Consider the following 57,671-nt stretch of genomic DNA (forward strand, 5'->3'; position numbering starts at 1 on the left):
AGCTTCCGCGGCCCCTGAGCCGTCCGGTCCTTGCGGATCTTGAAGTCCATCGCATCCCCTGAACTGGGGTGTTGCGACAACCACTAGAACCTAAGGGCGCGCGGGCGGGGGTTTGAAGACACACCCTAGGCTTGAGGCCGCACTGGTCCGAGGGACGGGGAGTCTGTTGCCGTGACCGATCGCAGCTCAGAGGATGATCAGTCGAACCCGAGCATCGCCCGGGTCTACGACTATCTGCTCGGCGGCAAGGACAACTACGCCGTCGACCGCGAGATCGGCGACTTCTTCATCAAGGACCTGCCCGGTTCGCAGGCGGTGGCCTTCGCCAATCGCCGGGCCCTCGTTCGCGCCGTGGCGGCCATGGCCCGCGACGGCATCTCCCAGTTCGTCGACATGGGCAGCGGCCTGCCCACCGCCGACAACGTGCACCAGGTCGCCCAGCGGCACCGTGCGGACGCGCGCGTCGTCTACGTCGACCACGACCCGGTCGTGGTCGCCCACAGCCGGGCCCTGCTGACCGCCGACGACCGCACCACCGTGATCCGGGCGGACCTGCGCGAGCCGGAGGAGCTCTACCACGACCCCGGCCTACAGGAGTTGGTCGACTTCGACGAGCCGGTGGGCGTCGTCTTCAGCGCCGTGCTGCACCACCTCACCGATGCCGAACGCCCCGCCGAGCTCGCGCGCTGGTGGGTGGACCGGGTGCCGCCGGACAGCCAGGTCTACATCTCCCACTTCCGCTCCGGCGGGAACGAGGAGACCCGGCTCCTGGAGCAGAAGCTGCAGAGCAGCTTCGGCCGGGGCCACTGGCGCACCGACGAGGAGATCACCGGCCTGTTCGACGGTCTTGAACTCCTCGAACCGGGCCTGGTCCCCTGCTCACTGTGGCGGCCGGACCCCGCGCCGGACGACGACGGCACCGGAAACGGCGTGGACAGGCCTGCCCTGACGGTGTGGGAACAGCTGATCTCCTGCGCGCTGGCCCGCAAGCCGTAACCGGCTCGTACGCCGCGCAGGCGGGCGGACCGGGAGTGTCAGTGGCGTGCTGTTGAGTGTGCGCCATGACTGTTCACCACCTTCTGGCCGCCCTGCCCGGGCCCGACGAGCTGCGCGCCCGCTGCCGGGCGCTGGCGCTGCTGGACTCGATCGTCTCCACCCCCTACGCACCCGACCACTCGTACGTGGCCGGGTGGCGTCCGGGCGTCGATCTGGCGTGCATGGACAACGGTTCCGGTGACCAGTACGCGATCGTCTTCGACCCGGCCGGGGTGTTCCTCTACGGGTTCGACCACGAGAGCGACGCCACCCCGTGGCGGGAGGAGGACCGCGCGCACTGGCCCGGCCTGCTCGACGGCCTGCCCGGCTCGCTCGCGCACTACACGCAGGCGCCGGAGTTCCAGCTCGAAGGCTTCTTCGACGCGACCGTGTGCGCCTGGCGCGAGACGGGCGGCACCGACTGGCGGTGCGGGCCGGTCGAGTTCGCCGACGGCGAGACGGACGGCGCCGACTGGCTGTTCGACCTGCTCACCGACGCCGACGGTACGGAGGCGTTCGTGGACTACGCCGAGGACCACCACGAGCAGTCCGTCGACCGGGAGGCGGTGGCGGCCGTGCTGGCGGACGCCCCGCTCGATCGCCGGACGGTTTCCGCGCTCTCGCCCACCGCGAACTTCGACACCGTCGCCGCGTTGGCCCGCGCGCTGGGTTACCACACCGTTCGGGAGGACAGCTGAGAAGTCGCCGGTCAGCGAGGTCGCACGACCGGCGTGATCCGAAAGAGAGCCCCTAGACCAGCGGCGTGTGGCTCGGGGGTTGGAGGCGTACGGGGAGGGTCTTCAGGTGCCAGTTGAGCGGGTTGGTGCCGCGTTGCAGGTGCTCCGGGTCGACGGCGAGTTGCAGGTCGGGTACCCGGTTGAACAGGGCGGCCAGGGCGACGGCGGTCTCCTCCTGGGCGAGGTGCGCGCCCAGGCAGCGGTGCGCGCCGTGCCCGAAGCCGAGGTGGGGCTCCTTGCTGTGGCGGGTGCGGCCGAGGTCGAGGCGGTCGGGGTCGGCGAAGGCGGCAGGGTCGCGGTTGGCCGCGGACACGATCGGGAGGACGGCTTCTCCGGCGCACACCGGGGTGGCGCCGACGGTGGTGTCGCGGGTGGCGTAGCGGGGCAGCGCGCGCACGACGGGCCCGCAGTAGCGCATGAGTTCGTCGACGGCGTGCGGCATGAGGGCGGGGTCCGCGCGCAGCAGGGCGAGCTGGTCGGGGTGGGCGAGGAGCACTTCGGTGCTGTTGGCGATGAGGTTGACGGTGGTGATGTGCCCGGCGACGACCAGGTTGGTGATGAGCGAGACGAGCTCGTCGGTGCTCAGGCGGTCGTCGTGGTGGGGCGCGAGCAGTTCGGAGATGAGGTCGTCGCCGGGGTCGGCGGTGTGGAGGCCGATGAGGAGGTGGGCGTCGGCGACCATGCCGGCGAGCGCGTCGCCCAGTTCCTCGCCGCAGGTGCCGGCGGCCAGGGTGGCGCTGCGGCTCCGCCAGCGGTCGCGGTCGGCTTCGGGGACGGCGATGAGTTCGCAGATGACGGTGATGGGCAGCGGTCGGGCGAAGTGTTCGATCAGGTCGACGACGCCGTCCTCGGCGTGGTCCGGCAGGCGGTCGAGCAGGTCGGCGGCGATGGCTTCGATCCGGGGGCGCAGCGCGGCCACGCGGCGCGGGGAGAACGCGGCGGCGACCAGGCCGCGCAGACGGCGGTGGTCGGAGCCGTCCGAGTCGAAGATCCCGGCGCGCAGGTACTTCTCGTGGCCCGCGTACATGCCGCGGGCCTGCCAGGTCTGTTCGGTGCGGTGGGCCACCTTCGCGCCGGGGACGGTCGCGGCGTCGATGGTGAAGTCGGGATCGCTCATGATCGTGCGGATGTCGTCGTGGCGGGTGGCCACCCACATGGGGTCGACGCCTCGTACGCGGCCCCGCACCAGGTGCTCGCGTTCGCGGATGTGCGCGTAGGAGGTGAACGGATCGCGGACCAGCTCCTGGTCGGCCAGGTCCAGTGGTTCGTCGCCGGTCTCGGTGGTGGCCTGGCCTTGCGTCGTCATGGTGAGGCGCTCCCTACGGGTGGTCGTTCCGTGACGGCATCATGGCGGCCGGACCGTGCCCCACCTGTCGTTATCGGCGCCAATCCACCCGAACGAACGTATTCGCCCTCGCCCCCGGAGACGAGGACGGCCGGTCGTCGTCCGGGGTCGCGGCCGGTGTCCGTTCGGGTCGGTGTCAGCCGTGCCCGGCGGTGGATGAACGGACGTGGAGTTCCCACGCGTGGGTCCGTACCACGCCCGGGTCCGCCGCGCCCGAGAGCAGGTCGCTGAGCAGGGCGGCGCATTCGCGGCCGTACTCCGCCGCGCGCAGGTCCACCGCCGTCACCTGCGGGCTCGACCCGCGGGCCGCGGCGCCGTCGACGCAGGCGGCCACCAGTACCTCGGATCCGGCCCGCAGGCCTGCCCGGGCCACGGCGGCCAGCACGCCGGGCACCGCGCCGTCGGGGGCGCAGACCACGGCGTCCAGGCCCGGGGTGCCGGCGAGCAGGTCCGTGGTGGCGGCCTCGGCCTCGGTCGGCGTGGCCGCGAACGGGACCGTTCGCACGACGACCTCGACGCCCTGGCGCCTGGTCCAGTCGGCGGCGGCGGCCCGCAGGGCGGCCGCCCAGTCGGATCCCGGGCCGGGGGCCAGCAGCGCCGGGCGGCGTGCCCCGCGCTGCGCGAGGTGGTCCAGCAGGGCGGCGAGCGAGGTGGCGTTGTCGCACACCACCGACCCGCTGGGCGCGGCCCCGCCGCCGAGGTAGCGCTCCCCGGTGACCACGGGTACGCCGGCGGCCAGCAGGCCGGGCACGGCGGGGTCGTCGACCTCGGGATCGATGACCATCAGTCCGTCGACCCGGGCGGCCAGCCCGTCCTCCGCCGCCTTCCCGGGGGCCAGCAGCACCACGTCGAGGCCGTCCTCGCGGGCCCGCTCGACGGCGCCGAACGCCAGTTTCATGTAGTAGTCGAGGCGGGTCGCCGTGCGCGGCAGGTACAGGCCCACCGCCCCGGTGCTGGAGCGGCGCAGGCTGCGTGCCGCCGAGTTCGGCCGGTAGCCGAGCTCTCGGGCCGCGGCCTGGACGCGTTCGCGCGTCGCCTCGGCCACCCGGCCGGATCCGAGGAGGGCGTCGGAGGCGGTGCTCTTGGACACCCCGGCCGCCCGGGCCACGTCGAACAGGGTCACGGATCGGCTGGTCACAGCCCGGAAGTCTAGACGCAGTACCGGGAGCCACCCGTCGTCCGGGCGCCTGCGGTGCTGCTCGCACCCCCTTGCCGGAACGTTCCGGCACAGCTTAGGGTCACCCGTGCCGGAACGTTCCGGCACGGCTTCGGCCGCTGCTCCCGACACCATCACCCGAGACGACCCGAGGACCCGCCATGCGCCTGATCACCGCCCTGAACCCGCCCGCGTCCCCGGCCCGCACCCGCGCACCCCGGCGCGCTGCCCTGCGGGTCGCCCTCGTCCAGCAGCGCTGGCACGCGGACCCCGAGCAGCACCGGGCCGGCCTGCTGGAGGGGATCCGGCTCGCCGCCGAACAGGGCGCCACCCTCGTCGCCCTCCAGGAGCTCACGCTCTCCCCGTACTTCGCCGTGCTGCGCCAGGCCGACCACCCGCAGGCCGTCGAGCCCGAGGACCTGCGCACCGGCCCGACCTTCACGTTCGCCGCGGCCGCCGCCCGCGAGCACGGCCTCCACGTGCACGCCTCGCTCTTCGAGAAGGCCGACGGGCCGGACGGCCCCGACGGCCTCGGCTACAACACCGCGATCCTCGTCGCCCCCGACGGCACCCTGGTGCAGCGCACCCGCAAGCTGCACATCCCCGTGACCGAGGGCTACTACGAGGACACCTGGTTCCGCCAGGGCCCGGCCGGCGAGGACGCCTTCCCCCTCGCCGAGGTGGGCGACGCCGCCATCGGCCTGCCGACCTGCTGGGACCAGTGGTTCCCCGAGCTCGCCCGCGCCTACTCCCTCGCCGGCGCCGACGTCCTCGTCTACCCGACCGCCATCGGCTCCGAGCCGGGCCACCCCGGCTTCGACACCCAGCCGCTGTGGCAGCAGGTCATCACCGGCAACGCCATCGCCAACGCCACCTTCATGGTCGTCCCCAACCGCATCGGCACCGAAGGCGAACTCACCTTCTACGGCAGCTCGTTCATCGTCGACCCGTACGGCCGCGTACTCGCCCGGGCACCGCGCGACGAGGCCGCCGTCCTGGTCGCCGACCTCGACCTCGACCAGCGCCACGACTGGCTCGAACTCTTCCCCTTCAACGCCACCCGCCGCCCCGACGCCTACGCGCCCCTGACCGCCGAGCGCTGACGCCACCCGGCCTCCCCGGCCCGGTTCCGGCCGGGAGACGGGGAGGCCCGGCGGCGGCGCCACCACCGGCACCCGCCCACGGCCGGACCCGGGCGAGGCGGCGAGGCGGCGAGGCGGCGAGGTCAGAGGGCCAGGGCGGGGCGGTGGTGGTCGAGCCACAGCGCGAGGTCGACGACCCGCTCCAGGCGGAGCCGGTGGCCCCACGGCAACTGCCCGGCAGGCGTGTCGAGGGCGGCCCCGACGACCGTCTCGTCGGCGATGTCCCGTACGTGCGGTGCGTCCAGCGCCTCGCGGGCCAGCCGCTGCAGGCCTGCGTTGTAGTCGGGGTGGTGGGTGGCCGGGTAGTGGTTCTTCGGCCGCCAGAGCACCGAGTCGGGGGCGATGCCCCGGCCGAGGTCGCGCAGCAGGCTCTTCTCCCGGCCGTCGTGGTTCTTCATCGCCCAAGGGGTGTTGAAGGCGTACTCGACGAGGCGGTGGTCGCAGTAGGGCACCCGCACCTCCAGGCCCTGGGCCATGGAGAGGCGGTCCTTGCGGTGCAGGAGTTGGCGCAGCCAGCGGGTGAGCGAGAGGTGCTGCATCTCGCGCAGGCGGTGTTCGGCGGCGCTCTCGGAGTCGAGGCGGGGGACGGCGGCCACGGCGGTGCGGTAGGTGTCGGCGCGGAACTCGGGGATGCGCAGCTGGGCGGCGAGGTCGGGGTGCAGGGGCATGGCGGCCTGGTCCCCGGTGACCAGGAGCCAGGGGAAGGCGCGAGCGGCGAGCGCCTTCGGGTTGTGGAACCACGGGTAGCCTCCGAAGACCTCGTCGGCGGCCTCGCCGGAGAGGGCGACGGTGGAGTGCTTGCGGATCTCCCCGAACAGCAGGTAGAGCGAGGTGTCCATGTCGCCGACGCCGATCGGCGAGTCCCGGGCGACGACCACGGCGCGCCGGTTGTCCGGGTCGAGCAGGGCACGGGGGTCGAGGACGACGGTGGAGTGCTCGGTGCCGATGAACGCGCCGGCCTCGGCGGCGAACGGGGTGTCGTGGCCGGTGCGCAGCACGTCGCCGGTGAACCGTTCGGCCTGGTCGCTGTAGTCGACGGCGTAGGAGCGCAGCGTGGCCTGCGGCCCTTCGCGGAGCCGGAGTTCGTCGGCGATCAGGGCGGTGACGACGGTGGAGTCGAGGCCGCCCGAGAGCAGGCTGCACAGCGGGACGTCGGCCTCCAGCTGGGTACGGGCGGCGCGGTCGACCAGGCCGCCGATCAGCTCGGTGGTGGTCTGCGGGTCGTCGGTGTGCGGGCGGGCGGTCAGCTCCCAGTAGCGCCGTTCGCGGATGCCGTCGCGGTCGAGGACGAGCAGGCTGCCGGGGTGCACCTCGCGGACGCCGGCCCAGACGGTGGGGCCGGTGTTGAACAGCAGGCTGTAGGCCTCGCGCAGGCCGTCGGCGTCCACGGTGGGGGTCACCTCGGGGTGGGCGAACAGGGCCTTGGGTTCGGAGCCGAAGACGAGGCCGCCGTCCGTCCCGGCCCAGAACAGCGGCTTGACCCCGAGCCGGTCGCGGACCAGCAGCAGGCGCTGCTCGCGGTCGTCCCAGACGGCGAAGGCGTACATGCCCTCCAGGTGGTCGACCAGGGCGTCTCCCCACTCCTGGTAGGCGCGCAGGACCACCTCGGTGTCGCTCCGGGTCTCGAACCGGTGGCCCTTGGCGGCGAGTTCGGATCTCAGCCGGTGGTGGTTGTAGACCTCGCCGCTGTAGGTGAGCACCACCTGCGGGTGTTCGGGGCGGTCGGGCATGGGCTGGGTGCCGCCCTCGATGTCGATGACGGCGAGGCGGCGGTGGCCGAGCGCGGCGTGGCGGCCGAGCCAGACCCCGCCGGCGTCGGGTCCGCGCAGGGCCATGGTGTCGGTCATGGCCTGGATGACGGAGGCGGCGCCGTGGCCGGTGTCCTGGTGGAAGGACTGGCCGATGTCCTGGTGGAAGGACACCCAGCCGGTGATCCCGCACATGCTCGCGCTCCTGGGGTGAAGGGGTGTGCTCTGCCGGACGCTGTCGGCGACGGCGCCCGGCACAGAAGTCGGACCGGACGTCGGGGAAGTTCCGAGCACCTGCATGATTCCCGGAGCGGGTCGGGCGGTGCCCGTGCGAAGCCCGCCGAGCGCGAACCGCCGGGCGTCGGGCTCGGACGGACGGGCGTCGGGCTCGGACGGACGGGCGTCGGGCTCGGACGGACGGGCGTCGGGCTCGGACGGAGGTGCCGGTACGCCGGGTGGCGGCCTTCAGTTCCGGGGGTCGGGCAGCGCGGGGTACGGGATGAAGGTGCTGGTGTGCTCGTCGAGCGCGAGCGGCCGGCCGATGGCGGGCGCGGCGCGCTGCGGGCACGCCGGGCGTTCGCACACCTTGCAGCCGAGCCCGATCGGGGTGGCGGCCGCCACGTCGCCGAGGTCCAGTCCCGCCGAGTACACGAGCCGTGCGGCGTGGCGGAGTTCGCAGCCGAGGCCGATGGCGAAGGTCTTGCCGGGGCGGCCCCAGCCGCCGGGTGAGCGGGTGACGGCGCGGGCGGTCCAGAGGTAGCGCCGGCCGTCGGGCATGGCGGCGACCTGGACGTGGACCCGGCCGGGGGCGGCGAAGGATTCGTAGACGTTCCACAGCGGGCAGGTGCCGCCGGTGCGGGAGAAGTGGAAGTCGGTCGCGGACTGGCGCTTGGAGACGTTGCCGGCCCGGTCGACCCGGACGAAGGAGAACGGCACGCCGCGCAGCCGGGGCCGTTGGAGGGTGCTCAGCCGGTGGCAGACCGTCTCGTAGCCGACGCCGAAGTGGTCGGCGAGGTGCTCGATGTCGTAGCGCGCCGATTCGGCCTCGGCGTGGAAGGCGGCGTACGGCAGCACGAGGGCGGCGGCGAAGTAGTTGGCCAGGCCGATCCGGGTGAGCGACCAGGCGGTGGAGCCTTCCGGGCTGTCCTGGGCCGCGAGTTCGGACAGCAGCGGATCGTGTTCCAGGTAGGCGAGTTGGGTGGCCATCCGGAAGGCCTGCTGGCCCGGGCGCAGCCGGTCCGACAGGCTCAGGACCTTGCTGCGCGGGTCGTACCGGTGCAGGTGCTCGCCTCCGGCGACGGTCCGTACGCCGTGGCCGGAGGCGAGCCGGTCGGCCAGCACCGCCCTGACCTCGCCGCGCCGCAGGCCGATGGCTGCGGCCAACTCCTCGGCCGCGGTGTCGAGTTCGTGGAGGTAGTTCTGGCGGCGGTAGAAGAACTCGCGGACCTGTTCGTGCGGGGTGAGGGTGTCGGGCGCCGGGCCGCGGTCCCCGGCGAGGACGGCGAGCTGCTCGGCGACCGCCCGTCGGCTGCGGCCGAGGTCCATGAGCAGCCGCGCCACGGCGGGCAGGCGGGCGGCCACCTCGTCGAGGTCCCCGGCGGTGACCCGTCCGGCCGCGAGCTCCTCGCCGAGCGCGTCGCGCAGTTCGGCGGTGAGCCGGGCGCTGTCGGGCGGGGCGAAGTACCCGGCCTCGACGCCGAAGGCCTCGGTGAGGCGCAGCAGGACGGGCACGGTGAGCGGGCGGGCGTCGTGCTCCAGCTGGTTGAGGTAGCTGGGTGAGAGGTCGATCAGCCGGGCGAGGGCGGCCTGGCTGAGTCCGCGTTCCTCGCGCAGGCGGCGCAGCCGGGCACCGGCGAAGGCCTTTCCCATCGTGTCGTTCTCCCCTCACCGGGCGTCGGCCGATCCGGTGCGGGAAGCCTAGCCGCACTGCGAGGCGCCAAGTCGTCGCAACCTTCGCAGATTTGCCGAGGACCGTTCGCAGAAGTTGGCAGTGGTCCATCGGTGACGGCGGCTCCGCGGGGTGCCAGAGTCGGTGGTGCGGCCGGGAGGTGCGCAGGACAGCGGCGAAACACCAGGTCGGTCGCGGCCGGGCAGGCTGTCCGGGCATCCACGTCCTGCGGCGTTCCGCCGCCGCCCGGCACCGCCCGGCCGCCCACTCACCCTTGCGGTGAGACACCTCACAACCTTCGCAACGAGCACCCCTGGGGAGCAGACCCATGACTCAGTCGGTCCGGCAGCAGCAGGAGCAGCAGGCGGCGGCGCTGGCCGCCCGGTGGGCGTCCGACCCGCGGTGGGCGGGCATCGAGCGCACGTACTCGGCGGCCGAGGTCGTGCGGCTGTCCGGCACCGTCCGCGAGGAGCACACGCTGGCCCGCCGGGGCGCCGAGCGCCTGTGGCGGCAGTTGCACGAGCAGGACTACGTGCACGCCCTCGGCACGCTGACGGGCGGTCAGGCCGTGCAGATGGTGAGGGCCGGGCTGCAGGCGATCTACCTGTCCGGGTGGCAGGTCGCGGCCGACGCCAACCAGGCCGGGCAGACCTACCCGGACCAGAGCCTCTACCCGGCCAACTCCGTTCCCCAGGTGGTGCGTCGGATCAACAACGCGCTGCTGCGCGCCGACGAGATCGACGCGGCGGAGGGGACGGACGGCGGGCCGGACTGGCTGGTGCCGATCGTCGCCGACGCGGAGGCCGGGTTCGGCGGTCCGCTGAACGCCTTCGAGCTCACCAAGGGCATGATCGCGGCCGGCGCGGCGGGCATCCACTACGAGGACCAGCTCGCCTCCGAGAAGAAGTGCGGGCACCTGGGCGGCAAGGTGCTCGTCCCCACCGCCCAGCACGTCCGCACCCTCAACTCCGCCCGCCTGGCCGCCGACCTCGCGGATGTGCCGACCCTGATCGTGGCCCGCACGGACGCGCTCGCCGCCAACCTGCTGACCAGCGACGTCGACGAGCGCGACGCCCGGTTCTGCACCGGCGAGCGCACCGCCGAGGGCTTCTACCGGGTCGAGCCGGGCATGGCCCCGGTGATCTCGCGCGGCCTCGCGTTCGCCCCGTACGCGGACCTGATCTGGGTGGAGACCGGCACCCCGGACCTCGCCCAGGCCCGCGAGTTCGCCGAGGCGCTCAAGGCCGAGTACCCGGACAAGATGCTCGCCTACAACTGCTCGCCGTCCTTCAACTGGAAGGCCGCCCTGGACGACGACCAGATCGCCAAGTTCCAGCGGGAGTTGGGCGCGATGGGCTACCGCTTCCAGTTCATCACGCTGGCCGGCTTCCACGCGCTGAACCACTCGATGTTCCAGCTCGCCCGCGGCTACGCCGAGCACGGGATGACGGCCTACGTCGACCTCCAGGAAGCCGAGTTCGCGGCCGTGCCGCAGGGCTACACCGCGGTGAAGCACCAGCGCGAGGTCGGCACCGGGTACTTCGACCTGGTCTCCACCGCGCTCAACCCGAACGCCGAGACGCTCGCCCTGACCGGCTCCACCGAGGCCGAGCAGTTCCACTGAGCCGCCCTGGCGGCCTCCTTGGGGAGAGACCGCCTTTCACCCCGCCGCCCGGGGCCTCGTTGAGGGACGAGGCCCCGGGCGCCCTCCCGCCCGCCACCTGGAGAACCGGATGAGCCAGCCCAGCCGCATCGACGTCCTCGGCGAACACGAGGACCGCTTCGACGAGATCCTCACCCCTGACGCCCTGGACTTCCTGGCACGCCTGCACGGGGCCTTCGCCTGCCGCCGCGCCGAACTCCTCGCCGAGCGCCGCCGCCGCGCGACAGCGCTCGCCGCCGGAGGCACCCTGGACTTCCTTCCCGAGACCCGCGCCGTCCGCGAGGACACCACCTGGCGGGTGGCCGGCGCCGGACCCGGCCTGGCGGACCGCCGGGTGGAGATCACCGGCCCGCCCGAGCGCCGGATGGCCGTCAACGCGCTCAACTCCGGCGCGAAGGTGTGGCTGGCGGACTTCGAGGACGCCACCTCCCCCACCTGGCACAACCTGCTCACCGGCCAGCTGAACCTGCTCGACGCCATCGAACGCCGGATCGACGACACCACCCCGGAGGGCAAGCGGTACCGGATCGGCGACACGCCCGCCACCATCGTCGTGCGCCCGCGCGGCTGGCACCTCGACGAGCAGCACCTGCTGATCGACGGCCGCCCCGCGATCGGCGCCCTCGTCGACTTCGGCCTCCACCTCTTCCACTGCGGCCGGCGGCAGATCGAGCGCGGCAGCGGCCCGTACTTCTACCTGCCCAAGCTGGAGAACCACCTCGAAGCCCGGCTGTGGAACGACGTCTTCACCTTCGCCCAGCACGAATTGGGCATCCCGCACGGAACGATCCGCGCCACCGTGCTGATCGAGACCATCACCGCGGCGTTCGAGATGGACGAGATCCTGTACGAGCTGCGCGAGCACGCGGCCGGCCTCAACGCCGGGCGCTGGGACTACCTGTTCAGCCTGATCAAGAACTTCGCCACGCACGGCCCCCGCTACGTCCTGCCGGACCGCGCCACCCTCACCATGACCCAGCCCTTCCTGCGCGCCTACACCGACCTGCTGGTGCGCACCTGCCACCGCCGCGGCGCCCACGCCATCGGCGGCATGGCCGCCGCCGTCCCGCAGCGCGACCCCGCCGCCAACGAGGCCGCCCTGACCAAGGTCCGCGCCGACAAGGAGCGCGAGGCCGGCGACGGCTTCGACGGCTCCTGGGTCGCCCACCCCGGCCTCGTCGCCACCTGCCGGGCGGCCTTCGACACCGTCCTCGACGGCCGCCCGCACCAGCTCGACCGCACCCGCGAGGACGTCGAGGTCACCGCCGCCGACCTGCTCGGCGTGCACAGGCTGTCCGTCGGCCTGCCGACCGAACAGGGCCTGCGCTCCAACGTCGCCGTCGCCCTGCGCTACCTGACGGCCTGGCTCGGCGGCTCCGGGGCCGTCGCCGTCTTCGGCCTGATGGAGGACGTCGCCACCGCCGAGATCGCCCGCTGCCAGATCTGGCAGTGGCAGCACCACTGCTCCCGGCTGACCGGCGGATCGCTCGCCACCCCCGACCTCGTGCGGAGGCTGATCGACCGCGAGCGCGCCGCCCTGCTCGCCGAGGGCGCCGACCCGGCGCTGGTGGACGACGCCGTACGGATCCTGGAGGAGACCGCCCTCGGCGCCGACCTGCCCGCCTTCCTCACCACCGAGGCCTACGCCCGCCACCTCGTGCGGATCCGCACCGCGGCCTGAGCCGCCCGACCACGGAGGCAACACCATGAACGACATTCGCCGCGTCGCGGTCGTCGGCGCCGGGCAGATGGGCTCCGGCATCGCCGAGGTCTTCGCCCGCGCCGGCCTGGACACCGTCGTCTGCGAGGCCGGCCGAGGCGCCCTGCGCGCCGCCCGGGCCCGGATCGACCGCTCGCTGCACCGCGCCGTCGACCGTGGCCGGATCAACGAGCAGCAGCGCACGGACGCCTGGGCCCACCTGCTGTTCGCCGACGACCTGGAAGCGCTCGCCGACCGCCAGCTCGTCGTCGAGGCAGTCGTCGAGGACGAACGGGTCAAGACCGAGGTGCTCGGCACCCTGGACAAGGTGCTCGTCGCCGACGACGCCGTCCTGGCCACCAACACCTCCGCCATCCCGGTCACCCGCCTCGGCATCACCACCGACCGCGCCTCCCACGTCCTCGGCCTGCACTTCTTCAACCCCGCCCCCGTCATGCCGCTCGTCGAACTGGTCGCCTCGCTGCACACCGCCCCGACCGTCCTCGACCGGGTGGAGGCCTTCACCCGGGACACCCTCGGCAAGCACGTCATCCGCTCCCGCGACCGGGCCGGCTTCGTCGTCAACGCCCTGCTGGTGCCCTATCTGCTCTCCGCCGTCCGGATGGCCGAGGCCGGCCACGCCAGCCCGGAGGACATCGACGCCGGCATGGTCCACGGCTGCGCCCACCCCATGGGCCCGCTCCAACTCGCCGACCTCATCGGCCTGGACACCGTGCAGGCCATCGCCGAGTCCATGTACGACGAGTACAAGGAACCGCTCTACGCGCCGCCGCCCCTGCTCTCCCGCATGGTCGAGGCGGGCCTGCTCGGCCGCAAGAGCGGACGCGGATTCCACGCACACCCCTCGACCTGACGGCCCCTCGGCGCCCGCTACGCCCAGCGCCCCGGAGAACGCGCCACCCGCGCGCTCTCCGGGGCGCTGCGCTGTTCCGGGCCGCTGCGGGGAACCGGTTCCCCGGCGAGGTTCGCAGGTTTCGCAGCTTCACAGGAATCCGCCGTACGGATTCCACCGATTGGCATGCTGGATCATCGGCCGTCCGACGCGCAGGCTCGATCATGCAAGCCCGAGAGCCGTCGAACGCCCCCGAGGAGTCCCGTGATCGAGCACCACGTCCACGTCCACCCCAGTGCCGACCGGCTGCCGCGTGAGGAGCAGCTCGCCTGGAAGCTCGCCGCCGTCGCCACCGGCACCGAGGAGCTGGACCCGGCCGGCGTGAGCATGGCCGTCAACCGGGTGATCGACAACGCGGCGGTGGCCGTCGCGTCGCTGCTGCGCCGGCCCGTGGCGGTGGCCCGCGCCCAAGCGCTCGCCCACCGCGGCGCGCCGGGCGCCCGGGTGTTCGGCAGCCCGACCCGGGTCTCGCCGGAGTGGGCGGCCTGGGCCAACGGCACGGCGGTGCGCGAACTGGACTTCCACGACACCTACCTCGCCGCCGACTACTCCCACCCCGGCGACAACATCCCGCCGCTGCTGGCCGTCGCCCAGCACACCGGCCGCAGCGGGGCCGACCTGCTGCGCGGCATCGTCGCCGCCTACGAGGTCCACGTCGCGCTGGTGCGGGGCATCTGCCTGCACGCCCACCGGATCGACCACGTCGCGCACCTGAGCGCGGCCACCGCCTGCGGGCTCGGCGCGCTGCTGAGGCTGCCGACCGAGACGGTGTACCAGGCGGTGCAGCAGGCCGTGCACACCACCACGGCCACCCGGCAGTCCCGCAAGGGCGAGATCTCCAGCTGGAAGGCCTTCGCCCCCGCCTTCGCCGGCAAGGCCGCGATCGAGGCGGTGGACCGGGCGATGCGCGGCGAGACCTCCCCGTCCCCCGTCTACGAGGGCGAGGACGGCTTCCTCGCCTGGATGCTCGACGGCCCGCAGTCCGACTACACCGTGCTGCTGCCCGCGCCCGGCGAACCGAGGCGGGCGATCCTGGACACCTACACCAAGGAGCACTCCGCCGAGTACCAGGCCCAGGCGATCATCGACCTGGCACGGCGGCTGCGCGAGAAGGCCGGACCGCTGGGCGGCGTCCGCTCGGTCGTCCTGCACACCAGCCACCACACCCACCACGTCATCGGCTCCGGCTCGGGCGACCCGCAGAAGTACGACCCGACCGCGAGCCGGGAGACCCTCGACCACTCGATCCCGTACATCCTCGCCGTCGCCCTGGAGGACGGCGCCTGGCACCACGAGCGCTCCTACGCCCCCGAGCGGGCCCGACGCCCGGAGACCGTGACGCTCTGGCGGAAGATCACCACGGTCGAGGACCCGGAGTGGACCGCCCGCTACCACGACCCCGACCCGGCCCGGCGGGCCTTCGGCGGCCGCGTGGTGATCACCCTGGACGACGGCACGGTGATCGAGGACGAGCTCGGCGTCGCCGACGCCCACCCCGCCGGCGCCCGCCCCTTCGACCGCCCCGCGTACCAGCGGAAGTTCCGCACCCTGGCCGAGGGCGTCGTCTCCCCCGCCGACCAGGACCGCTTCCTGGCAGCCGCCGCCGATCTCGCCGAGCTGAAGGCCGCAGACCTGGACGAGCTGTTCCCCGCCGTCGACACCGAGGCCGTGCGCGCGTTCGACGCGCTCCTCCCGAAGGGCCTGTTCTGATGCTGCACACCCGCACCACCCCCGCCCAGCGCCGCCGCGCCCTACGCGAACGCCTCGCCACCGGACGGCTGTTGACGATGCCCGGCGCGCTCAACCCGCTCTCCGCCCGGCTCATCCAGGACCTCGGCTTCGAGGCCGCCTACCTCTCCGGCGCCGTCCTCGCCGCCGACCTGGGCCTGCCCGACATCGGCCTGACCACCGCCACCGAGGTCGCCGCCCGCGCCCAGCAGACCACCCGGGCCACCGACCTGCCTGTCCTGATCGATGCCGACACCGGCTTCGGCGAGCCCATGAACGCCGCCCGCACCGTCCAGCTGATGGAGGACGCCGGCCTCGCCGGCCTGCACCTGGAGGACCAGGTCAACCCCAAGCGCTGCGGCCACCTCGACGGCAAGGCGGTCGTCCCCCGCGAGGACATGACCCGCCGCCTGCGCGCCGCCGTCGACGCCCGGCGCGACCCCGACTTCCTGCTGATGGCCCGCACCGACGCCCGCTCCGTCGAAGGCCTGCGCGCCGCGATCGACCGGGCCAAGGCCTACGTCGACGCCGGAGCCGACGCGATCTTCCCCGAAGCCCTCGCCGACGAGGCCGAGTTCGAGGCCTTCCGCAAGGCCGTCGACGTCCCGCTGCTCGCCAACATGACCGAGTTCGGCAAGTCCCCGCTGCTCGACGCCCGCACCCTCCAGGACCTCGGGTACGAGATCGCGCTCTACCCCGTCACCCTGCTGCGCCTGGCCATGGGCGCGGTCGAGGACGGCCTGCGCACCCTCGCCGCCGAGGGCACCCAGGAGTCGCTGCTGCCGCGCATGCAGACCCGCTCCCGGCTGTACGAACTCCTCGGCTACGAGCAGTACGCGGCCTTCGACACCGCCGTCTACGACTTCACCCTCCCACCCGGCGCCTGACCCCGCATCGGAGACCAGCCATGCCCACCACCGCACCCGGGATCCACCGCGGACTCGCCGGAGTCGTCGTCGACACCACCGGGATCTCCACCGTCATCCAGGAGACCAACTCCCTCACCTACCGCGGCTACCCCGTCCAGGACCTCGCCGCCCAGCGCTCCTTCGAGGAGGTCGCGTACCTGCTGTGACACGGCGAACTGCCCGACCCCGGACAGCTGCGGGAGTTCCGGGCCCGCGAGGCCGGCCTGCGCCCGCTCGACCGCACCACCGCCGAACTGCTCGCCAAACTGCCCGAGACCTGCCACCCGATGGACGTGCTGCGCACCGCCGTCAGCTTCTTCGGCGCCGAGGACCCCACCGAGGACGACGGCCGCCCCGCGCCCCACCTCGCCAAGTCCCTCACCCTGCTGGCGAAACTGCCCACCGCCGTCGCCGCCGACCAGCGCCGACGCCGGGGCCTGGCGCCCATCCCGCCGGACCCCGGGCTCGGCTGTGCGGAGAACTTCTTCCACATGTGCTTCGGCGCGGTGCCCGCCCCCGAGGTGGTCCGCTGCTTCGAGATCTCCCTCGTGCTGTACGCCGAGCACAGCTTCAACGCCTCCACCTTCACCGCCCGCATCGTCACCTCCACCCTCTCCGACCTCTACAGCGCCGTCACCGCCGCGATCGGCGCACTCAAGGGCCCCCTGCACGGCGGCGCCAACGAAGCCGTGATGCACATGCTGGAGGAGATCGGCGACCCCGACCGGGCCGCGCAGTGGCTCGACGAGGCACTCGCCGCCAAGCGGAAGATCATGGGCTTCGGCCACCGCGTCTACCGGCACGGCGACTCCCGCGTCCCGATCATGCAGGCCGCCCTGGACGACCTGGTGGCCCGCAGCGCCGACCCCGGGACGACCCGACTGGCCGCCCTGCACGCCGCACTGCGCGAAGCGATGCTGGAACGCAAGGGCATCCACCCCAACCTCGACTACCCCGCCGGCCTCGCCTACCACCTGATGGGCTTCGACACCCCCGTCTTCACACCCCTCTTCGTGCTGAGCCGCATCACCGGCTGGACCGCCCACATCACCGAACAGCTCGCCCACAACTCCCTGATCCGCCCGCTCGCCCGCTACGACGGCCCCGGCCAGCGCCCGGTGCCGGGGCTGTCACCGAGCACGGCGTAGGGAACGCGGCTGCGGCGGTCCGGCTCGACCGCCAGGCGCCCGCCCGCCGGCGGGCGGGCGGGCGCGCTGGGCGCAGTCGCGGCGCTCGCAGATCCGGCAGCCCAGCCCGATCGGGGCGGCCGCTCCCGCAGCGTCGAGCGCGACGCCCTCGGCGTAGACGAGGCGGTGGGCGTGGCGCAGCTCGCAGCCGAGCGCGACGGCGAACTCGCTGCGCGGCGCGCGGTGGCCGAAACCCCCGTGGGAGACGGTGCGGGCGATCCAGAATTGACATCCTCAACCGGCCTGAAGGCCGGTGATTCCCTCCACGCTGCGCGTGGAACACGCGGCGTCCGGGTGGGTTCCTGCTTCACCGCGCGGTGCCGGGACGAGTCCTGGTCTTATCTGCGCTCCACAGGCTGAGACCGCAAGTCCTGCGGCCTTGGCTATGTTCCGGGCGGCGTTCACGTCCCTGTCGTGGACGGTCCCGCAGTCCCCGCATGTCCACTCACGGACGTGCAGGAGCTTGGGGCCGTCCTTGATCCCGCAGTGCGAGCAGACCTGAGAGGTCGGCTCGAACCGTCCGATGCGGATGAACTCGCGCCCCGCCCGGCCGGCCTTGTATCCCAGCATGTTCAGGAACGCGGACCATCCGGCGTCGTGCACCGACTTGGCGAGGCGCGTGCGCGCGAGTCCCTTGACCGACAGTGTCTCGACCGCGAGCGCTTGGTTCTCGCGCACGAGGGAAGTCGAGAGCTGGTGGTGGAACTCGCGCCGGGCGTCGGCCACGCGGGCATGTGCCCGTGCGACCTTGACCCGCTGCTTGTCGCGGTTGTTGCTGCCCTCGGCCTTGCGGGACAGGGCCTGCTGCGCGCGCTTGAGTTTCTTCTCGGCACGGCGCAGGAACTTCGGTGATTCGATCTTCCGGCCGTCGGACAGGACCGCGAAGTGCGTCAGCCCGAGGTCGACACCCACCGCCCGGCCTGTCTCCGGCAGCAGGTCGGGGTCGGTCTCCACGACGAAGCTCGCGAAGTACCTTCCGGCGGCGTCCTTGATCACGGTCACGGTGGACGGGGTGGACGGCAGCACACGGGACCAGCGGACCGGCACGGGGCCGATCTTCGGCAGGTTCAGCTTGCCGCCCGGTGTGATCGACCATCGGGCGTTCGCGGTGAACCGCACCGCCTGCCGGTTGTCCTTGCGGGACTTGAACCGGGGCGGTTTGATCTTCGGACCCTTGCGGGTGCCCTTGAGGGAGGCGAAGAAGTTTCCGTACGCGGTCTCCAGATCCCGCAGGGACTGCTGCAGCACCACGGCGGACACCTCGCCCAACCAGGCGCGTTCCGGGGTCTTCTTCGCCTCCGTCAGCCGCTTGGACAGCTCGGCGGCCTTCGGAAACGGCAGCCCGGCAGCTCGCGCGTCCTCACGTTCCCGAAGGGCATCGTCGAAGACGACGCGCGCGCACCCGAACGCCTGCGCCAGAGAGGAACGCTGACCAACCGTCGGGTACAGGCGGAAACTGTACCGAAGCTGCACAATCGACACAGTACTGCAGTTGGTTTATGACTGAGCATCAGGAGATCCGTACAGGCAGGCACTGCACATTCGCGCTTCACGCGCACTTGGTTTTCGTGACGAAATTCCGGCACAAGGTGTTCAACGACGCCCATCTTCGACGGGTGGAGGAGATCATGCGGACGGTCGCCGAAGACTTCGAGTGCGAGATCGTGGAGTTCAACGGTGAGAACAACCACGTCCACCTGCTGGTGAACTTCCCCCCGAAGGTCGCCCTGTCCAAGCTGGTCAACAGCCTCAAGGGCGTCAGCTCACGCCGGATGCGCCAGGAGTATCCCGAACTGGTCCGCCACTACTGGCGCGCACAGAAGCTGTGGTCCGGCTCGTACTTCGCGGGGTCGGTCGGCGGAGCACCGATCAGCGTGCTCCGCCAGTACATCGAGCAGCAGAACCGCCCGGCCTAGAACCTGCACGGAGCGCACTCCGGCGCTCCGCGCCTACGGGCCAAGGATTCGCCTCACCACCGGGCTGAAGCCCGATGCACTGCGAATAGTCTCGGTAGCTGGTCGAGATGCCGAGCTCGCGCGCCAGCTCGACCTGGTTCATGCCGTGCTCGCGGCGCAGCCGGCGCAGCTTGGCGTGGGCGTAGACCTTCCGCCCGGTCGGACGTGGCATGGCGCGTACTTCCTCTCTCAGACCCGGTTGGTTCGGATCGCGGCCTCGACCCGGACGGCGTCGGCCGTGTCCCGGACCTCGTGCACCCGCACCGCCCACGCGCCCTGCGCGGCGGCCAGGACGCTGGCCGCCGCGGTGGCCGCGTCGCGTTCACGGGCCGGACGGGCCTCGCCCGTCCGCGGGTCGGCCAGCAGCTCGCCCAGGAACCGCTTGCGCGAGGCCGCCACCAGGAGCGGGCGCCCCAGCACGCGCCAGGCGTCCAGCGATGCCAGCAGCGCCCAGTCGTCCTGCCGGCGTTTGGCGAAGCCGAGGCCCGGGTCCACGATGACCTGGGAGGGGTCGACCCCGGCCGACACCACCGTGTCCATCTGCCGTGCGACCTCACGGATCACCTCGGCCGCGACGTCCTCGTACGCGGCCAGTTCGTCCATGCGGGCGGACTGCCCGCGCCAGTGCATGACGACGAAGGGCACTCCGGCCCTGGCCGCGGCGCCGATCATGCCCGCGTCGGCCCGGCCCCCGCTGACGTCGTTGATGATCCGGGCGCCGGCTTCCACCGCCGCTTCGGCGACCCGGGCCCGCATCGTGTCGATGCTGACCAGGACGCCCTTGTCGGTGAGCGAGCGCACCACCGGCAGGACCCGGCGCAGTTCCTCCTCCTCGGACACCCTGGTCGCTCCCGGCCGGGTCGACTCGCCGCCGACGTCCACGATGTCGGCGCCCTGTTCGGCCAGCAGCAGTCCTCGGTCCACCGCGCGCCCCGGGTCCAGCCAGCGGCCGCCGTCCGAGAACGAGTCGGGGGTCACGTTCACGACTCCCATCACCGCGCACCGGTCCCATTCGGGCAGCCCCGACAATACCTGCGAAGGTCTTTTCATGCCCCCATTGTGCCGCCCGCCCCACCTGTCCCCCAACTCGCACCACCGAGAAAATTCGTATCACAGAGTGGACACCTGAGGACGACCGATAGCCCGGCTGGTTAACCTCCTGCCATGACACTCGGAATTCCCTCCACGCGCACGGATCGGGCGACCTCCATCCGCGAACTCCTCGCGACCGGCAGGCTTTCCTCTTCATTCGAATTCATGCCGCCCCGGAGTGCCGAAGCGGAGGTCGGCCTGTGGAATGCGATCCGGCGCCTGGAAGCGCTGTCCCCCACCTTCGTCTCGGTGACCTACGGCGCCGGCGGGTCGACACGGGAGCGGACGGTGAACGTCACCGGCCGCATCGCGCAGGAGACCACCCTCACACCGACCGCCCACCTGACCGCGGTCGGCCACAGCGTCGCCGAACTGCGGAACATCCTCGGCCACTACGCCGACCAGGGCGTTCGCAACATCCTGGCGCTGCGCGGCGACCCGCCGGGCGATCCGCTGGGCACCTGGCACCGCCACCCCGACGGGGTGGAGTACGCCGCCGACCTGGTACGGCTGATCAAGGAGTCCGGCGACTTCTGCGTCGGCGTGGCCGCGTTCCCCGACCTGCACCCGAGGTCCCCCGACTGGGATTCCGAGATCAGGCACTTCATCGAGAAGTGCCGGGCCGGAGCCGACTACGCCATCACCCAGATGCTCTTCGACGTGGACAGCTACCTCCGTTTCCGGGATCGACTGGAATCGGCCGGCTGCACCGTTCCGGTCATTCCGGAGATCATGCCGGTGACCAGTATCCGGTCACTTCGGAGGATTCCGACGCTGACCACGGCCGCTATTCCTGATGAGCTTTCCGAAAGCATGCTGAAGCAGCAGGACAACCCGAAGGCCGTCCGGGCGATCGGTATCGATCACGCCACCGAAATGTGCCGGCGCCTGCTCTCCGAGGGAGTTCCCGGGCTGCATTTCATGACCATGAACTTCTCGACGGTGACGACGGAGATCTACCAGAACCTCGGGCTTCTCGGGTCCGGGTGAAACCGGCCGGGCCGCCGTCGGGGAAGCGGCCCGACCCGGCCGGGCGCCGCACGGCGTGCGGGGCCCGGCCGGGGCGTGTCGCCGGTGGGTCAGCCGGCGAGTTCCGCGCGCAGGCGGCGGGCGGCGCCGACGAGGCTGTCGAGCGAGGCGCGGGTCTCCGTCCAGCCGCGGGTCTTCAGGCCGCAGTCGGGGTTGACCCAGAGCCGCTCTGCGGGGATGGCGGCCAGGCCCGCACGCAGCAGTTCCACGGCCTCCTCGGTGCTCGGGACGCGCGGGGAGTGGATGTCCCAGACGCCCGGACCGACCTCGCGCGGGTAGCCGGCCCCGGCGAGCTCTCCGGCGACCTCCATGTGCGAGCGGGTGGCCTCCAGCGAGATGACGTCCGCGTCGAGCTCGTCGATCGCCGTCATGATCGCGCCGAACTCGGCGTAGCACATGTGGGTGTGGACCTGGGTGTCGGCGCGGACGCCCGAGGTGGCCAGGCGGAAGGACTCGGTGGCCCACGCCAGGTACGCCGGGCGGTCGGCGGCGCGCAACGGCAGGGTCTCGCGCAGGGCCGGCTCGTCGACCTGGACGACGGCCGCGCCCACGGCCTCCAGGTCGGTGACCTCGTCGCGCAGGGCGAGGGCGACCTGGCGGGCGGTGTCGCCGAGCGGCTGGTCGTCGCGGACGAAGGACCAGGCGAGCATCGTGACGGGGCCGGTGAGCATGCCCTTGACCGGGCGTTCGGTCAGGCCCTGCGCGTAGCCGAACCAGTCGACGGTCATCGGGTGCGGGCGGGAGATGTCCCCAGCCAGGACCGGCGGGCGCACGTACCGGGTGCCGTAGGACTGGACCCAGCCGTGCCGGGTGGCGAGGTAGCCGGTGAGCTGTTCGGCGAAGTACTGGACCATGTCGTTGCGCTCGGGCTCGCCGTGCACCAGGACGTCCAGTCCGGCCTTCTCCTGGAAGGCGATGACCTCCCGGACCTCGGTCTCCATCCGCTCCCGGTAGGCCGCCGCGTCGATCCGGCCCGCCGTGAGGTCGGCCCGCGCGACCCGCAGTTCGGAGGTCTGCGGGAACGAGCCGATGGTGGTGGTCGGCAGCAGCGGCAGGCCGAGCCGGGCACGCTGGGCCTCGGCCCGCTGCGGGTAGGCCTGGGCGCGGCGCGCGTCCGCGTCGGTGACGGCGGCGGTGCGGGCGCGCACCGCCGGGTCGTGGGTGATCGGCGAGTTGGCGCGCGAGGCGAGGTCGGCGCGGTTGGCGGCCAGGTCGGCGGCGATCGCCCCCGTACCCTCGCGCAGGCCCCGGGCCAGCAGCGCCACCTCCCTGGCCTTCTGCTGGGCGAAGGCGAGCCAGCGCAGGATCTGCGGGTCGACGTCGCGTTCGGCGGCGGCGTCCAGCGGCACGTGCAGCAGGGAGCAGGACGGCGCGACGTCGACCCGCTCGGCCAGGCCCAGCAGGGTCGCCAGGGTGGCCAGCGACTTCTCCAGGTCGTTGATCCAGATGTTGCGGCCGTCGACCACCCCGGCGACCAGCCGCTTGCCGGGCAGCCCGCCGACGGCGGCCAGGTCGTCAAGGTTCGCCGCGGCGGGCCCCGTGAAGTCCAGCGCCAGGCCCTCGACCGGGGCCTTGGCCAGCACCGGCAGGGCCTCGCCCAGGCGGTCGAAGTAGCTCGCGACCAGCAGCTTCGGACGGTCCGCCAGGCCGCCCAGCTCACGGTAGGCGCGGGCGGCGGCGTTCAGCTCGGCCGGGGTGCGGTCCTGCACCAGGGCGGGCTCGTCCAGCTGCACCCACTGCGCCCCGGCCGCCTTCAGGTCCGCCAGCAGCTGCGCGTAGACGGGCAGCAGCCGGTCCAGCAGGGTGATCGGCTGGAAGTCCTCGGCGACGCCGGGGGCGGGCTTGGCGAGCAGCAGGTAGGTGAGGGGGCCGACGAGCACGGGGCGTGCGGTGTGGCCGAGCGCCAGCGCCTCCCGGAACTCCCCGACGGCCTTGGCCGGGTTCGCGGTGAAGACGGTGTCCGGGCCGAGTTCGGGCACCAGGTAGTGGTAGTTGGTGTCGAACCACTTGGTCATCTCCAGTGGCGCGACCTCCTGGGTGCCGCGTGCCATGGCGAAGTAGCCGTCCAGCGCGTCGATTTCGACCGCATCCCGGTGCCGGGGCGGGATCGCGCCGACGGCGACCGTGGTGTCCAGCACGTGGTCGTAGAGCGAGAAGTCGCCGGTGGGCACTTCCAGGACACCGGCCCCGGCGAGCTGCGCCCAGTTCTTCCGGCGCAGGCCGACCGCCGTCTCCCGCAGGGCGTCGGCGGTGACCGTGCCCTTCCAGTAGCCCTCGACGGCCTTCTTCAGCTCCCGGCCCTGGCCCTGCCGGGGGTAGCCGTACACGGTGGCCCTGGTTGCCGCGGCTGCGGACTTCGTGGTCAAGGGACTCTCCTTCGCGAGTCTGGCTCCTCAAGTGCCCGGGGACGGGACGAGAGCGCGAAGGGATGACGAACCGGGCGGCGGCTCACGTCGATGCGCGTGCCGGACCCGCCTGGTATGGTCGCCGACCCGCCCACGAGGTCACCGGGATATCCGCACGCGGAACGGTCCGCGGGCGGGCAACGGGCAGGTCTTCGGACTCGTGGGCGCACCGGGCCTGTTGGCGTCCGGTACCTACTGGCCATCGCTTCCCAGACCCGTCCCGGGTCCAGTGCGTATGACGGCGGTCGTTCCCACTCACCGCTGCGGGGCAGTCCCGGATTCCCACCGGGTTCCCTCTTGCGACGTCCTGCCTGGCGGGCAGGACGAACCAGCTGCGTCGCCAGCTTAGGGGCAAACCGCCGGGGCCGACGCGGAATTCACGGAAGCCGTCCGCATGGTGAGACTCCCTCGCCGCTCGCGGAGCCGGTGGCGGTGTCGTTCGCGGCGGCGTTCGCGGTGTCGTTCGCGGCGGCGTTCGCGGTGTCGTTCGCGGTGACTCGTCGACCGTCCGGGGCGTCCGGGGCTTCGAAGCGCACCGTGGGCTCGAAGTTGGCGCGGCGGGCCGCGCGGCGGAAGACGGTGAGGACGGCCGGGCCGACGACGAGCACGGCGGTGAAGGTGGTGACGGCCCGGCCGGTGTCCCAGCCGAGCGAGGTGGCGAGGTCGAAGAGCAGGTAGCGGTGCCACTGCTCGGTGAAGGGCAGCCCCGGCAGGTAGGCGATGGAACTGTTCGGGTCGGTGGAGAACGGCCAGAAGGAGAGGTTGAGGAGGAAGCCGAAGAGGTACCCGGAGAACGCCCCGTACGCGGCCAGCATCGCCACCTCCCAGCGCCGCCGTCGGGTTCTCGGCAGCAGCCCGGCGAGCATGCCGACGAACGCGCAGCCGAACATCTGGTACGGCATCCAGGGGCCGACGCCGCCGGTGAGCAGCGCGGAGGCGAACAGCGAGGTGCAGCCGAGGGTGAAGCCGAAGCCCGGGCCGAAGACCCGGCCGGCCAGGACGAGGAGGAAGAAAACCGTCTCCACCCCGGCGGTGCCGGCGCCGAGCGGGCGCAGCCCGGCGTTGACGGCGGACAGGACGCCGAGCATGGCGAGGGCCTTGGCGTCGATGCCGCCGGCCGCGATCTCGGCGATGACGACGGCGAGCACCAGGACCAGCAGGGCGCCGAAGATCAGCGGCGGGGCGTAGGAGGAGCCGAACGTTCCGGGGGCGACGACGAACGGCCAGGTGAAGGCGACCAGGCCGATGAAGGCGGCCAGGGCCGCGACGACGCGGGCCCGGCCGGGGATCCGGACGGCGCTCACCGGGCGGCCTGCGCGGGCGCGAGGGCGGCGGCCACCTGTCGGGTCGTCAGGTAGGGCAGCGGCGCGAGGATCTTGGCGGTCTGGGGGGCGAAGGTGGGCGAGGCGACGATGACCTCGGCGGTGGGACCGTCGGCGACGACCTCGCCCTCGGCCATCACCACCACCCGGTCGGCGGCGGCGGCGACGAACTCGACGTCGTGGGTGGAGACGACGACCGTACGGCCTTCGGCGGCGAGGGCGTCGACGATGCCGGTGAGCGCTTCCTTCGCGTGGTAGTCGAGCCCTCGGGTGGGTTCGTCCAGCAGCACCACCCTTGGCGCGGCGGCCAGTTGGATCGCCAGGACCAAGGCCAGCTTCTGGCCCTCGGAGAGGTCCCGGGGGTGGGTGCCATCGGGGATCCCGGGGGCGAGCCGGTCGAGGATCTGCCGCGCGGTCGGGCTTGCTGCGGCCGGGCCGACTGTGGTCGGACCTGCGGCGGTCGGCCCGGCTGTGGTCGGGCCTGCTGCGCTGCGGGCCTCCAGGTCGCTCTGGGCGAGTTCCTGGGCGACCGTCTCCAGGTACAGCAGGTCGGTCGGGGTCTGCGGGACGAGCCCGACGAGCTGCCGGGCCCTGGTCGCGGAGAGCCGCTTGGGGTCCGCGGCCGGCCCGCCGTCGGCTCCGCGGACCTGCACGCTGCCGCCCTGCCGGGAGCCGGAGCCCTGGAGGGCCCACAGGAGCGAGGACTTGCCCGAGCCGTTGCGCCCCATCAGCGCGGTGACCTCGCCGGCCCGCAGCTCCAGCCCGACCTCCCGGACGGCGGTGACCGGCCCGTACCGGACGACCACCCCCCGGGCGTCCAGCACCCGCTCCCCCGCCACCGCTGCCCGGCGCGGCGGAGGAACGGGCACGTCGGTGAGCCGCTCCCGCAGCGGGGCGGCGGCGCGGCGGGCGTCCCGGACGGAGAGCGGCAGCGGCCGCCACCCGGCCAGCCGGCCGAGGTCGACGACGGGCGGCGCGATCGCGGCGTGCCGGAAGACCTCGGCGGGCGGCCCGTGCACGACCGTCCCGTCGCCGGGCAGGTAGGCGACGCGGTCGGCGTACTGGACGACCCGCTCCAGGCGGTGTTCGGCGAGCAGGACGGTGACGCCGAGGTCGTGGACCAGGCGGGTGATGGCCGCGAGCACCTCCTCGGCGGCGGTCGGGTCGAGCGCCGAGGTCGGTTCGTCCAGGACCAGGACGCGCGGGTGCGCGGTGAGCACCGAGCCGATGGCGACGCGCTGCTGCTGGCCGCCGGAGAGCTCGTGCAGGGCGCGGTGGCGCAGGTCGGCGAGGCCGAGCAGGTCGAGGGTCTCCTCGACGCGCTTGCGCATCACCTCCGGCGGGACGGCCAACTGCTCCATGACGTAGGCGAGTTCCTCCTCCACCGTGTCGGTGGTGAAGCCGGCCAGCGGGTCCTGCCCCACCACGCCCACCACGTCGGCGAGTTCGCGCGGCGGGTGGTGCGCGGTGTCCCGGCCGTCCACGGTGACCCTGCCTCGCAGGGTGCCGCCGGTGAAGTGCGGCACGAGGCCGTTGACGGCGCCGAGCAGGGTCGACTTGCCGACGCCGGTGCGGCCGACCACCAGGCAGAGCTCGCCCTCCGGGATGTGCAGGTCGACGTCGCGCAGGACGGGGGTGGTCTCGCCGTCGTACACCACGCCGACCTGGTCGAATCGGATCACGTGCTCACCTCGGGGGTCGTGCGGTCGGTGCCGGTGCGGCGGGCCCCGGTGGCGGGTTCCGGGGTACGGCCCGGCGGCGGCGCGATCACCCCGGCGGCGCCGGCCAGCAGCAGGGCGAACACCGGGACGAGCGGCAGGCTCGGCCAACTGAGCGGGTAGAGCGAGGGGTTGAGGTCGGTGGCGGCGTAGCCGACGGTGGCGAACAGCAGGACGGCGGCAATCACCCCGCAGCCCGCGACGCCCCACTCGGCGGCCTGCCAGCGGTCCGGCCGGTAGGTGGTGCGCCGCACGCGCCGGCCGCCGAGGATCAGCCCCGCCACGCAGAGCAGGGCGCCCGCGAGGAAGGCCGGAAGCCCCAGGGCAGCGGGGGCGGTTCCGTCCAGGAGCCCGTACACCCCGGCGCACAGGCCGCACATGCCGAGCAGCATCAGGGCGCCGGTGACGCGGCGGGAGCGGCGGGTCGCGGTGCCGGAGCGGCCGTAACCGCGCGAGTCCATCGCGGCGGCCAGGTGCAGCGAACGCTCCAGCGCGTCCTCCAGCACCGGGACGACGATGCTGCGCAGCGCGCGGACGCCCTTCCGCTGCCCGGCCCGCAACCGCCTTGCCCGGGCGACGCGTTGGACACTCTGCACCAGCTGCGGGGCGACGCTCAGCGACACCGTCACGGCGACGCCCAGCTCGTACAGGGCGCCGGGCAGGACCCGCAGGGCGCGCTTGGGGTTGGCGAGCGTGTTGGCGGCGCCGATGCAGCAGATCAGGCAGGCCAGACGCAGCCCGTCGAAGGCGGCGGAGAGGGTCGCCTCCAGGGAGACCGGCCCGCCGATCCGGATGCCCGCGTACCAGGCGGGGGTGGGGAGGTGCGGGAGCGAGAAGAGCAGGTGGTCGTGCGGGGTGATGCCGGTGGCGAAGACGCACCGGAACACCACCCGGATCGCCACCACGGTCAGGGCCAGCCACAGGTAGTAGGTGAACCCGCGGGCCCACGGGGCCTCGGTCCGGCGGGCGGTGACCACGTAGCCGAGCACGGCGAGGACCAGCAGGAGCAGCAGCGGGTTGGTGGTGCGGCTGGCCGCCGTCGCCAGGGCGAGCGCCCAGGTCCACCAGGCCAGCGGGTGCAGGTTCCGGGGGCTGCGCCGGCTCCCGGCGTCCCGTCGGGGGGTGGGCTTCGGGTTGGGCTTCGGCTTCGGGTCGGGCTTCGGGGGGACGGCGCCGGGTTCGTCGGGCTTGGTCACCGGATCACTCGGCCCGTCGGCGGCGGCGGCGCGCGACGACCACGGTGGCCGCGCCCAGCGCCCCCACGAGGGCGGTCGCGATGACGGCAGGGGCCATCGACCCGGAGTCGTGCGGGGCATCGGCCACCGGATTGGCGTCCACCACGCCGCCGGGCACGGCGGGGGTGGACGTCGGCGCGGCCGCGGCCTCGACCGTCTGCGGGGTCGGCTGATCGCTCGGGATGTCCGTCGGCGGCGCGGTGGGCGGCTCGACCGGCACCGGCGTGGCGGGCACGGGCGTCGGCTCGGGCGCTCCGGGCGGAGTGATGCCGTCCTCGGGGGTGGCGGCGGCGCCGGGCCCCGGGGTCGTGGCGGGCGCGGGCGGGCGGGCTCCGCCCGTCGGGGGCTTGGCGGGGGCCGGGGCCCGGCCCGATCCGGTGCCACCGGTCGTGCCTGCGCCGCTGGTGCCGCCGGTTCCGCCGCTGCTGCCGGTGCTGCTGGTGCTGCCGGTTCCGCCTGCGTTTCCGGTGGTTCCGGTCCCGCCGGTGCCACCGCTCGAACCGGTGCCGGTGGCGCTGCCGCCGGTCGTACCCGTGCCACCCGTCGACCCGCCGCCGGAGCCGCCCGTGGTGCCCTGGCCGGGGTCGGCGGGCTGCCCGCCGGGGCTGAAGTTGTTCGCGCGCACGCTGTCCGGCGAGAAGCCCGGCCGCCCCTCGGTGCCCTCGATGTTGGTGCCACCGAAGATCCAGAGGTCGACGCTGCCGGGCTTCGGCTGGTAACTCATCGCGCCGAGCTGGCTGTAGGACCACTCGTTCTGGCCCGGATCGGCGTGCCAGTACGACCAGTAGGCCGTGGCCGGGGGCGTCAGGACGCACTTCTCCTGGTCCGGGGCCGGGAACTGCTTGCCGCCCTGGAAGCCGCTGTAGCCGATCCGGCAGATGAACGCCGGACCGTCGTGGCCGGTCCCGGTGGTCTTCCAGCCGCCCTGGTTGAGCAGGGTGAAGCCGGTGGTCGGGGTGGTCCCGCAGGAGCGCAGCAGCGGGCCGCCCCACTTGCTGAAGTCCACGGCGAGCACCACGCCGGAGGTGGTGGTGCACTGGTCGATCGGCAGCGGCGCCGCGGACGCCGGGGCGGTGCCCACGGCGACGCCGCCGAACGCGAGGGCGAAGGTCAGGGCCGCCGCCCCGGACAGCCGGCCGAGCCGACCGCCGAGTCCCCGGCTCACCGGTGACGCCCCGGGGCGGCTGCGGCGCGGCGCCGGGCGACGAGGACGGCCGCCGCGCCGAGCGCGGTCAGCACACCCGCGCCCGCCGTCAGCGTCAGGGCCTGGGTTCCGGTCCCGGCCAGGCTGCCGGAACCGGTCTGCGCCGGCACGCCACCGGCGGGGGCGACGGGTGCGCCACCGCCACCGGCCGGAGCGTCGATGCCACCGGCCGACCAGGTGGCCGAACCGTCGCCGGTCGAGGGAGCGGCGGTGTCCGAGGGCCCAGCCGTTGCGGGCGAGCCCGTCGGGCTCGGCGTGTTCGTGGGCGTGTTCGTGGGCGTGTTCGTGGGCGTGTTCGTGGATGTGTTCGTGGATGTGTTCGTGGGCGTGCCGGTCGGGGTATCGATCGGCGTGCCCGTGGGAGTGCCCGTCGGCGTACCCGTCGGGGTCGCCGTCCCGGTGGAAGTCGGAGTCGGCGTCGGCGTCGACGTTCCCCCGAGGTCCCGGAACAGCGTGCCGAACGAGATCCCGGTGGCACCGCCGAGCACCTGCGTGGACGCGCGGACGTCCGATCCCGGTTGCCCGGCAGAGGCGACGTTGAACCCGCCGTCCCCGTTCTGCTGGCCCGCCAGGAAGTCGCGCGCCTTGGCGATCCGGGCGCCGTACGAGGCCTGGCGCAGCGTCATGCCCTGGATGGCGAGCGCGGCCGAGTTGGTCGAGTCGCCGGCCGCTCCCGGGAAGCCGCCGTCGGGCAGCTGCCGCGCGGCGAGCCAGCCGAGGCCCTGGTCGACGGCCCGCGCGGCCTCGTCCCCCGGCACGAGGGCGAGGGCCATGACGGCCATCGCCGTGCTGTCCACGTCGGAGTCCCCGGTGGCGGGGATCAGGCTCGGCCAGGAGCCGTCCTGGTGCTGGAGGCCCTTCAGGTAGGCGATCGCGGGGGCGGCGTTCGTCGAGTCCCCGGCCCGGAGCTGGGCCATGATGCCGAGCGCCTGGGAGAACACCGAGGTGGCGTAGGTGTAGTTGCCGGGCGCCGCGCAGCCGGTGCTCTGGTCGGCCTTGGTGCACACGAGGGCGGCCAGGGCGGCGATCAGGTCGTGGCCGCCGAAGGCGCGCGGGTTGCGGCCGACCGCCTCGGCGAGCAGCGCCTCCTTTCCGATCGAGCCGCCGCCTGCGTACTCGGTGTCGATGCCGGTCCAGTCGTTGACGGTGCGCTCACCGGCGTCCTTGCCCGGCTGGTCCAGGAAGTCGACGATCCTGCGCAGCGCGGCGTCGTCGGTGCCGGTGGCCGCGAGGGCGTAGGCGCCGTCGATGGTGAGGCCGAAGTCGGCGAAGGCCGGGAAGCCCTCGTAGTAGCGGCCGTTGATCAGGCGGGACGGGTCGGTGAGGTAGGCGCTGCCCTTGGCGGCGTCGGGGGTTCTTCCGGCAGGCTTCGTGGTGGCGGGCGTCGTCGGCGGGGTGGTGGCGTCCGGGTTGTGCCGGACGCTGGTGAGGTCGGTGCCGGTCAGGGCCAGGATCGCCTGCTCGGTGGCGGCCAGGTCCGGGTCGGTGGTCGACGCGTCGGGGCCGAAGCCGCCGTCCGCGCCCTGCCGGGCGGCGAGCCAGGCCGTGGCGGCGGCCCGGCGGGTGTCCTGTCCGGTGGCCTTGAACGCCTGGGCCGCGCTCGCGGTGCTGATGGTGTCGCCGGGGGCGCCGAGGTACGGGAGCAGGGATCCGTCGGCCTGCTGTCCGGCCGCGAGCTGGTCCGAAGCCTTCTTCGCCGCCGTCTCGTACCCGGGGGCCGTGCGAAGGGCGAGCACCGCGAGGCCGGTGGTGAGCGGGTCGGGCTCGCAGTGCTCGCCGGCGACGATCATCGATCCGGCCACCCCGCCGTCGGCGCACTGGAGCGCCGTGAAGCGGGCGAGCGCCGGGGCGGGTGGCGTGAAGCCGGCGCGCTGGAGGGCGATGACGCCGAGGGACTGGACCCAGGGCGAGGCCGCGCCGGGGAAGTCCCCGGCGGCGGTGCACCTGCCGTTCTCCCCCGCCGCCGTGCAGACGTGGCCGGTGAGCGCGGCGATCAGGTCCCGGCCGCCGAAGGCCCGGGGATCGCTGCCGGTGCTCTCGGCGACGAGGGCCAGCAGTGCGGCGGCCCTCGCATCGGGCTGGCCGGCCGGTCCGTCGGGGTACAGGAAGGCGTCGGTGTGGGCGGCGAGGAAGGCGGTCGTCCTGCGCACCGCCGGGTCCTGCGTGCCGGCGGCGGCGAGGGCGATGGCGGTGAGGGCGGTCCGGGGGTAGTCCGGCCCCTCGACGGCCCAGTTCTCCATGTGGTCGCCGCCGACGAGTTGGCGGGCCAGCCAGGCCGCGGCGGCCGCCGGGTCACCGGTGGCGGACGGCCCGGTCGAGGTCGGCCCGGTCGGGGTCGGTGTCGGAGTCGGGCTCGCCGAGGGTGACAGCGAGGCGGATGGCGAGGCGGACGGCGAAGCCGACGAACCACCGCTCTTCGCTCTCACGGAGTCCGGGGTGAAGCCCGGTGCCCCGCTGGTGCCGCCGATGTCGGTGCCGCCGTACACCCAGGCCTCGACCTCGCCGGGCTTGGGCTTCTGCGTCCCGGCGCCGAACCGGCTGTAGGACCAGGCCTGTTGGCCGGGTTCGGCGATCCAGTACGACCAGTACGCGGTGGCCTGCGGGGTGTTGACGCAGGGTTCCTCGGCCGGCGTCGGGTACTGGGTGCCGCTGTTGAAGGTCCCGGTTCCGAGGCGGCAGATGAAGGCGGGTCCGTCGTGCTCGGTTCCGGCGGTGGTGAAGCCCGCGGCGTGCAGCAGGTTCATCCCGGTCGTGGGGTGGGCGTCGCAGCCCCGGACGACGCCGCCGCCCCAGTGGGTGAAGTCGACGGCGACGATCGCGCCCGTCGTCGCCGTGCACTGCTCGATCGGGTCGGCGGCCGCGGTGCCGGGGCGCCCGAACAGGACGCTTCCGCAGGCGGCGACCGCGACAGCACCGGCGACCACCACGGAGGCGAGGTCCCGGTTCCTGTGACGTGTGCGACTGCTGCTGACCCTCACGACGACTCCCTGGTCGGTCGACGCGGGACGCAACGGCGCAGCCGACGGTCTCCTGGGCAGGGACCGTCCGGACCGCGTCGTAGTCCGCGACGACGCAAGTGCTCTGTGAACAGGCCCCCGGTCCAGGCATTCCGGCTCACCCACCACAGGTGGGTCCACGGTTGCGGGTCAGCGCCGGAGTTGGACCGGCTTCCCCTGAATGCCGAGGGCAAAAAATCGGTTCATCAGACCACGCCGGTAGAACGGGAGTCAACGGGTCGTCATGTCGATCACACCACCTCGTGCACCGGTGCGCCGTGCGGTAGCGTCCGCGGTGGCCGAGCGGGGGAACCCGGTGCGAATCCGGGGCTGACGCGCAGCGGTGTGGGGTGGCCATCGTGCCGCCCTGAGCCCGAATGCCCGCCCGGCCACGCACCATGGCGAAAGCCGGCCCACGCGATCCGGGCGGCGACCGCTCCGGCAGTCGCGCGCCCTTGAACGGACGCCGGAACTCCGGGGCAGGGTCGGCGCCCGCCACCCCAAGGAGCCTGTCCCGTGTCCCTCCTCGCCCCCTCGCGAACCACCCCCTCCCGCGCCGCCTCCCGCGCCGCCTCCGCCGCCTCCGTCGCCCTGACGGCCGGCGCACTCCTGCTCTCCGCCGTCCCCGCCCACGCGACGGCCAGCCCGACCCAGATAGCCACCTCGAAGAGCACCGGCGTCACCTACCTGAAGTCGCTCCAGGCCGCCGACGGCAGCTACGTCACCGGCGGCGGGCTCTCCAACGAGTGGGCGTTCAGCGCACTCGCGGCCGCCGGCACGGCCGCCGCCGACGTCACCCCCGGCGGCGACCCCACCAAGAACGCCCGCCTGGTGTACCGCGGCCAACTCGCCGCCCCCGGCTGGCCGAGCGCCTCACCGGTCGTCACGGACTACGAGCGCGGCATCCTCAACGCCTACGCCGCCGGCATCGACCCCGCCCGGGTCGGCCCGGGCCGCAACCTCGTCGCCGACCTCGCCGCCTACTGGCAGACCGCCGAACCCGGCTACTACGACCCGTCCGCCAACTTCAACGGCACCGTCTTCGGCCTCCTCGCCCTCGCGGGCGCCAAGACCCAGGCCGGCAACCCCCGCGTCCCGCAGCCGCTGCTCGACGCCTCCGTCACGGCGGTGCGCGCCAACCAGCACAACGACGGCGGCTGGAACTTCAGCAAGGCCGCAGGCGACCCGAACGCCCTCGCCCAGGGCAGCGACATCGACATGACCGGCGCCGCCATGGCCTCGCTCTGCACCGGGGGCGTCCCCGCCACCGACCCGGCGATCGTCGCCGCCAAGAACTTCCTCAAGGGCAAGCTCACCGCCTCCGGCGCCTTCAACGCCATGTTCGGCGTCAACACCGACTCCAACGGCTGGGCCGTCTCCGGCCTCAACGCCTGCGGCATCAACCCCCAGGGCCCCGACTTCACCAGCGGCACCGGCAAGAGCCCCGTCGACTTCCTGATCGCCCAGCAGTTCAAGCCCGGCGGCGGCTTCAAGTACCTGCCCACCGACACCTCCCCCTCCCCCTACGCCTCCGTCGACGGCCTGCGCGCCGTCGCCGGCGCCGGCTTCACCGCCACCCCGCCGGCCCCGACCACCGCCGGCGAGCCGGCCTGGGCCGCCACCGCCACCTTCGTCCCCGGCACCGCCGCCAAGCTCCCGCTGGTCATCGACGACGGCACCGGCGCACTCAAGGTCTGCGCCGTCGCCCTCACCCCGACCGGCACCACCGCAACCCTCGGCGACGTCCTCGACGCCGCCGCATCCGCGACCCCCGCCGGCTGCGTCACCGCCGTCACCCCGTCCTCCGGCACCGGCGCCGTCACCGCGATCAACGGCACCGCCAACAGCGGCTCCTCCACCTGGAAGATCACCCTGGACGGCACCACCGCCACCACCGCCACCCGGGCCACCACCGTTCACCTCGGCGACACCGTCTCGCTCTGCTACGGCAACTGATCCGGATACCCTGGCCGTCCTGGACGCGGAAGCAGCGAGCTGACCTGCCATCACATCACGCCGGGTGCACGGAGGGACTTCCACCGGGCCCCCGGCGGCCCGAGCCCGCACCGCCCGACGCCGACGCCCCAGACCAGCCTCTTCGCGACCCGACAGGACCCAACCCACCCGCCGCACAAGGGAGTTATCGGGGCGGAGCCTGGCGGGTTTGCGGCCTGGACTGCGCGGTCGGGGTGCGGTTCTATTCCACAACGCGCCCGACCCGCCCCACTGCTGAACCACCCGATGCCCCACAGCGGCCCCGCGCACCGATTCCGGTACGCGGGGCCGCTCACACGTCCCGGCGCCCAGCTTCTGCAGACCAGGGTCCTTCGCCTCAAGTTCCTTACGTATTAGTTGAGTTCAGAAACACGCAACGGCCACACCGCCGTCCTGGAGATGCTCGGACGAGAGCTGAGCTGGCGTGTCGAACAGCGAGGGTGTGGACCTGGCGGGACCAGGCGGTTGCCTTGTCCCACGGCTGCTGACCACCGGCGGGAGCGTGGTGAACACCCTGTTGTTCACCGCTGCGACGGCCACCATGGTGCTGCTCGCCCGGCGGCGCCGAACGTGCCGCACCGCCGGTGCCCCGGCCCCCCTTCCGGAGGGGCCGGGGCACCGGGGTGTCTCCGGAGGTCAGGGCGCGGTGACGCCCGGCTGGGCGCCGGCGCCGAAGGACCAGCCCTCGACGTCGCCGGGTGCCGGGTTGTAGCTGCCCGCGCCGAGGTTGCTGTACGACCAGGGGCCGCCGTGCTGGGCGTGCCAGTACGACCAGTAGGCGCTGCCGGTGGGGTTGGTGCAGGTCGTCGGCAGGGCGTTGATGGTGCAGACGAAGCCCGGGTAGCGCGGGTGGAAGGTGTACGCGAACCCGGCGCCGGTCAGCGCGGCCAGGCCGCTGGCGGGGTCGCCGGGTGCGCAGCCGGTCTGGATACCGCCGCCGACGGCGGTGAAGTCGACCACGACGGTGACGCCGGTGGTGCCGTCGCAGGCGGCGGCCTGCGCCTTCGGGGCCTGGACGGCGGAGGCGCCGAGCAGGCCGGCGGTCAGGGCAGCGGCGGCGGCGATCGAGCCGAGGGTGCGGCGGGCCGGGCGCGCGGGCGCCGGGGTGTCGGTCATCGGAGCTCTCCTCTCGGGGTCAGCGGGTGGTCAGCGGGTGGTCGCCGGGCAGGCCGGCACGGGCGCGTCCGGGCGGGCACCGGCGGCGGAGAGGGTGGCCAGCGGGGTGCCGGCCAGGCCGAGGACGGCCTGCGCGGTGGCCCGGGCGCCGGTGGCCGGGTTGAAGCCGGTCGCGTCGTAGGCGACCGCCCCGCGCACGCCCGGGTCCGTGGCGCAGCCCTGCTGGAGCTTGACCAGGCTGCTCCAGCCCTTGAGGCCGGCCACGAAGCGCCCGCCGGAGAGCAGTGTCTGCGTGGCGAGGCCGGTGGTGTTGGCGTTGGACGCGGCGGCCCCGGCGGCCGGGAAGCCGCCGTCGGCGTTCTGGTGGGCGGTCAGCCAGCCGAGCCCGGCGTTGGCCTTGGCGGTGCGGCCGGTGGCGGCGAGGGCCTGGGCGGCGAGCGCGGTGGCGTCCGGGTCGCTGGTGCAGGTGGCCTGGCCGAAGGCGACCGGGTAGCCGCCGTCCGCGCACTGGCTGTTGGCGAGGAAGTCGACGGCCGCGGCCGGGGCGCCACCGGTCGTACGGTGCAGGGCGATCAGGGCCAGGGACTGGCCGAAGGCGTTGCTGTAGTCGCCCCACTGCGAGCGGTCGGAGAACCGGCCCTCGGCGGTCTGGAGCGAGCGCAGGCGGGCCGGCAGGTCGACGCCGCCGAAGGCCGTCGGGTTCCCGCCGCGCACCTCGACGGCGAGCAGCAGCTTGGCGGTCGCCCCGGCGTAGGCCTCGGTGGTGCCGTCGCCGAGGTAGCCGCTGATGATCTCGGGCTTGGCCAGCCAGGCGGTGGCCTTCGCGGCGGCCTGGTCGGAGCTGCGCGAGGCGGCGAAGGCCAGTACGGCGTCGATGGTCAGGCCCTGGTCGGGGTAGGCGGTCCCGTTGAAGACGGACTCGAAGTGGTCGCCGTCGACGAGCTGGCGGGCGAGCCAGCCGCCCGCGGCGGCGTCGGGGCGGATCGTCGAGGACGAGGTCGCGGCGGCAGGCGCGGCCTGGGCGGCAGCGGCCGCCGGGAGGACGGTGGCGAGGGCGAGCGCGGGTATCGCGAAGAGGCGCAGGGGGCGTCGGAACGGGGACACGGTGGGCCTTTCCGGGCCCGCACGCAGGGGCCCGGAGGGCGGCGGCAACAAGCCGGGCAGCCCTCGGAGCTCCGGCCCGCAGACCACGACGGGAGGAGGGGACGACACACCTCCGCCGCCGGGTACTCGGGCTCGCCGCCGACGTGGAGTCGGCGGCCTACCGTTGCGGGTCAGCGCCGGATTCGAACCGGACTTCCCCCAGCGGCGGAGTCACAACTTGACGGCCCATCATGGCGATACGGAAAAGATCCGGTCAAGGGTTCGTGCGTCACATCGCGCCACATCGCGCCGCGAACTGCTCGGACCGTCAGCGGTTGAGGAACTCCGGCGGGCGCTTCTCGGCGAAGGCCGCCATGCCCTCCTTCTGGTCCGTCGTGGCGAACGTGGCGTGGAACAGGCGCCGTTCGAAGCGCACGCCCTCGGCGAGCGTGGTCTCGTACGAGCGGTTGACGCTCTCCTTGAGCATGACCGCCGCCGGGGTGGACATCGCCGCGATCGTCTCGGCCACCGTCAGGGCCTCGGCCAGCAGCTGGTCCGCCGGGACGATCCGGGAGACCAGGCCGGCCCGCTCGGCCTCCTCGGCGCCCATCATCCGGCCGGTCAGGCACAGTTCCATCGCCTTCGCCTTGCCGACCGCCCGGGTCAGCCGCTGCGAACCGCCGATGCCCGGGATCACGCCGAGCTTGATCTCCGGCTGCCCGAACTTCGCGGTGTCCGCCGCCAGCAGGATGTCGCACAGCATCGCCAGCTCGCAGCCGCCGCCCAGCGCGTAGCCCGCCACCGCCGCCACCACGGGCTTGCGCAGCGCGGCGAAGCGGTCCCAGGCGGCGAACCAGTCGCCGAGGTAGGCGTCGACGAAGTCGAGGGACTGCATCTCCTTGATGTCGGCGCCGGCCGCGAAGGCCTTCTCCGAGCCGGTGATGACCAGGCAGCCGATCTCCGGGTCACGGTCGAACTCCGTTGCCGCCTGCGCGACTTCGTTCATCAGGAGGGTGTTGAGCGCGTTGAGCGCCTTGGGCCGGTCGAGCGTGATCAGCCCCACCCGGCCCTTGCGCTCGACCAGGATCGTCTCGTAGCCGGTCACTTGCCGTCCTCCCTCAGGGTGGTGATGATCGCCGAGAAGTCCAGGCCGGCGCCGTCGTCGGCCTGCGCGAAGTCCGCGTACAGCTGTGCCGCCCTGCGTCCGAGTTCGGTGGGCAGGCCGGCGGCGTCGGCGGCCCCGGCGGCGAGGCCGAGGTCCTTGGCCATCAGGGCGGCGGCGAACCCGGCCGCGTAGTCGCGGTTGGCCGGGCTGGTCGGCACCGGTCCGGGGACGGGGCAGTTGGTGGTGAGCGCCCAGCACTGGCCGGAGGCGGTCGAGGCGACGTCGTAGAGGGCCTGGTGGCTGAGCCCGAGGCTCTCCCCGAGCACGAAGGCCTCGCTGACCGCGATCATCGAGATGCCCAGGATCATGTTGTTGCAGATCTTCGCGGCCTGCCCCGCACCGGGGGGTCCGCAGTGCACGACCTTGCGGCCCATCGCCTCCAGCACCGGTCGAGCCGCCTCGAAGTCCGGCTCGGCGGCTCCGACCATGAAGGTGAGGCTCGCGGCCGTGGCACCGACCACCCCGCCGGAGACCGGCGCCTCCACGGCCCGGTGCCCGGCGTTCACGGCCAGGTCGTGCGCCGCCCGGGCGTCCGCGACGTCGATCGTGGAGCAGTCGACGAAGAGCGTTCCCGGGTGGGCGGCGGGCAGCAGGTCCGCGTAGGCGGCCAGCACGTGCCGGCCGGCCGGCAGCATGCTGATGACGACGTCGGCCTCCCGTACCGCCTCGGTCGCGGACCGCGCCGGACGGACGCCGCTCTCCGTCCGGGACGCCCGCCGCAGTGCCTCCGGCGCCAGGTCGTAGCCGGTCACGGTGTGTCCGGCCGTGGCGAGGTTGGCAGCCATCGGGCCGCCCATGTTGCCGAGTCCGATGAATCCGATGACTCCGTTGAATCCGTTGCGGTGGGTCACCAGCGCTCCAGGGGTGTGGTGGGGGACAGGCCGAGTTCCCGGTCGCCGAGCGGGGCGAAGTAGCGGGCCACCGTGGCGGGTTCGACGGCGCTCAGCGTCGACGGGTTCCACCGCGGGGAGCGGTCCTTGTCGATGACCTGGGCGCGGATCCCCTCGGCCAGGTCCGGTGTGGAGAGCGCCGCGCAGGAGGTCCGGTACTCCTGGTCGAGGACGGCCTCCAGCGGGCCGAGGGTGCGGGCCCGGCGCAGGGCGGCGAGGGTGGCCTTCACGGCGGCGGGCGAGTTGGCGGCGATCCGGTCCGCGGCCTCCTTGGCCTCCGGTTCGCCGCTGTCCCGCAGGCGGTCGAGGATCTCCTCCACGGTGTCGGCCCCGTAGCAGTGGTCGATCCAGGCCCGCCGACCGTCCAGCAGGCCGGCCGGTGCGGGCCCGACGTTCCGTTCGAGGGCGTCGTGCACGGGGAGTTCGGCCAGGTCGTCCAGCAGCGCGGGCAGCCGCTCGGCCGGGGCGAAGTGGTCGGCGAGGCCGCAGAGCAGCGCGTCCGCGGCGCCGACGGAGCCCGCGGTCAGGGCGAGGTGGGTACCCAGCTCGCCGGGTGCGAGGGCGAGCAGGTAAGTGCCGCCGACGTCGGGGACGAAGCCGATGCCGGCCTCGGGCATGGCGACGCGTGTGGTCTCGGTGACGATCCGGACGCTGCCGTGGGCGGAGACCCCGACCCCGCCGCCCATCACGATGCCGCTCATGAGCGCGACGTAGGGCTTGGGGTAGCGGGCGATGCGGGCGTTGAGGCGGTACTCGTCGCGCCAGAACTCCTCGACGGCGCCCGGGTCCGCGCCGGTGGCGGCGCGGTGGATGGCGACGATGTCGCCGCCGGCGCAGAAGGCCCGCTCACCGGCGCCGGTGATGACCACGGTGTCGACCCGCTGGTCCTCCTCCCACGCGTCCAGGGCTTCGGAGATCCTTCGCACCATGCCGTGGGTGAGGGCGTTCAGGGCCGCGGGGCGGTTGAGGACGATCAGGCCCGCCCGGCCCTCGCGGTGGACCAGGACCTCGTCGAGGTCGTTCCCGGCCATCACGCGGCCCCGGTCAGGCCGCGGGCGACGATGACGCGCATGATCTCGTTGGTTCCTTCCAGGATCTGGTGCACCCGCAGGTCGCGGACGATCTTCTCGATGCCGTACTCGGCCAGGTAGCCGTAGCCGCCGTGCAGTTGGAGCGCCTGGTTGGCGACCTCGAAGCCGGTGTCGGTGGCGTGCCGCTTGGCCATCGCGCACAGCTCCGGCGCTCTGGGGTCCCCCCGGTCCAGGGCCGAGGCGGCCCGCCAGAGCAGCGACCTGGCCGCCTCCAGCTCCGTGGCCATGTCGGCGAGCCGGAACTGCAGCGCCTGGGCGTGCAGGAGCCGGGCGCCGAACGCCTCGCGGTCCGCCAGATAGCGGGTGGCCCGCTCCAGGGCGTCCTGCGCTCCGCCGAGGGAGCAGGCGGCGATGCCGAGCCGGCCGCCGTTCAGCCCGTTCATGGCGATCCGGAAGCCCTCGCCCTCGGCTCCCAGGAGGCGGTCGGCCGGGAGCCGGACGCCGTCCAGCCGCACCTGGCGGGTGGGCTGGGCGTTCCAGCCCATCTTCTTCTCGTCGGGCCCGAACGAGACGCCGGCGTCGTCGCGTTCGACGACGAACGCGGACACCCCGCCGGCCCCCGGTCCGCCGGTGCGGGCCATCACCAGGTAGACCTGGGAGGCCCCTGCGCCCGAGATGAACTGCTTGACGCCGTCGAGGACCCAGTGCGCCCCGTCCCGGCGGGCTCGGGTGGTCAGTGCCGCCGCGTCCGAGCCCGCGCCGGGCTCGGTGAGGCAGTAGCTGGCGGGGGTCGCCATGGCGCTGAGGCCCGGCAGCCAGCGGGCGCGCTGGGCGTCGTCGCCGTAGCGGTCGATCATCCAGGCGACCATGTTGTGGATGGACAGGTAGGCGGCGATGGACGGGCAGCCGGTGGCCAGCGCCTCGAACACCAGCACGCCGTCGGCGCGGGTGAGCCCGGAGCCGCCGGACTCCTCGCGGACGTAGACACCGGCCAGGCCGACGTCCGCCGCCTTGCGCAGCACGTCCACCGGGAAGTGCTTGGCCTGGTCCCACGCGACCGCGTTCGGCGCCAGGTGTTCGCGGGCGAAGGCCCGGGTGGTCGCCGCGATGGCGAGCTGGTCCTCTGTGAGGTCGTGCACGGCGCCCTCAGCCCATCGTCGGGATGGTGAAGCTCGCGCCCTCCTTGACCCCGGAGGGCCAGCGCGAGGTGACGGTGCGGGTGCGGGTGTAGAAGCGGATCGAGTCCGGCCCGTGCTGGTTGAGGTCGCCGAACCCGGAGCGCTTCCAGCCGCCGAAGGTGTGGTACGCGACCGGCACGGGGATCGGCACGTTGACGCCGACCATGCCGGTGTTCACCCGGCGGGCGAAGTCCCGCGCCGTGTCGCCGTCCCGGGTGTAGACGGCCACGCCGTTGCCGAACTCGTGCTCGCCGGGCAGGCGCAGCGCCTCCTCGTAGTCGGCGGCGCGGAGCACGGTCAGGACGGGGCCGAAGATCTCCTCCCGGTAGATCCGCATGTCGGGCGTGACGCGGTCGAACAGCGAGGCGCCGAGGAAGTAGCCGTCCTCGTGCCCCTCCAGCCGGAAGTCCCGCCCGTCGACGACGAGTTCGGCGCCCTCCTCGACCCCGAGGTCCAGGTAGCCGCGGACCCGCTCCAGCGCGTCGGCGCCGACCAGCGGGCCGAAGTCCGCCGCCGGGTCGTCCGAGCGCCCGACCTTCAACGCGGCGATCCGCTCGACCAGTTTGGCCACCAGGGCGTCGGCGGTCTCCTCCCCCACCGGGACGGCCACCGAGATCGCCATGCAGCGCTCGCCGGCCGAGCCGTAGCCGGCGCCGATCAGCGCGTCCGCGGCCTGGTCGAGGTCGGCGTCCGGCATCACGACCAGGTGGTTCTTGGCGCCGCCGAAGCACTGCGCCCGCTTCCCGTGCGCGGCGGCGGTGGCGTACACGTACTGGGCGATCGGTGTGGAGCCGACGAACCCGACCGCCTGCACCCGCGGGTCCTCCAGCAGGGTGTCGACGGCCTCCTTGCCGCCGTTGACCACGTTCAGCACGCCCGGCGGCAGCCCGGCCTCCAGGAACAGCTCGGCGAGGCGCAGCGGCACCGAGGGGTCGCGCTCCGAGGGCTTGAGGACGAGGGCGTTGCCGCAGGCGATGGCGGGTGCGGCCTTCCAGAGCGGGATCATCGCGGGGAAGTTGAACGGCGTGATGCCCGCGACCACGCCGAGCGGCTGGCGCATCGAGTACACGTCGATGCCGGTGCCCGCGTTGTCGCTGAACTCGCCCTTCAGCAGGTGCGGGATGCCGGCGGCGAACTCCACGACCTCCAGGCCGCGTTGGATGTCCCCGTGGGCGTCGGCCACGGTCTTGCCGTGCTCGGCGGACAGCAGCCGGGCCAGTTCCTCCTTCTCCTGCTCGACGAGTTGGAGGAAGCGCAGCAGGACGCGGGCGCGCCGCTGCGGATTCCACGCGGCCCATGCGGGCTGGGCCTGCGCGGCGTCGGCGATCACCGCCTCGACCTCGGCCCGGCTCGCCAGCGGCACCCGGGCCTGCACCCGGCCGGTGTTGGGGTCGTACACGTCGCCGAAGCGACCGGAGGTGCCGGCGGTGGGCTTGCCGGCGACGAAGTGGGTCAGTTCTCGGACCGTCGGGTTCCTTCTCTCGACAGGGGTGGGGAGAGGAGGAGGATCGGAGGCCGCCGCCGGTCGGCGGGCGCACGGTGGTGCGCCCCGCGACACGGGCGTGCGGCGGCAGAACGGAACGTCAGAGTGTCGGGGCCCCGGCGGCCGTGGGCACGGGACGACCAGGAGCGGCAGTGGAGCGGGAGCAGCCCGGAGTCATGCGTGTCGTCTCCATCCTCGTGGAAAACACGGAACACCCGCGGCCGGTATCCTGACTCCCGGATCACCGCACGCCCCCAGGCCTTCCCGGCTGGCTGCCAGTGGCCTTCGTCTGCGAGGACGAACTCCCCGGTCACAGTGGCGGGACCGTGCCGGACTCACACCGGCTTCCCTGACACCGCGGACCTGCCGTCGACCATATAGTTGGACGTCCTAGTAAGTCCAGAGGCCCGCACGCGCGTTGTGCCATCGACTTTCCACCGCGCCGAGCGGCACGTGACCGGACGGTGTCCGCAAATCAGGCGCCCGGCAGCGCGGGGCCGCGAGCCCGTAAAATTAGCTGAGGCACACCTAAGCAACACAGGCCGGGCCCATCTTCGCCATACCGGCGCGGGCAGGCCTCGGCCGCCGACCGCTGTCGGCGCCGGAGGTGCGCCTGCCGGGAGTGTGCCTTCCGGGAGTGTCGGGACAGGGAGAACGATGTGAGGGTCGGTCGGGACGCCAGGCGTCCGCACGGGGAACTGGTCGCGGACGTGCTGGCGGTGTTGTGGGCGGCCGGCGAGCCGCTGACCGCCCAGCAGGTCAAGGAGGCGCTGGACCACGGGCTGGCCCGCACCACCGTGACGACGATCCTCACGCGTCTGCACGAGAAGGGGACCCTGGTCCGCAGCCGCCCCGCGCGGTCCTTCGCCTACGCCCCGGTGGAGGACGCCGCCGGACTGGCGGCCGGGCGCATGCGCCGGGAGTTGGAGAAGGAACCCCAGCGGGACCTCGTGCTGAAGCGGTTCGTCTCCTCCCTGTCCGAGGACGACGAGGACGTGCTGCGCCGCCTGCTCCTCGATGCCCAGACCGAGGCCGAGGCCGAGGCCGGGGCCCAGACCGGGGCCAGGGCCGCGACCGCGGCGGACTCCGGCAGGCCCGGGCCCGAGGACGACGCATGGGCCTGATCCTGACGGTCGTCGCCCTGGCCCTGCTGCTCCCCTGGGCCGCGGCGCCCGCCGCACGCCGCTTGGCCCTGCTGCTCCCTCCGCGCGAGGCCTCGCTCGTACTCACGGGCGCGGCCGTCCTGCTGGCGGGCGGCACCGTCGCGGCACTCGCCGGGCTGTTCCACGTCCCGTTCCTGGCAGGCCTGGAGCACCTGCCGCTGTCCGGCGTCGTCGCCCGGTGGCCGGCCGTGGTGCCGGTGTCCTGCGCTGCCGGGGCCGCGCTGGCCGTCCAGGCCGTACGGCTGACGCTGCGGTGGCGCGGGCACCGCGTGCTCCTCGCCCGCGCCTGGGGCCTGACCGCTGATGCGACGAGCGACGGCGACCTGCTCGTGGTCGCGGGCAAGGACGCCGAGGCCTTCGCCCTGCCCGGCCACCGGGGGCGCCCCGGCCGCGTCGTCGTCTCGGCCGGCATGCTGAGCGCGCTGGGCCCGGCGGAGCGCGCGGTGCTCCTCGCCCACGAGCGCGCCCACCTGCGCGGGCGCCACCACCTGCTGTCCGCCGCCGTCGACCTCGCCGCCGCCGTACACCCGGCGCTGGCCCGGCTGCGGGCCGACCTCGACTACCACCTGGAACGCTGGGCCGACGAGCAGGCCGCCGCCGCGGTCGCCGACCGGCGCACCGCCGCGACCGCCATCGCCCGGGCGGCCCTGGCCGGATCGCCGTCCGCCCGCCGAACCGCCGGGCCCCTGCTGTCCGTGAACACCGGCCCCGTGCCCCAGCGCGTCCAGGCCCTCCTGGGCCCCGCACCCGCCCGCCCGACCGGCCGCAGGGCGCACGCCGCCGTCGCCCTGGTCGCCGCCGTCACGGTCGCGGCCCTGCTCGGCGTGGCCTTGGCCTACGGGCTGCACGAGTACGTCGAGTACGCGGCCCGGACCCTGAGGGCTCACGGCCCGGTCTGACGACATCGATGTAGACCAACCGTGCGGGTCCGGGTATGGTGAGGCTCGGCTTACCCGTGCGGGTCTTGGCGCAGCCGCCCGCCCGCCGGCGATCAGAGGCCGCGTTCACTCCGGCCTCCGGGCTCGGCATCCCCGCGCGGGTGCCGCCACCATGGCCCCGGTCCGAGAACACGGCGGCCACCGGACGATGGGACCTGGCGTGTACGACGGGAGGACGGGCTCGACGAGCCCCTTCGAACAGACCGTCTACCTCCTGTCGACGGCCGGCAGGGCGGTCGACCGGCTGCTGGCCGACCGGCTCGACGCGAGGGGAATGGGCCCGGCCCATCAGGCGCTGCTGTCCGCACTCGCCCAGCTGGGGCCGCACGGGCGCCGCGACCTCACCGAGCACGCCGCCGCAACCGCAACCGCAACCGCCGCAACCGGGGCCGACTCCGCCCAGGCACTGGACGACCTCCTGTCGGCAGGCCTGGTGCACTCCATGGTCGTCCAGATCGGCGGGCGGCAGGAGGTGCTGACGATCACCCCGGCCGGGCAGGCAGCGCTGGACGTGCTGCACGACGACGCATCCGCCGTCCAAGGCGACCTGCTCGGCTCGTTGACGAAGGGCCAGCGCGCCGAACTCAACTCCCTGCTGCGGCGGGTGTGCACGGCGGCCGCCCGCGGCGCGGGACGCCGCACGCCCTCGCCCTCGCCCTCGGGCCCCGGCTGGGTGCTCACCGGCGGACAGCGCCGACGGTGGATCTCCGAGTAGGAGTCAGCGGACGCCGGCGGGCTGCTGCGCGGTGAGCGGTGCGGGGCGGGGGCCCGCGAGAGGCAGGACGTGGTCGGCGTGGCCGGTGACGAGGGGGAGGTCATGGCTCACGAGGACCACCGCCAGGCCCCGGCTGGTGCGCAGGTCGTCGAGGAGGTCCATGAGTGCGGCAGCGGTGTCGGTGTCGAGGGCGGAGGTGACCTCGTCGCAGAGCAGGACGTCGGGTTCGGCGGCCAGGGCGCGGGCGAGGGAGACGCGCTGGCGTTGGCCGCCGGAGAGTTCGTGGGGGTGGCGGGTCGCGTAGTGCGGGGGCAGGCCGACGGCGGTGAGCAGTTCGGCGACGCGCTCCTCGCACCGGGCGGCGGGAAGACCGAAGTGCAGCTTCAGCGGCCGGGTGAGGGTGGCACCGACGGTGTGGGCCGGGTTGAGGGCGCCGAGGGGGTTCTGGGGGACGAGCTGGATGCGGCGGCGCTGGTCGCGGCTGCGGCGCCGGTAGGACGGGGCCAGGTGTTCGCCGTGGAGGATGACGCTGCCGGACTCGGGCCGGTGAAGGCCGGCCAGGGTGCGCAGCAGCGTGCTCTTGCCGCATCCGGACGGGCCGGTGATCCCGGTCAGCGTGCCGGGCATCAGGGCGAGGTCGACGGCGGCGAAGACGCGGTGACGGGTGCGGACCGTGCCGATGCCGGCGCTGAGCGCCTTCACCTCCACGACGGGCGACATGCTGGAGGCGGCCCTGGTACGAACGCGTGCGGCCTGCACGGCCGTTGCCGGCACAACCCCGGCCACAACCCCGGCCACAGCCCCAGCCACAGCCCCAGCCACAGCCCCAGCCGCAACCCCAACCGCAGCCGGGGCCGCAGCAAGGCGGTCGGGCCACAGGGCCAGAACGTCGTCGGCGCAGCGGGCGACGAAGTCGGGGTCGTGGCTGGTGAGGGCGATGGCGAGGCCGTCGGAGTCGGCGATCTCGCGCAGCAGGTCGGCGATGTCGTCGCGCAGGGCCGGGTCGAGGCCGGCGGTGGGTTCGTCGAGGAGGAGGATCTCGGGCCGTCGGGCGAGGGCGCGGGCAAGCGCGACACGCCGCTGCTGACCGCCGGACAGGCCCGCGGGGCGGCGGTGTTCGAGGCGCTCACCGACCGGCAGGCGGACGGCGCGCAGCAGGTCGGGTACGGAGGTTCGGCGGCGGTCGGCGGCCGTCTCGGTCAGGAGGCGGTCGACGCGCATGCGCGGGTTGAGGTCTGAGCCCGGGTCCTGGCCGACGAAGGCGAGCTTGTGGCGGCGAAGGCGGCGCAGGTCCTCGGGCGGGAGGGCGAGGATGTCGTGGCCGAGGACGTCGAGGGTGCCGGTGGTGACGCGGGCGCCTGGTGGGAGGGCTCCGGCGAGGGCGCGCAGGAGGGTGGTCTTGCCGGCGCCGGAGGGGCCGGTGACGGCGGTGACCCGGCCCGGGGTGAGGGTGAGGGTGGCGTCGGTGAGCAGGGACGTGTCCGCGAGGGTGATGGACAGGCCCGTGGCGCGGGCGGCGGGGGCGGTGGTGCTCACAGCGGGGTCTCCGGGGTCGGCCGGGCGGGGGCGAGGGCTTCGGCGGCGAGGTTGACGCTGATGGCGAGCAGCCCGATGGCCAGGCACGGCGCGCCGACCGCCCAGGGGTTGAGGGTGATCCCGGCGGCGTTCTCGCGGATCATCAACGCCCAGTCGGCTTCCGGGGGTTGGGGGCCGAGCTGGAGGAAGGCGGCGACCGAGACGATGTAGACGCCTTCGACGAAGCGCAGGCCGAACAGGGCGAGGAGGGTGGAGCGCAGGTTGGGCAGGACCTCGCGGACCGTCAGGTGCCACAGGCGTTCGCCGCCGACGGCCGCGGCCTCGACGTAGCCGGTGGCGGCGATGGGGGCGGCTGCCGCGGCGACGATGCGCACGGCGTAGGGAATGCCCAGGAGGGTGGCGGCGGCTGCGACGGCCAGGCGTCCCCCGGCGGGCCAGGCCAGGGCGATGAGCATGATGGCGAGGACGGAGGGCAGGAGGATCGTCAGGTCGGCGGCGCGTTCGATCCACCGGCCGAGCCGGGGCCGCAGGACGGCGAGGATGCCGAGGACGGTGGCCGCCGCCGTGACGACCAGGGCGATGGCCACGGCCGTGGCGATCAGGGGTGCGCCGCCGGTCAGCAGACGGCTGAGGACGTCGCGGCCGAGCTGGTCACCGCCGAGCGGCGCGTCGCCGCCGGCTTCGGCGTAGGGGAAGGTGACGGGGGTGTCGATGGGGTGAGGGGCGAGGAGCGGTCCGGCGAGGGCGAGGAGGACGAGCAGGAGCGCGGGGACGGCGCGGACGAGCACGTGCCTCCTTCGCCGGGTGGCGGGCGCGGGGGCCGCTGCGGTCGGGGCATCGGCGGTCATCGGCGCTCCTCTCCGAGGGCGGTGGTGCGGACGAGGTCGGCCAGCAGCAGGAGCAGGCTGATGGCGGCGCCGGCCGCGGCCACGACTCCGGCGACGAGCGGGGTGTCACGGTCGGCGATGGCCCCGGCCAGGACGGCGCCGATGCCGGGGTAGTTGAAGAGGGTCTCGACGACGACGGTGCCGCCCAGCAGCATGCCGGCGGAGGTCGCGATGCCGACGGCGATGGCGGACAGGGCGCCGGGGAGCATGTGGTGGCTGAGGATGCGTCGGCGCGCGAGGCCGTCGAGGACGGCGGCCTGGACGTGCGGCAGCGCGGCCTGGTCGGCGAGCGCGCCGCGCACGATGCGGGTGTTCCAGCCGATCTGGGGGACGGCCAGCGAGAGCACCGGCAGGACGAGCATGGTCCAGGACTCGGGGGCTCCGTCGGGGCCGGTGAGGGTGACGGCGGGCAGCCAGCCGGTCCACTGGGACAGCAGGAGCAGGAGGGCGACGGAGACGACGAACTCCGGGAGGGCGAACGCGGCGGTGGAGGCGGCGTCGATGGCGCGGTCGGCGCGTCCGCCGGGGCGCAGGGCGGCCCGGCTCCCGAGCGCGAGGGCGCCGATGGTGCTCAGGGCGAGGGCGAGGGTGCCCAGGAGCAGGGTGTTGGGGAAGGGGCCGGCGAGGATGTCGGTGACGTGCTGGCCGCGCGCGGTGACGCCGAGGTCGCCGGTGGGCAGGCCGGTCATCCAGTCCCAGAAGCGTTCGGCCACCGGGCGGTCGAGCCCGAGGGCGCTGCGGCGGGCGGCGAGGTCGGCGGCGGTGACCCCGCGCTCGGCGGTCGCGCCGGCGGCGTCGCCCGGGAGCAGCTCGACGGCGGCGAAGACGCCGGCGAGCAGGACGACGAGCAGGGCCAGGCGCCGGGCCGCCTGCCGGGCGACCCGGCCCGCACCGGGGAGGATGCGGGCCGGGGTGCCCTGCGGCGCGCGGGCGCCGGCCGGCTGGAGCGTGGTCAACGCGCCAGCCAGGTCTTGTCGAGCTGGACGCGGCCGTAGCCGGGAAGCCTGGGCAGGTCGCGCACGGCGGCTCCGGCGAGGTCGATGCCGTCGGCCATGCCCCACAGCAGGTAGCCGGACTCGGCGAACTCGATCTCCTGGAGCCGGTGCAGCAGTTTGTCGCGCGCGGCGGCGTCGGCGGTGCCCATGGCCGTGCGGTAGGCCTCGTCGAACGCGGGGTCCTTGAAGGCGGACTCGTTCTGGCCGGCGTCGGAGAGCATCGTCTTGGAGGCGAAGAAGACGACCGAGTCGTTGGTGCCCCAGTACGTCGTGTAGAGCGGCGCCTTGAGCCAGGTGGCGTCCCAGAAGACCTTGGAGTCCTGCTTCACGACGTTGATCTTCACCCCGGCCTCGCGGACCTGGGTGGCGAACAGGGTCGCGGACTCGGCGAGGCCGGAGACGTCCTCGGTGGTGATCAGGTCGTAGGTCCGGGAGGTGTCGAACCCGGCGTCGGAGAGCAGCTGCTTGGCCTTGGCGAGGTCGCGCCCCCGCTGCGGTATGTCCTTGGCGAAGGCCGGGTCGCCGGTGCCGAGGATGTCGTTGGCGACGCTGCCGTAGCCGGAGAGGACCTGCTTGACCATGGCGTCGCGGTCGACCGCCAGCTTCAGGGCCTCGCGCACCCGTGCGTCGGCGAACGGGCCGTCGGCGGTGCGCATGACGACGGGCATCGCCATGTCGTTGGGGCGGCGCAGGATCTGGACGTCCTTGCGGGCCTCGGCGGTGCGGGCGGCGACGGCGCCGACGTTGGAGGCGAGGTCGATCTGCCCGGCGAGCAGGGCGTTGGCCATGGCCTGCGGGCTCTCGAACAGGCGCACCTCGACGGCGTCGAGCAGCACCTTGCCGCCGTACCAGTTGTCGTTGCGCACCAGCCGGGCGTTGCCGTCGCGGTACCAGTCGAGCTTGAACGGGCCGGTGCCGGGGGCGCCGGCGATCGCGTCGTCCTTGGTGTCCTTCTTCAGGACGAAGGTGGTCAGACGGGTCAGCAGCGGCAGATCCGCGTTGGGGTAGTCGGAGACCAGGACGACGGTCTTCGCGTCCTCGGCCCTGATGCCCTCGGGCTGGATGCCGGGCAGCCGGCTCTTGCCCGCCGGGGTGTTGCGCAGGCGCTGCAGCGACCAGACCACGTCGGCGGCGGTGACCGGGGTGCCGTCGTGGAACGTCGCGCCGTCGGCGATCGTGAAGCGCCAGGTCTTCAGGTCCTCCGACGGCTTCCAGGAGGCCAGGCGCGGGACGGTGTTGGCGGTGGATCCGGGAACGGCCAGCGTGTCGTAGAGCAGACTGATGATCAGGTAGTCGCTCTCGTTGGCCTGCGTGCCGTGCGGGTCACGGGTGATCGCAGAGGCCTTGCCGAGAGCGCCGACCTTCAGCGTCCCCCCGGCGCGGGGCTGCGAGGACACCGTGCCTGCGGACGCGGCGTCCTTGGATCCGCCCGCGCCACTACCGCAGGCGGCGAGCGCACCGGCCGCCCCGATACCGGCACCGGCCCACAGCAGCTCTCGTCTGGTGACGCCCACGTTCGTTCCTCGATTCGGGTTGAGCTCGATTTGCTTAGGCTTACCTACCCTAAGTTTGAGACGGGTCGCAAGCCGCCCGACGGAGCGCACCGGCCCACCGGGCGTGCGCCCCCCTGCCGCAAACAGCAATCCGAGCAGCGGAGTTGCCCCCGCGCGGCGCATGCGCCGCCACCCCGAACTGAGACTACGTAAATGTAGACATCCGATCGGGTAAGGCTTGCCTTACCTCGAAGTCGTTGTTACGTTTCCTGTCGTCCGGCCGTCCGAGCCGACCCGGACCCCACGCCTCACGCGCTGCTCCCGCCCGCCGTCCCGCACCGGCGCGGTGATGCCGCGTGCCCGCAACACCTCTCCCCACCCCTGCCCACGGAAGGCCCCGCCGTGCCCACCTGCCCTGCCCCGGTACGCCGTCTCGACACCGCCGCCACCGCGGAACTGACCGCCACCGCCGCCAAGCTGCTGGACTTCCACGGCTCCGCCACCAGCCCCCGCCTGCTGGCCGACCTGCCCGTGATGTGCGCCCAGCTCAGCCGCGAACTCCGGCACGCGCTGCGGCCCGTGGACACCGCCGACGGCCTGTTCGTACTGCGCGGACTGCACCCGGACGACGCGGAGCTGGGCCCGACACCCGGCCACTGGTCGACCGTCGGGGACGCGGGCGCGCTGTGGGACGTCGTGCTGCTGCTCGTCTCCACGCTGATGGGGACCCCGATCGCCTGGGACGGCCAGCAGGAAGGCCGGTTCGTACACAACATCGTCCCCTCGCCCGGCCACGAGAGCGAGCAGACCGGCGCCTCCAGCTCCGCCCTGCTCACCCCGCACACCGAGGACGCCTTCCACCCCGGCCGCGCCCACCTGCTCCTGCTGTGCTGCATGCGCAACCACGACAACATCGCCACCACCGCGGCCAGCATCCGCCTCACCGACCTCGCCGACGAGGACGTCGCCCAGCTCAAGCGTCCGATCGTGCCGATCCTGCCCGACGACGCCTACGAGCAGGCCCGGCAGTTCGCCGGCCGACCCGCACCGGTGCCCACCCTCTTCGCGGCACCCGAGGGCCTGACCATGCGCTTCGACCCCGCCTACACGCCGGTCGAGGACGCCGACGAGACCTGGCGCGCGGCCTACCGGCGCCTGGAGGACGAACTCGCCCGCGTCTCGATGGCGGTGAGCCTGGAGCCGGGCGACGTGCTGGTCGTCGACAACGACATCGTCGTCCACGGCCGCGTCCCCTTCCGGGCGCGCTACGACGGCACCGACCGCTGGCTCAAGCGCGCCTCCGTACGCGTCGAGGGCCGCCCCACCCGCCCGGTCGCCGAACACGACGAACACGGCTACGGCCAGGCCGCGCTCACCGCCCTCACCACCTGAACTGCCTTCCTGCCATACCGACTTACCGCCTTCCAGATGCCGCCTCACCCATCCGAAAGGGCACCCCCGTGGACCGGGACGACACCACCCTGCGCGTACTCTCCACCAGCGACCTCGCCGGCCTGGACATCACCCTGACCGACGTCGTCGACACCGTCGAACAGGCCTACCGCACCCTGGCCGCGGGCCAGTCCGACAACCCGCGCAAACTCACCGTCAAGCCCGCCGACGGACACTCCGTCTCCTACGCCATGCTCGGCCGCGACGGGGCGCGCAACGTCGTCGCCATCAAGACCTCGTACAAGCACGGCCTCGACAAGGGCCGCGAGGAGCAGCACTACTACACGACGCTGACCGTCTACGACGACGTCACCGGCCTACCGGTCGCCATGATGGACTGCTCGCGCATCGGCTCGCTCCGCACACCGGCCGTCTCCGCCCTGCTGGCCCGCGAGTGCGCCTCCCCCGACGCCTCCACGGCACTGGTGATCGGCACGGGCACGCAGGGCCGCCTCGCGCTGCCGTTCCTGCTCACCACCCTGCCCAAGCTGGAGCGACTGCTGCTGGCCGGCACCCACCCCGACGGCATAGCCGCCGTCCGCCAGGAGCTGGAACGCCACTTCCCCGGCCGTGAGCTGGAGTTGGTCACCGACCTCGAGCGCGCCGCGCACGACGCGGACGTCATCGTCGCCACCGCCGGCGCTCACACCTCCGCCGCCGTCGAGGCCGACTGGCTGAAGCCCGGCGCGACCGCGATCCTCGTCGGCCACGGCCTCGCCCCGTCCACGCTGCACCGAGCCGACCGCGTGATCGCCACCAGCGAGGCCCAGATGCGCGTCACCGGCACCGACATGGCCGACGCCGACGGCAACCTGCCCGCCGTCGACCTGGAGCTGCCCGCCGCCATCTCCGGCGCCTCCCAGGCTCGTACCGCACCCGGCCAGCGGATCTTCGCCTACAACAGCGGCCTGGTCGTCACCGACATCGCGCTGGGCCACCGCTTCGCCCAGCTCGCCGCCGACCAGAACCTCGGCACCGAGGTCGCGCTGTGGCGCTGACCCTTCCCGCCCACCCCGATCCCCTCCACGACAGGATCGCGGCCGGAGACCTCCTGCACGACCTCTCCCACGCCTTCGGCGGACCGTTCCACTTCGTGCTGCCCGAACGCTTCGACGCCAACCTCGCAGCCTTCCGGGCCGCGCTCGACGAGGCGGACGTGGAGGGCACGGTGTACTTCGCGAAGAAGGCCAACAAGGCCGCCGCGTTCGTCGAACGCTGCGCCCGTGCGGGAGTCGGCGTGGACGTCGCCAGCCACGGCGAGCTGCGCGAAGCCCTCGGCCACGGTGTGCGCGGCGAGGACCTCGTCGTCACCGGGCCCGCCAAAGCCGAACCGCTGCTGCGCGTCGCGGCCCTCCAAGGCGCACTGATAGCCGTCGACTCCCTCGACGAACTGAGCCGCGTCCTGCACCTGGACGTCCCCCGACCCGTCCGCATCCTGCTACGCCGCTTCCCGCCCACCCGAACCGGGAGCCGCTTCGGCCTCACCGACGACCAGCTCGACACCGCGCTGCTGCGCTGCGCCGCGGCGAAGGAGCGGGTCCGGATGGAGGGCTTCAGCTTCCACCTGTCCGGCTACGACGTGCAGCCCCGCACCGACCTCGCCGGAGAACTCGTCGAACTCTGCCTCAAGGCACGGCTCCTGGGGCTGCAGGCCGACCGGATCAGCATCGGCGGCGGCTTCGCCGTCGACTACGTGCCCGCCGAGGCCTGGCACACCTTCCTCGCCGAACAGGGCCCCGACGACTACCACGCCCGCAAGTCCTTCAGCACGGACGACTTCTACCCCTACCACTCGCCCGTCGCCGGAGCCGACGCCCTGCGGGCCATCCTCGCCGCCCGCCCCCACGGCACGGGTGACCCGCTGGCCGGGCGGCTGCGGGAGGCGGGCGTGATGCTGCTGCTGGAACCCGGACGCGCCCTGCTGGCCGGGGCCGGATCCTCGGTGTTCGCCGTCCAGGGCGTCAAGGACCGCCCCGGGTACGGGATCGTCACCGTCGACGGCAGCAGTCTGAGCCTGTCCGAGCAGTGGTTCAACAGCGAGTACCTGCCCGACCCCCTGCTCCTCACCCCGCACCCCGACCAGGACGCCGCGGAGTACCGGGCGTGCGTGGGCGGGGCCAGCTGCCTCGACTCCGACCTGCTCACCTGGCGCAAGATCGCCTTCCCCCGCCGCCCCCGGGTCGGCGACCTGCTCGTCTACCCCAACACCGCCGGCTACCAGATGGACTCGAACGAGTCCCCCTTCCACGACCTCCCCCTGCCGGCCAAGGTCGTCATCCACCACGAGAACGGCCGGCTGCGCTGGCGTCTCGACCGCCGCCCGGCCCTGTGACCCGACACCGCACCGCTCCCGAGAAAGCGCTCCTCGCCATGACCGACGCCCTCCACCGCCCCCCGGTGGTCACCCGGATGACCGACCTCATCGGCTGCACCCCGCTGTTCGAGCTCGCCCGCGCCGACAACGGCGCCCGCCTCCTGCTGAAGCTGGAGATGTTCAACCCCACCGGCAGCGCCAAGATCCGCATGGCCCGGCAGATGGTCCTCGACGCCGAGGAGCGCGGCCTGCTGCGCGAGGGCGGCCACATCATCGAGTCCACCTCCGGCAACACCGGTCTCGGGCTGGCCGTCGTCGCCGCCGAGCGCGGCCACCGCTTCACCGCCGTCGTCGACAACCACGCCGCCGCCGACAAGCTGCGCGGCATGAAGGCGATGGGCACCGAGCTCGTGTACGTCGACGCCGACACCGACGGTGAGGAGCTCCACACCGCCGCCCGTGAGGAACTGGCCGAGGAGATGGCCCGCGGCAAGGACAACACGTTCTTCACCGAGCAGCACAACAACCCCAGCAACGCGGTGGGTTACTTCGCGGTCGGCCGGGAGATCGCCCAGGCCCTCGACAACCGGGTCGACGTGCTGATCGGCGCGGTCGGCACCGGCGGCGGCCTGTGCGGCACCGCCCGCGAGCTCAGGAAGTACGTGCCCGGTGTCTCGGTCGTCGGTGTCGAGCCGAAGGGCTCCATCGCCTTCGGCCCGCCCGCCCACGACTACCACCAGTCCGGCACCGGCACCCCCGAAGGCGCCACCATCGGCCTGCTCGTCGACTACGACCTCATCGACGAGGGCGTCAAGGTCGGCGACGTCGAGGCCTTCGCCACCGCCCGCGTCGTCGCCCGCCGCACCGGCCTGCTCATCGGCGGCTCCGCCGGCGGCGTCGTCCACGACGCCCTGGCCCGCCTGACGGCCCTTCCGCCGGACGCCGTCATGGTCGCGTTCATCAACGACGGCGGCGAGAAGTACATGGATACCGTCTTCAACGACGACTGGATGACCGCCCGCAACCTCATCGACGAGGCCGTCGAGGCCGAGATCGACGAGTCCCTCGCCAAACTCCGCAGGCCCTGACATCCAGAGACGTGACATTGAGAGACTGACACCCACCATGCAGCAGCTGACCACCCTGGCGCGCGACAGCCGCGCCCTCACCGCCCTCGCCGTCCCGCTCGCCCTCACCCAGCTCGCCCAGGTCGCCCTCACCACCACCGACACGATCATGATGGGCGTCCTGGGCACCGAGGCGCTGGCCGCCGGCGGCCTCGCCCTGGTGATCTTCAACCAGCTCCGCACCATGGGCGTCGGGCTGGTCACCTCCGTCGGCAACCAGGTGGCAGCGGCAGCGGCCCGCGCCGAGCGCGGCGCCGAGGAGACCGGTGCCAAGGAGACCGGTGCCAAGGAGACCGGGGCCAAGGAGACCGGAGCCGCCAGCGAACCGGCCACCGGCGCCGACCACGAGGTCCGGGGCCTGGTGCGGGCCGCGATGGCCGTCGCCACCCTCGCCGGCCTGGCCGGCGCCGTCCTGATGGTCCTCATCGGCCAGGCCGCCACCTGGCTCGGCCAGGACGCCACCGTCGCCCACCGCGCCCAGGGCATGCTCGCCGCCCTCGCCCCCGGCCTCGTGCCCTGCCTCTGGTTCCAGGCCGTCCGCCAGTTCACCGTCGGCATGCGCCGCCCCCAGGCCCTGCTGCAGATCACCCTCGCCTCCGTCGCCGTCAACGCCGCCCTCAACTGGGCCTTCATCCACGGCACCTGGGGCCTGCCCCGGCTCGGCCTCACCGGCATCGGCGTCGCCACCAGCAGCGTCCACCTGCTGTCCTTCCTCGCCCTCTACGCCTCCGCCCGCCGCGACCCGCACCTCGCCCCCCTGCTCAGCCTCGACTTCTGGCGCGCCGATCCGGCAACCGTCCGCCGCCTGCTCGGCCTGGGCACCCCCATCGCGGCCACCTACGGCTCCGAGGCCGGGTTCTTCTCCGTCACCGCCCTGCTCGCCGGCAGCTTCGGCCCGGCGGCGCTCGCCGCCCACACCGCGGTCAACCAGCTCGTCTACATCGTCTTCCAGGTCGCCGTCGGCCTCTCCCACGCGGCCTCCATCAACGTCAGCCGCGAACTCGCCCTCGGCGAGCACGCGGCCGCCCGCCGGATCAAGAACACCGCACTCGCCTGCGGCGCCGTCGTCACCACCCTCGTCGGCATCGTCTACCTCACCGTCCCGGACCTCGTCCTGCGCCCCTACTTCGACCCGGACTCGCCCGCCGACCAGCAGGGCCTGACCATCGCGACCAGCCTCCTCGTCATGGTCGCCGTCCTGCAGCTCTTCGACTGCGCCCAGAACATCGGCGTCGGACTGCTCCGCGGCCTCGACGACACCAGGAGCGGCTTCCGCATCACCCTCATCGGCTACTGGGCCGTCGGCCTGCCCTGTGCCTGGCTCCTCGCCTACCCCCTCGGCGGCGAGATCCGCGGCCTCTGGTTCGGGCTGCTCATCGGCCTCGCCACCACCGCCGCCCTCCTCCTGCGCCGTTACAGCCGCGCCCTCACCGCAAAGGCCGCCGCGGCGCCCGACGCCGTCGCCGCCGGAGCCTGACCCGCCCGCCGGAGGTGCCGGGGCAGGACCCACCCCGCCCTCCGGCGGCACGTGCTGTTCCTTCGCGGGCCCCCACCCCTTGCCGGAACGTTCCGGCGTGGCTAGATTCTTCACCACGCCAGCAAAACTGACTGAACTTTCAGTTACATCGCAGGGCCGCGCCAGCACCAGAGAACAGAAGGAACACCCATGACCACGTCCACCACCACCGGCCGCACGGCCGCCGGAGGCCCCGCCTCCGGCACCTGTCGGACGCCCCGCCGGCAGACGAGGACGGTCCGCCCGTGACCTCGTACGCCGCCCTCACCTCCTTCGGCTCCCCGCTCGGCTCCCCCGGCCGCACCAGGCCGGCCGAACGCGCACCGCTGCGCGTCGGACTCGTGCAGATGCGCTGGTACGCCGACCCGGCCGAGCACGACGACCGGCTGCGCGAGGGCGTGGCACTCGCCGCCGAGCAGGGCGCGACGATGGTGTGCCTGCCCGAGCTGACCCGCAGCCCCTACTTCTGCAACACCGACGACCCGATGGGGGAGGGCGCCGCCCGCTACCTGGAGGACGTCGAAACCGGGCCCACCGCCCGCCTCGCCGCCGAACTCGCCGCGGAACTGGGCATCAGCGTCCACGCCTCCCTCTACGAGCGCGCCGAGGACGGCGGCCTCGGCTACAACACGGCCATCTGCGTGGACCGCGACGGCACCCTCGTCGCCCGGACGCGGAAGAACCACATCCCGGCCTTCCCCGGCTACCGCGAGGACCTGTGCTTCCGCCCCGGCGACAGCGAGTTCCCCGTCCTGACCCACCAGGGCGCCGCCTTCGGCTTCCCCACCTGCTGGGACGAGTGGTTCCCCGAGCTCGCCCGCGCCTACGCGCTCGGCGGCGCCGAGGTCCTCGTCCACCCCACCGCCATCGGCTCCGAGGTGGACCTCCCGGACTTCGACACCCGGCCCATGTGGGAGCACGCCATCAGCGCCAACGGCCTCGCCAACGCGCTGTTCATGATCGTGCCCAACCGGATCGGGACGGAGGGCCGGTCCACCTTCTACGGCTCGTCGTTCATCTCCGACCCGTACGGCCGGATCCTGCTCCGCGCCCCGCGCGACCGGCCCGCCGTCCTGGTCGCCGACCTCGACCTCGACCAGTGCCGGGACTGGCGGGAGTTCGGCCTCCTGCGCACCCGCCGCCCCGAGCTGTACGCCCCGCTGACCGCGGCGAGCCGCACCGACGCCTGACCGGACGCCCCGGCGCACCCACGCCGGGGCATCCCAGCGCCCCTTTCGCCCCGTCGGGCGCCGAATGCACACCGGGGCCGGCGCCAACTACCGTATCCAGTAACGCAGTTGACGCACCCGCCGCGCCGGCCTCAGCCGGTGGCCGTCGGAGTGGGCGAAGCCGCGCCGGTGGGCGGGGCCTGGCAGGGCAGGACGACCATCACACTCACACCCTGGCCGGGCTTCGACGCACCCGCCGAAACGGTGTAGCCGTCGGGCTCGTGGACGGCATCGAACTCCCAGGTGGGCGCGGTGGACTG

Annotated in this window: 44 protein-coding genes, 3 pseudogenes and 5 riboswitches (1 of these 52 running past the window's edge); of the genes and pseudogenes, 21 read left to right on the forward strand and 26 right to left on the reverse strand. The window is 73.4% G+C overall.

The annotated features are described in order from the left end of the window. Positions 1-171 precede the first annotated feature (171 nt). On the forward strand, positions 172-996 hold the full coding sequence (locus ACFWPI_RS05825; protein ID WP_380380553.1) for an SAM-dependent methyltransferase: 825 nt from the start codon (positions 172-174) through the stop codon (positions 994-996). Positions 997-1,061: 65 nt separating this feature from the next. Continuing rightward, positions 1,062-1,733 carry a hypothetical protein gene (locus ACFWPI_RS05830; protein ID WP_380380551.1) on the forward strand — a complete coding sequence of 224 codons (672 nt, stop codon included), beginning with the start codon at positions 1,062-1,064 and terminating at the stop codon, positions 1,731-1,733. Positions 1,734-1,785: 52 nt separating this feature from the next. Here the strand turns inward: ACFWPI_RS05830 and ACFWPI_RS05835 are convergent, their stop codons facing one another. Both ACFWPI_RS05835 and ACFWPI_RS05840 read right to left on the reverse strand, forming a co-directional pair. Next, entirely contained in the window at positions 1,786-3,078 is a 1,293-nt protein-coding gene (locus ACFWPI_RS05835; protein ID WP_380380549.1) for a cytochrome P450, read from the reverse strand. Between the two features lie 175 nt (positions 3,079-3,253). Beyond that, positions 3,254-4,255, reverse strand: coding sequence for a LacI family DNA-binding transcriptional regulator (locus ACFWPI_RS05840; protein WP_380380547.1), 1,002 nt, complete (start codon positions 4,253-4,255; stop codon positions 3,254-3,256). Positions 4,256-4,434: 179 nt separating this feature from the next. Here ACFWPI_RS05840 and ACFWPI_RS05845 point away from each other — a divergent pair, with 179 nt between their 5' ends. Beyond that, a complete protein-coding gene (locus ACFWPI_RS05845) occupies positions 4,435-5,376 on the forward strand; it encodes a nitrilase-related carbon-nitrogen hydrolase (RefSeq protein WP_063352210.1) in 942 nt (313 codons plus the stop codon). Positions 5,377-5,498: 122 nt separating this feature from the next. Here ACFWPI_RS05845 and asnB read toward each other — a convergent pair whose 3' ends face one another. Both asnB and ACFWPI_RS05855 read right to left on the reverse strand, forming a co-directional pair. Further along, on the reverse strand, positions 5,499-7,358 hold the full coding sequence (gene asnB / locus ACFWPI_RS05850; RefSeq protein ID WP_380380544.1) for an asparagine synthase (glutamine-hydrolyzing): 1,860 nt from the start codon (positions 7,356-7,358) through the stop codon (positions 5,499-5,501). A gap of 270 nt (positions 7,359-7,628) precedes the next feature. Continuing rightward, positions 7,629-9,032, reverse strand: a complete 1,404-nt coding sequence (locus ACFWPI_RS05855; protein WP_380380542.1) for a short-chain fatty acyl-CoA regulator family protein — start codon at positions 9,030-9,032, stop codon at positions 7,629-7,631. Between the two features lie 347 nt (positions 9,033-9,379). Here ACFWPI_RS05855 and aceA point away from each other — a divergent pair, with 347 nt between their 5' ends. The 6 genes and pseudogenes from aceA to ACFWPI_RS05885 form a co-directional block, all read left to right on the forward strand. Continuing rightward, positions 9,380-10,675, forward strand: a complete 1,296-nt coding sequence (gene aceA, locus ACFWPI_RS05860) for an isocitrate lyase (protein ID WP_380380540.1) — start codon at positions 9,380-9,382, stop codon at positions 10,673-10,675. Positions 10,676-10,784: 109 nt separating this feature from the next. Next, entirely contained in the window at positions 10,785-12,395 is a 1,611-nt protein-coding gene (aceB, locus tag ACFWPI_RS05865; RefSeq protein WP_380368343.1) for a malate synthase A, read from the forward strand. 25 nt (positions 12,396-12,420) lie between these two features. Next, on the forward strand, positions 12,421-13,287 hold the full coding sequence (locus ACFWPI_RS05870; protein ID WP_063352214.1) for a 3-hydroxybutyryl-CoA dehydrogenase: 867 nt from the start codon (positions 12,421-12,423) through the stop codon (positions 13,285-13,287). A gap of 243 nt (positions 13,288-13,530) precedes the next feature. Beyond that, positions 13,531-15,036 carry an MmgE/PrpD family protein gene (locus ACFWPI_RS05875; RefSeq protein WP_380368346.1) on the forward strand — a complete coding sequence of 502 codons (1,506 nt, stop codon included), beginning with the start codon at positions 13,531-13,533 and terminating at the stop codon, positions 15,034-15,036. Continuing rightward, positions 15,036-15,941, forward strand: coding sequence for a methylisocitrate lyase (prpB, locus tag ACFWPI_RS05880; RefSeq protein ID WP_380368349.1), 906 nt, complete (start codon positions 15,036-15,038; stop codon positions 15,939-15,941). Before ACFWPI_RS05875 ends, prpB begins: the two co-directional genes overlap by 1 nt. A gap of 20 nt (positions 15,942-15,961) precedes the next feature. After that, positions 15,962-17,089: pseudogene (locus ACFWPI_RS05885) on the forward strand (bifunctional 2-methylcitrate synthase/citrate synthase); the annotation flags it as partial. Here ACFWPI_RS05885 and ACFWPI_RS05890 read toward each other — a convergent pair. After that, a pseudogene (locus ACFWPI_RS05890) lies at positions 17,056-17,374 on the reverse strand (short-chain fatty acyl-CoA regulator family protein); the annotation flags it as partial. The pseudogenes ACFWPI_RS05885 and ACFWPI_RS05890 overlap by 34 nt on opposite strands. Positions 17,375-17,383: 9 nt before the next feature. Continuing rightward, the gene (locus ACFWPI_RS05895) at positions 17,384-18,622 is read right to left on the reverse strand and encodes an RNA-guided endonuclease InsQ/TnpB family protein (protein WP_380368352.1); all 1,239 of its coding nucleotides are present in this window, start codon (positions 18,620-18,622) and stop codon (positions 17,384-17,386) included. A 26-nt stretch (positions 18,623-18,648) separates the two neighbouring features. On the opposite strand from ACFWPI_RS05895, the gene tnpA reads away from it, so the two are divergent. Next, on the forward strand, positions 18,649-19,065 hold the full coding sequence (gene tnpA, locus ACFWPI_RS05900; RefSeq protein ID WP_380368355.1) for an IS200/IS605 family transposase: 417 nt from the start codon (positions 18,649-18,651) through the stop codon (positions 19,063-19,065). Positions 19,066-19,159: 94 nt separating this feature from the next. Here the strand turns inward: tnpA and ACFWPI_RS05905 are convergent. Together ACFWPI_RS05905 and folP are read right to left on the reverse strand one after the other, a co-directional pair. Then, a pseudogene (locus tag ACFWPI_RS05905) lies at positions 19,160-19,276 on the reverse strand (helix-turn-helix domain-containing protein); the annotation flags it as partial. A 17-nt stretch (positions 19,277-19,293) separates the two neighbouring features. Further along, positions 19,294-20,154 (reverse strand): dihydropteroate synthase, encoded by an 861-nt coding sequence (gene folP, locus ACFWPI_RS05910; protein WP_380368358.1) that lies wholly within the window; start codon positions 20,152-20,154, stop codon positions 19,294-19,296. Positions 20,155-20,268: 114 nt separating this feature from the next. Here folP and metF point away from each other — a divergent pair, with 114 nt between their 5' ends. Further along, positions 20,269-21,186, forward strand: coding sequence for a methylenetetrahydrofolate reductase [NAD(P)H] (gene metF / locus ACFWPI_RS05915; protein ID WP_380368361.1), 918 nt, complete (start codon positions 20,269-20,271; stop codon positions 21,184-21,186). Between the two features lie 89 nt (positions 21,187-21,275). Here metF and metE read toward each other — a convergent pair whose 3' ends face one another. The 6 genes from metE to ACFWPI_RS05945 all read right to left on the reverse strand — a co-directional run bounded on the left by metE (position 21,276) and on the right by ACFWPI_RS05945 (position 32,087). After that, a complete protein-coding gene (gene metE, locus ACFWPI_RS05920) occupies positions 21,276-23,591 on the reverse strand; it encodes a 5-methyltetrahydropteroyltriglutamate--homocysteine S-methyltransferase (protein WP_380368364.1) in 2,316 nt (771 codons plus the stop codon). A gap of 164 nt (positions 23,592-23,755) precedes the next feature. After that, positions 23,756-23,978, reverse strand: a riboswitch (cobalamin riboswitch). A 29-nt stretch (positions 23,979-24,007) separates the two neighbouring features. After that, positions 24,008-24,934, reverse strand: a complete 927-nt coding sequence (locus ACFWPI_RS05925) for an ECF transporter S component (protein ID WP_380368367.1) — start codon at positions 24,932-24,934, stop codon at positions 24,008-24,010. Then, positions 24,931-26,634, reverse strand: coding sequence for an ABC transporter ATP-binding protein (locus tag ACFWPI_RS05930; protein WP_380368369.1), 1,704 nt, complete (start codon positions 26,632-26,634; stop codon positions 24,931-24,933). The genes ACFWPI_RS05925 and ACFWPI_RS05930 overlap by 4 nt, the downstream gene beginning before the upstream one ends. Then, entirely contained in the window at positions 26,631-27,866 is a 1,236-nt protein-coding gene (locus ACFWPI_RS05935; RefSeq protein ID WP_380368372.1) for a CbiQ family ECF transporter T component, read from the reverse strand. Before ACFWPI_RS05935 ends, ACFWPI_RS05930 begins: the two co-directional genes overlap by 4 nt. Before the next feature lie 4 nt (positions 27,867-27,870). After that, the gene (locus ACFWPI_RS05940; protein ID WP_380368375.1) at positions 27,871-29,070 is read right to left on the reverse strand and encodes a hypothetical protein; all 1,200 of its coding nucleotides are present in this window, start codon (positions 29,068-29,070) and stop codon (positions 27,871-27,873) included. Further along, entirely contained in the window at positions 29,067-32,087 is a 3,021-nt protein-coding gene (locus tag ACFWPI_RS05945) for a prenyltransferase/squalene oxidase repeat-containing protein (protein WP_380368378.1), read from the reverse strand. The genes ACFWPI_RS05940 and ACFWPI_RS05945 overlap by 4 nt, the downstream gene beginning before the upstream one ends. Before the next feature lie 103 nt (positions 32,088-32,190). After that, positions 32,191-32,334, reverse strand: a riboswitch (cobalamin riboswitch). A 77-nt stretch (positions 32,335-32,411) separates the two neighbouring features. After that, a riboswitch (cobalamin riboswitch) is annotated at positions 32,412-32,488 on the forward strand. A 133-nt stretch (positions 32,489-32,621) separates the two neighbouring features. On the opposite strand from ACFWPI_RS05945, the gene ACFWPI_RS05950 reads away from it, so the two are divergent. Next, a complete protein-coding gene (locus ACFWPI_RS05950) occupies positions 32,622-34,061 on the forward strand; it encodes a hypothetical protein (protein ID WP_380368381.1) in 1,440 nt (479 codons plus the stop codon). A 675-nt stretch (positions 34,062-34,736) separates the two neighbouring features. Here ACFWPI_RS05950 and ACFWPI_RS05955 read toward each other — a convergent pair. The 7 genes from ACFWPI_RS05955 to ACFWPI_RS05985 form a co-directional block, all read right to left on the reverse strand. Beyond that, on the reverse strand, positions 34,737-35,216 hold the full coding sequence (locus ACFWPI_RS05955; RefSeq protein ID WP_380368384.1) for a flagellar hook-length control protein FliK: 480 nt from the start codon (positions 35,214-35,216) through the stop codon (positions 34,737-34,739). Positions 35,217-35,246: 30 nt separating this feature from the next. Then, positions 35,247-36,320, reverse strand: a complete 1,074-nt coding sequence (locus tag ACFWPI_RS05960; RefSeq protein ID WP_380368387.1) for a peptidase — start codon at positions 36,318-36,320, stop codon at positions 35,247-35,249. A gap of 99 nt (positions 36,321-36,419) precedes the next feature. Continuing rightward, positions 36,420-36,560: riboswitch (cobalamin riboswitch) on the reverse strand. Positions 36,561-36,627: 67 nt separating this feature from the next. Further along, the gene (locus ACFWPI_RS05965; protein ID WP_380368390.1) at positions 36,628-37,404 is read right to left on the reverse strand and encodes an enoyl-CoA hydratase; all 777 of its coding nucleotides are present in this window, start codon (positions 37,402-37,404) and stop codon (positions 36,628-36,630) included. Continuing rightward, a complete protein-coding gene (mmsB, locus tag ACFWPI_RS05970) occupies positions 37,401-38,315 on the reverse strand; it encodes a 3-hydroxyisobutyrate dehydrogenase (RefSeq protein WP_380368393.1) in 915 nt (304 codons plus the stop codon). Before mmsB ends, ACFWPI_RS05965 begins: the two co-directional genes overlap by 4 nt. Continuing rightward, entirely contained in the window at positions 38,312-39,385 is a 1,074-nt protein-coding gene (locus ACFWPI_RS05975; protein WP_380368396.1) for an enoyl-CoA hydratase/isomerase family protein, read from the reverse strand. Before ACFWPI_RS05975 ends, mmsB begins: the two co-directional genes overlap by 4 nt. After that, positions 39,385-40,524, reverse strand: a complete 1,140-nt coding sequence (locus tag ACFWPI_RS05980; protein WP_380368400.1) for an acyl-CoA dehydrogenase family protein — start codon at positions 40,522-40,524, stop codon at positions 39,385-39,387. The genes ACFWPI_RS05975 and ACFWPI_RS05980 overlap by 1 nt, the downstream gene beginning before the upstream one ends. 7 nt (positions 40,525-40,531) lie before the next feature. Beyond that, complete coding sequence (locus tag ACFWPI_RS05985; protein WP_380368713.1) at positions 40,532-42,019, reverse strand: CoA-acylating methylmalonate-semialdehyde dehydrogenase; 1,488 nt, start codon at positions 42,017-42,019, stop codon at positions 40,532-40,534. A 228-nt stretch (positions 42,020-42,247) separates the two neighbouring features. Next, a riboswitch (cobalamin riboswitch) is annotated at positions 42,248-42,439 on the reverse strand. Positions 42,440-42,705: 266 nt separating this feature from the next. On the opposite strand from ACFWPI_RS05985, the gene ACFWPI_RS05990 reads away from it, so the two are divergent. From ACFWPI_RS05990 to ACFWPI_RS06000, 3 genes are all read left to right on the forward strand, one after another. Next, positions 42,706-43,170: a BlaI/MecI/CopY family transcriptional regulator gene (locus tag ACFWPI_RS05990; protein ID WP_380368402.1), complete on the forward strand. Its 465-nt coding sequence runs from the start codon at positions 42,706-42,708 to the stop codon at positions 43,168-43,170. After that, on the forward strand, positions 43,161-44,108 hold the full coding sequence (locus ACFWPI_RS05995) for a M48 family metalloprotease (RefSeq protein ID WP_380368405.1): 948 nt from the start codon (positions 43,161-43,163) through the stop codon (positions 44,106-44,108). Before ACFWPI_RS05990 ends, ACFWPI_RS05995 begins: the two co-directional genes overlap by 10 nt. A gap of 199 nt (positions 44,109-44,307) precedes the next feature. After that, positions 44,308-44,862 (forward strand): MarR family winged helix-turn-helix transcriptional regulator, encoded by a 555-nt coding sequence (locus tag ACFWPI_RS06000; RefSeq protein WP_380368408.1) that lies wholly within the window; start codon positions 44,308-44,310, stop codon positions 44,860-44,862. 3 nt (positions 44,863-44,865) lie between these two features. Here ACFWPI_RS06000 and ACFWPI_RS06005 read toward each other — a convergent pair whose 3' ends face one another. Genes ACFWPI_RS06005 through ACFWPI_RS06020 form a run of 4 tightly spaced genes read right to left on the reverse strand, consistent with a single transcriptional unit; the run spans position 44,866 to position 49,794 of the window. Next, positions 44,866-46,398 (reverse strand): ABC transporter ATP-binding protein, encoded by a 1,533-nt coding sequence (locus ACFWPI_RS06005; RefSeq protein WP_380368411.1) that lies wholly within the window; start codon positions 46,396-46,398, stop codon positions 44,866-44,868. Further along, a complete protein-coding gene (locus tag ACFWPI_RS06010; RefSeq protein WP_063352237.1) occupies positions 46,395-47,246 on the reverse strand; it encodes an ABC transporter permease in 852 nt (283 codons plus the stop codon). Before ACFWPI_RS06010 ends, ACFWPI_RS06005 begins: the two co-directional genes overlap by 4 nt. Further along, positions 47,243-48,241: an ABC transporter permease gene (locus ACFWPI_RS06015; RefSeq protein WP_380368415.1), complete on the reverse strand. Its 999-nt coding sequence runs from the start codon at positions 48,239-48,241 to the stop codon at positions 47,243-47,245. Before ACFWPI_RS06015 ends, ACFWPI_RS06010 begins: the two co-directional genes overlap by 4 nt. Then, entirely contained in the window at positions 48,238-49,794 is a 1,557-nt protein-coding gene (locus ACFWPI_RS06020) for an ABC transporter substrate-binding protein (RefSeq protein WP_380368418.1), read from the reverse strand. The genes ACFWPI_RS06015 and ACFWPI_RS06020 overlap by 4 nt, the downstream gene beginning before the upstream one ends. Before the next feature lie 381 nt (positions 49,795-50,175). On the opposite strand from ACFWPI_RS06020, the gene ACFWPI_RS06025 reads away from it, so the two are divergent. The 6 genes from ACFWPI_RS06025 (at position 50,176) to ACFWPI_RS06050 (ending at position 57,372) form a co-directional block, all read left to right on the forward strand. Further along, positions 50,176-51,165 (forward strand): TauD/TfdA family dioxygenase, encoded by a 990-nt coding sequence (locus ACFWPI_RS06025; protein ID WP_380368421.1) that lies wholly within the window; start codon positions 50,176-50,178, stop codon positions 51,163-51,165. Positions 51,166-51,233: 68 nt separating this feature from the next. Then, positions 51,234-52,223: an ornithine cyclodeaminase family protein gene (locus ACFWPI_RS06030; RefSeq protein WP_380368424.1), complete on the forward strand. Its 990-nt coding sequence runs from the start codon at positions 51,234-51,236 to the stop codon at positions 52,221-52,223. After that, positions 52,214-53,557 carry a Y4yA family PLP-dependent enzyme gene (locus ACFWPI_RS06035; protein WP_380368427.1) on the forward strand — a complete coding sequence of 448 codons (1,344 nt, stop codon included), beginning with the start codon at positions 52,214-52,216 and terminating at the stop codon, positions 53,555-53,557. Before ACFWPI_RS06030 ends, ACFWPI_RS06035 begins: the two co-directional genes overlap by 10 nt. Before the next feature lie 38 nt (positions 53,558-53,595). Beyond that, a complete protein-coding gene (locus ACFWPI_RS06040; protein WP_380368430.1) occupies positions 53,596-54,627 on the forward strand; it encodes a cysteine synthase family protein in 1,032 nt (343 codons plus the stop codon). Positions 54,628-54,664: 37 nt separating this feature from the next. After that, on the forward strand, positions 54,665-56,143 hold the full coding sequence (locus ACFWPI_RS06045) for an MATE family efflux transporter (RefSeq protein WP_380368433.1): 1,479 nt from the start codon (positions 54,665-54,667) through the stop codon (positions 56,141-56,143). Between the two features lie 284 nt (positions 56,144-56,427). Next, entirely contained in the window at positions 56,428-57,372 is a 945-nt protein-coding gene (locus ACFWPI_RS06050) for a nitrilase-related carbon-nitrogen hydrolase (RefSeq protein ID WP_380368436.1), read from the forward strand. Positions 57,373-57,503: 131 nt separating this feature from the next. Here ACFWPI_RS06050 and ACFWPI_RS06055 read toward each other — a convergent pair whose 3' ends face one another. Next, positions 57,504-57,671 carry the 3' end of a hypothetical protein gene (locus ACFWPI_RS06055; RefSeq protein ID WP_380368439.1) on the reverse strand. The gene runs 294 nt beyond the window's last position, so the window shows 168 of its 462 coding nt (coding positions 295-462); its start codon lies beyond the right edge, outside the window; the stop codon is at positions 57,504-57,506.

It is taken from the genome of Kitasatospora sp. NPDC058492, assembly GCF_042720685.1.
In the GTDB taxonomy this organism is placed as follows: domain Bacteria; phylum Actinomycetota; class Actinomycetes; order Streptomycetales; family Streptomycetaceae; genus Kitasatospora.

What these genes read in the sequence shown, in the direction of transcription:
- ACFWPI_RS05830 (WP_380380551.1), top strand. Translation starts at nt 1,062, where the DNA reads ATGACTGTTCACCACCTTCTGGCCGCCCTGCCCGGGCCCGACGAGCTG.
- ACFWPI_RS05835 (WP_380380549.1), bottom strand. Translation starts at nt 3,078, where the DNA reads ATGACGACGCAAGGCCAGGCCACCACCGAGACCGGCGACGAACCACTG.
- ACFWPI_RS05845 (WP_063352210.1), top strand. Translation starts at nt 4,435, where the DNA reads ATGCGCCTGATCACCGCCCTGAACCCGCCCGCGTCCCCGGCCCGCACC.
- asnB (WP_380380544.1), bottom strand. Translation starts at nt 7,358, where the DNA reads ATGTGCGGGATCACCGGCTGGGTGTCCTTCCACCAGGACATCGGCCAG.
- ACFWPI_RS05855 (WP_380380542.1), bottom strand. Translation starts at nt 9,032, where the DNA reads ATGGGAAAGGCCTTCGCCGGTGCCCGGCTGCGCCGCCTGCGCGAGGAA.
- aceA (WP_380380540.1), top strand. Translation starts at nt 9,380, where the DNA reads ATGACTCAGTCGGTCCGGCAGCAGCAGGAGCAGCAGGCGGCGGCGCTG.
- aceB (WP_380368343.1), top strand. Translation starts at nt 10,785, where the DNA reads ATGAGCCAGCCCAGCCGCATCGACGTCCTCGGCGAACACGAGGACCGC.
- ACFWPI_RS05870 (WP_063352214.1), top strand. Translation starts at nt 12,421, where the DNA reads ATGAACGACATTCGCCGCGTCGCGGTCGTCGGCGCCGGGCAGATGGGC.
- prpB (WP_380368349.1), top strand. Translation starts at nt 15,036, where the DNA reads ATGCTGCACACCCGCACCACCCCCGCCCAGCGCCGCCGCGCCCTACGC.
- tnpA (WP_380368355.1), top strand. Translation starts at nt 18,649, where the DNA reads ATGACTGAGCATCAGGAGATCCGTACAGGCAGGCACTGCACATTCGCG.
- folP (WP_380368358.1), bottom strand. Translation starts at nt 20,154, where the DNA reads ATGAAAAGACCTTCGCAGGTATTGTCGGGGCTGCCCGAATGGGACCGG.
- metF (WP_380368361.1), top strand. Translation starts at nt 20,269, where the DNA reads ATGACACTCGGAATTCCCTCCACGCGCACGGATCGGGCGACCTCCATC.
- ACFWPI_RS05955 (WP_380368384.1), bottom strand. Translation starts at nt 35,216, where the DNA reads ATGACCGACACCCCGGCGCCCGCGCGCCCGGCCCGCCGCACCCTCGGC.
- ACFWPI_RS05975 (WP_380368396.1), bottom strand. Translation starts at nt 39,385, where the DNA reads ATGGCCGGGAACGACCTCGACGAGGTCCTGGTCCACCGCGAGGGCCGG.
- ACFWPI_RS05995 (WP_380368405.1), top strand. Translation starts at nt 43,161, where the DNA reads ATGGGCCTGATCCTGACGGTCGTCGCCCTGGCCCTGCTGCTCCCCTGG.
- ACFWPI_RS06010 (WP_063352237.1), bottom strand. Translation starts at nt 47,246, where the DNA reads ATGACCGCCGATGCCCCGACCGCAGCGGCCCCCGCGCCCGCCACCCGG.
- ACFWPI_RS06040 (WP_380368430.1), top strand. Translation starts at nt 53,596, where the DNA reads ATGACCGACGCCCTCCACCGCCCCCCGGTGGTCACCCGGATGACCGAC.
- ACFWPI_RS06045 (WP_380368433.1), top strand. Translation starts at nt 54,665, where the DNA reads ATGCAGCAGCTGACCACCCTGGCGCGCGACAGCCGCGCCCTCACCGCC.